Raw genomic sequence first — 57,671 nt, forward strand, 5'->3', positions numbered from 1 at the left:
GACCGGATTCCTGCCATTTACAATACAGGGAATAATACGCTTCGTTGCTTATCTTTTTCATCCTGCAACATTATATATTTAGAACTCCTATATCAATATGGTTTTGTCGGACGCATACGAATATTTAGCCGATCAAGCCATCCTGGAAAAGGATTTTGATATCAATCAGTATAAAAAAACTCTCCTTAAATTTTCGACATCAAACCTAATTCCACTCACCAGTCCTATAGTTTCTTCAACACTTAAACTTCGTATAATTATGCTAAACAAAATCCAAAACAACAGCAGCAAAAACTGGAGCATACTAGCTTCATGTTTATTAGGAATTCTGACTTGGGGAGCTTTCACGTTAGACCTTCAAGCACAAGAAGTGAAAGCCATTCCAGTCAAAAATTTAAGCCAAGAAATCGAGTCTTTAGAGCAACTTTCTAAGGCTGCACAGGAATTAGACGCAATTCTAGAGAGTTCATTAGATAAAAAAATAATCGAAGGAGGAAAAGTAGTACGCGAATATTATTTCAATATGAATAAGGTGGATAAACTTCAAGTTTATAGGCTTTACAAAGACCTGCCTGAGTCAGAAAAAACAGGTAACAGAAAGATGCTGGGAGAAATGGTTATGGTGCTAACTAAAATACCTGAAAAGCAGACTGTATCTTCAGGTCAACTTCAACTCTGGTTAGACGATACCCAATATGGAGTATGGATAGACGGGAAACGCATTGAAAATTCCGTTTTACTCAGCATGAAGCCAGACGATTTTGCAAATTTTAACAACAGTAAATTAATGAAAAATGCAATAAACTATGGTGATCATTATTTTCAGATTAACCTAATGAAGCATGATTATTTCGAGAAAACCTATCCAATACTGAAAGTCGATTGATCAAAATAATTTTAAATTTCTGGGGCTCCAAATCTAAACCTCTTCAAGACCTACTCCAAAGACTTTCGAAATCTTCACTGCAAGGATTGTGGAAGACACACATTATAGAGTTGATTGTTTGTTTGAAAAATCACCGCTAAAAGCTTCAATTAATTTATTTTCAACACCTTAACAAATCCCAAAAATGAAAAGCATTGGAGTCTGTTTCTTAATTTTTACAATTTTAAGTTCATGCAGTGGAAGCAAGGAGAATACAGAAACCCTAGCAATGGAGAAAAATTGGCAGCTAATCAAAGTGGATTCTATTCAGATCCCTTTTCTTGGAACTCCGAGGTTAGATGATGTCGATCCGAAGAATCGAAGACTGGTATTTATGCAAAGTGGACAAAACGAAGATGAGGTATTCGTAGCAAATTTCGATGGGGAAATTCTACATTCCTTTGGTGCCAATGGAAACACGCTGGTAGGCAGACTAGGTTTGATGGCGCCGTTAAAATTTGACTCGGAAGGCAGAAGTTTGTTAGCTTTTGGATTTCCTCATATAAAAAAGATTTCATTAGATGGTGAACAGGTTGATGTATTGTACACTGGCAACACTGCTTACCAAAACAGCTTCCCAAGACCTAGCAATGAATTGGTTGCTTCAGATGGGAAGATCTTTTATAACAACCATATGCATGATCAGGAGTTTCGCTCCGACAGAGAGGAGTTTTATAAAAAAATAAGCTTGATAGGATTTGTGGACTTAGAAAAAAATGAAAGAATCAATTTTTTGAAATTCCCAAATGAAAGCATGTTTGTAAGCGGAAGAATTTTTCCCGCATTTTCATGGGACTCACATTTTGCTTTTTCGGATGAACACCTGAATGTTGTATTTGAAGGGGAACCCTCAATTTTTGTTTTTGAAAGCCAGTCTCCCTTTTCATTCATAAAAAAAATTGACTTAAATCTGCAAGAATTTCAATATTACAAAGGTGTCCAAGAAGGTGAGCAAGTGGCAGATTTTATGGAACACATGAGAATTATGGGGAAAATGAGTAGCATCAAGATTCTTGATAACAAAATTTTAGTTTTCTATACATCTGGATTTTCATCACAACAACTTAAGACTTGGGAAACTGCAAGCTCTGCAAATGAAAGAAATGATATGATCAATCGATTTCGAAAGGAAACTCCCCCTAGAATTCAAGTTTTAGACAGTGAGTACAATTTGCTGGCTGACTTTGCCATCCCTTCACATATAATTCCCTCAGGAATATTTGAGCGTGACGGCTTTCTGTGGGCTGGAAAATCTAACCCTGATGAGGAAGAAGACTTTTTCACGATCTACAAGTTTATTTTGGACCAAGTAGAGAGTCAGGTTACTGATAAAAATTAGTGCTTTCTAGTAAAAAGTAAAAACCCTTTCACCAATCATAAGATCAGGTTACTCGCTTCTAATCCCCATCCTCCAATTCAAAGATATCTTCCAGTCTTACCGAAAACACCTTTGAAATCTTCAACGCCAAAACAGTTGAAGGCACGTATTTCCCTGCCTCAATACTGTTGATTGTTTGTCTGGAAACACTTACTTTTTCCGCCAAATCCTGCTGAGTCATATTATGTCGCGCTCGCTCTACTTTTATGGAATTTTTCATATAGAATTTAAAAAGCCAAACCTGCTTCGCTCTGGTGAAACATCACTAGATGGCTCATAGAAATGTAGATATAAATTAGTCTTTGGTTGCCATAAACTTCTGGTATTGAAATGCTGCGTAGACGTAAGCATTCAATAGGAACAGAACCAAATAGGCCGTAAAAATCTCTGAAGTAATCCTGTCAAACCGAAGGTAATTGATAAGCATCAACGCTCCTATGCCCCAAATCAACCAATAAGAGCCTGTTTGGAAAGCTTGTAATCGGAAGGATTTAAGCATCTCATCTTCATTTTTCTCTCTGGTGAGATTCAACAAGCCAAACCCAATAGCCCAAAACCCATAAATTATCTGGGCAACATCATCTGAATTCATATCCATGCTGACGAAAGACATTCCAATAACCAAAATGACTGGAAGTGGAAAAAAAACAAAAGCTACTTTCTTCCAACTTGGAGAAAGTAAAGGAACATGTAGAATTGATTTCTCTTTCATAAGACATATTTGTTTTACTAAATGTAAAATTAACTTTACTTTTTATCAAAATTTTTTGTCTAATATTTCACCTAGTTACCTGTGCCTAAAAGCATAAGACTTGCATATTATTTTATGAATTCGCATAAAAACAGCGGTATTGTTTACCTTTAATCAACAAATCCAATCAATAATTATATTTTCTATGATTTCGAAAGTGAAAATAGCCATTATCGGCTGCGGCAATCTGGGGACATCCATTGCAAATGGACTTTTAAAACGGGAAGATTTTGATCCAAAGAATCTTACCCTTACCAAAAGGCACGTAGAAAGCCTAGGTGAATTTGCCGCTTTAGGAGTGCATGTACTCAGTGATAATCTCTCTGCTGCAGCTGATGCGGATATCATTATCCTGGGCGTCAAACCCTATAATATCAATCCTATCCTGAACGAAATCAAACCCTCTCTTAGACCCAGAAACCAGATTATCATTTCGCTGGCGACGGGAATTACCTTTGCAGAAATGTATCAAGTAATAGATACTGACAGCATCGCCTTCCGTGCCATGCCAAATATCGCTGCAGATATCCAAGAATCTGTCACCTGTATTTGTGCACAAAATGCAGATGCAGATCAAATCAAGACTGTATCCGAACTATTTGACGGCATTGGATTCACCATTCCGATTGACGAAAGTCTGATGGAAGCTGCCACGGTCCTTGGTGCCTGCGGAATCGCCTATGTACTTAGATTTATGCGAGCTATGATCCAAGGAGGAATACAAATTGGCTTTGACTCCGTCACTGCAAGTAAGATCGTGAACCAAACCGTGAAAGGAGCGGCTGAATTGATGATCCAAAAAAACATTCATCCAGAGGCGGCAATTGACAAAGTGACTACACCTAAAGGCTGTACAATAGTCGGCCTAAATGAAATGGAACACCAGGGTTTTAGCTCAGCTATGGTAAGAGGTGTGATAGCCAGCTATGAGAAAATAGCTAAATAATTGAATTATTACTATTCAAGGAATATTAAATTTAAATCAGGAAAAATTAACATTTAATTCATTAGGAATAACTTAAAGGTTGTTTTTCTTTTAAATCTTTTCAGTAGATTTGTCTCGGGTGATAAACAACTTTTGCTATTCCTTTTTCAGTGACTCGATTTTTAAAGGAAGGACTGTTTGGTACTTTTTCTTCCTTCCTTTCATATTTTCCCAGCAACAAAAAAGCCTTCTGAAAAATCAGAAGGCTTTTTTGTTGCTTCATAGAAGAGGCTGACTCAGTCAAAAATCTCTGCTAGTTTACTTCTTAAACTTGGGCCTCGAAGATCTTTCCCGATGATTTTTCCATCTGGATCTATCAGGTAGGTAGCCGGAATCGCATCAATCTGATAAAGTTCTGCTGCTGCAGAATTGAAATATTTTAAATCAGAAACCTGAGTCCAAGTCAAGCCATCTTCAGCAATTGCATCTACCCATGCCTCTTTGGTACGGTCAAGAGACACGCCAAACACTTCAAAACCTTGATCCTTGTATTCATTGTAAAGCTTGACCACATTCGGATTTTCTTCACGACATGGCTTGCACCAAGCCGCCCAGAAATCTATCATTACATATTTTCCTCGCAAATCGGAAAGCTTCATGATCTCTCCTTCAGGATTGGGAAGCTCAATTTCAGGAGCCAGTTGTCCCATAGAAAGTGCTCTCATCTCATCCAATTGTTGCTTTAACTGAATAATAGACTTTGTCTCAGGATACTTTTCATCAAGTTTAGCCACCAAACTATCCATAAACTGGAATTCATTCTTGGGATTTAATAATCCAATAGCAGCAAGTGAAGCAAAGCTATCTCCCATGCTATTAATCACATTTTTGACTTCCGTGGATTGATTGCTTTCCAAAGCCATCGCCTCTGTCTGTATCTTTTTTATCGTTTCTGTATCATTTTCGCTCATTGCTTTGTAATATGACTCATTGAGCGCATTTACCTTAGTTTGGTAAGCCTCCATCAATTTTTCTATTTTCAGCATTTCCTGCGAATCCTGGGATCCTTCAATTTGCAGACTCTCCGGATTGGAATAATTGTAGGAAATTTTCACATCTTCTTTGAATAGCGCGAGGCGAATTAATTTTTCCCCATACAAATTCAACTCGTAGAAAGTGGGAGAATCTACAGCTACCTCATATTTAAAATTTCCTTTGTTATCCAACTCTAGTGTATCCAAAACTATTGGACGGCTATCTGTGAATTGAGAAAGTATTATTGCTCCGGCAGGAGTATTTTCTATTGTTCCTGAGATTTCCACCATCCCATCTTTAGCTTGCTTTTGCCTGCAGGAGAAAAAGGATAAAAGGACAAGGAAAACGATTGCATTCATTTGATTCATCATGGATTAATTCGCTAGTAATTCTGTCAATATTTTTGTGGCAACTTTGGGATCGGCTTTGCCTTGAGATTTTTTCATCACTTGGCCCATAAATAAGCCCAGCAAGCCTTTTTTGCCTGATCTGTATTCTTTGACCTTCGCCGCATTGGCGGCCAAGACTTCTTCAACTATTGGCCTCAGCGATGATTCATCACTTTGCTGAATCAAATTGAGTCGCTGAGCGATTTCCAAAGGACTTTCATTTGCACTCATGAGCATCTCCGGATATAATTTTTGCGAAGCAACTGTGTAACTCACACTCCCACCCTCCACCAAGGCTATCAGAGCAGCTAAAGAATCATTGCTTATTGGAAAATCAAGCATTTGTATGGACTGATCATTCAAGGATGACCTAACTGGCCCCATCACCCAGTTAGAGGCTGCTTTATAATTTTGAGTTTTGCTACATAGCTCATTAAACCAAAGCGCAATCTCCTTCGATTCCGTCAAAAAACTTGCATCATACTCAGGTAAACCAAACTCCTCTACAAATTTCTTTTGTAGGTCTCTAGGCAGCACTGGCATGGTTGATTTCACAGCATTCAACCACTCGTCAGAAACTATCACAGGACTCAGATCCGGCTCTGGAAAATATCGGTAATCGTTCAAATCCTCCTTGGTACGCATACTGGCTGTAAGTCCTGTATTCGCATCAAACGTTCTTGTTTCAGAGATCACCTCCGCTCCTTGTTCTATCAGTCCGATCAGGCGCTCATGTTCATGCTCGATGGCACGGAACACATTTCGGAATGAATTCATGTTTTTCACTTCCACCTTTTTGCCAAGTTCATGAGAACCTTTGAGCATCACAGATACGTTGGCATCACAGCGAAGAGAACCTTCTTCCATATTGCCATCGCAGATATCAAGGTATTTCACCAATTTTTTCACCTCGGTAAGGAAAGCATATGCTTCTTCTGGACTATGCATAGCCGGTTCAGTTACGATCTCGATAAGAGGTGTCCCCGCACGGTTAAAATCCACCAATGTATCAGATTCATCCGCCAAGTGTATGGATTTACCAGCATCCTCTTCCATGTGCACACGATTCAGCTGAACTTCCTTCTTGGTTCCGTCAGGCAGTTGAATCGGCACAGTACCCCCTACACAAATTGGTCCTTTATCTTGGGTAAGTTGGTAACCCTTTGGTAGATCTGGGTAGAAGTAATTCTTCCTCGCAAAGACATTATATCGGGTAATCTCAGAATTGCAGGCCAATCCCATTTTGATGGCATAGGCTATCGCTTTCCTATTGACCTTAGGTAAAGTACCGGGATGACCAAGGGTAATGGCTGATATCTGTGTATTCGGAGATTTGCCATATTCATTAGCATCAGCAGCAAACATTTTACTCTCGGTCATAAGCTGTGCATGCACCTCTAGTCCGATGACCAACTGATATTTATTCTTTAATTCTTCACTTAGCATCCGCCCGTGTTTTTCTTATTGCTTAAAGGTACAACTCTATTGCTTTAGCCACTACATTTTCCAGTCCGGCTAAGTTTTTACCTCCGGCAGTGGCAAAAAACGCCTGACCGCCACCGCCACCTTGAATCTCCTTAGCCAATTCTCTTACTATCAATCCAGCATTTAGATTTTTACTGTTGATCAGCCCCTCATCTATCATCACTGCAATCTGTGGCTTATCCTCAATTTTTGCGGCCAAAATCACGAAAGCATTTCCCACTTCATTTTTCAACTCATACGCCAACTTCTTCAGAGAATCAGCATTTGGCAATTCTACCTGAGCAATCAACGTATTGATCCCATCACCCATGACAAACTGCTTGAGCAATTCCGCTTTCATCCCTGCGGCTTTCTCCAGATGAAATGCTTCAAGCTCCTTCTTCAAATCATTTCGCTCCTGGAGCAAAGACTCAATTGAGTTTTTCAAGTCCTTTGGATTCTTCATCAACTCCTGAATCACCTTTACTAACCCTTCTTGCTGGCGGTAATTCTTCTCGGCTGCCTCTGCAGTGATCGCTTCAATCCTACGTACTCCAGCAGCACTCGATGCTTCAGAAATAATCTTAAACAATCCAATTTTACTTGTTTGAGGAACGTGAGTTCCACCACAAAGCTCAACAGAGAAATCCTTATTAAATGTGATAACACGCACAAAATCCCCATATTTCTCACCAAAAAGCGCGGTAGCTCCCTGCTTTTTCGCCTCCTCTATCGGTACATTTCTCTGATCCGATAAAGTGATATTCTCACGGATTTTTGCATTTACAATATCCTCCACCCTTGCAATTTCCTCATCAGATAATTTGCTAAAATGCGAAAAATCAAAGCGAAGCAAGTTCTGATTCACCAACGATCCACGCTGCTGAATATGATCACCCAGCACTTCTTTCAAAGCTGACTGAAGCAAATGCGTAGCGGTGTGGTTGTTCTCAGTCAAAAAGCGCTTTTCGGCATCTACTTCAGCACCGAATTGGGATTCTGGATTAGTAGGAAGCTTCTCTACAAAATGAACAATCAGATCATTCTCTTTCTTCGTGTCGATTACTTTGACTTTTTCAGTATCCGATATCAACCAACCCGTATCCCCTACCTGTCCACCGCTTTCTGCATAGAAAGGTGTTTTGTCCAAGACCAATTGATATTTGTCGCCTTTTTTATCCGAAATGACCCGATACTTGATGATCTGAGCATGCGCTTTTAGGAAATCATATCCTACAAATTCTACCCCATCATCTTCATTCACAATCACCCAATCACCGGTTTCGGATTCTGATGCAGCACGGGAACGCGTTTTTTGGGCTTCCATTTCCTGTGCAAATCCGCTTTCATCCAACGAAAGTCCGCTTTCTCGTGCGATCAGGGAAGTCAAATCCATCGGAAACCCGAAGGTGTCATATAGTTCAAAAGCTGTTTTGCCTGGTATTACTTTCTCAACCTTTTCATTCAGTTCAGACTTAATCTGATCGAGTATTTTCAGTCCATTATCAAGAGTGCGAAGAAAGGAAGTCTCCTCTTCATAAATCACTTTGGCTATAAACTCCTGCTGTTGTCTAACCTCCGGGAAAATATCCCCGAAATTATCAGCTATTAGACTTGTCAATTCATATAAGAATGGTTCGTGGAAGCCCAAGAACGTGTAGCCGTAGCGCACTGCCCTTCTCAGGATTCTGCGAATCACATAACCAGCCTTATTATTTGATGGCAATTGCCCATCTGCAATGGTAAATGAAATCGCACGAATGTGATCTACAATTACTCGAAAAGCAATGTCAGTAGGCACATCTTCACCATAGGTTTTTCCTGATTTCTTAGCCAAAGCAGCCAAGAATGGCGCAAACAAATCCGTGTCGTAATTGGAGGACTTATGCTGAACAGCTCTCACCAAACGCTCAAAACCCATTCCTGTATCTACGTGCGTTGCTGGCAAAGGCTTCAAAGATCCATCTGAAACTCTGTTGAACTGCATAAATACCAAGTTCCAAATCTCGATCACCTGCTCGTGATCATTATTCACCAGATCTTTACCTGCTACCAGCTCACGCTCAGCATCTGGTCTTAGGTCAATGTGAATTTCCGAACAAGGACCGCAAGGCCCCACATCTCCCATTTCCCAGAAATTATCCTTTTTGGAACCCATAATGATACGATCCTCAGGCACAATAGCTTTCCAAAGATCATAGGCTTCCTGATCCAAACTTAAATTGTCCTCCTTGTCACCTTCGAAAATAGACACATACAATCTATCTTTATCCAGTCCATATAATTCCGTCAACAATTCCCAAGCCCACGCTATCGCTTCCTTTTTGAAATAGTCCCCAAAAGACCAGTTGCCCAGCATCTCAAACATGGTGTGGTGATAGGTATCTACGCCCACTTCTTCGAGATCATTGTGCTTACCGCTTACGCGCAGGCATTTCTGTGAATTGGCAACACGGGAATACTTGGCGATTTCATTACCAAGAAATGAGTCTTTAAACTGATTCATTCCCGCATTGGTAAACATCAATGTTGGGTCATTTTTGACCACAATCGGCGATGAGGGGACGTATTGATGTTGCTTGGATTGGAAAAACTCTATAAAGGTGCTCCGTATTTTCTTTGCTTCCATGAAGGTGTTGAGGCAATTAAGAATGCTATTTAGGCCGATTTCAGCCGTATATATTGGGTGACAAAATTAATAGAATTGGCGGTGTTACCTGCATTGCGGGGAGAATTTCTCTCTTTGAAAATCTTCCGCAATGGCGGAAACAATAAAAAATATTCTCGCGGCGACGCAACGGCGCGGCGAAGGATAAAGTGTCGTTCCTTTGGCTTAAAAAATTAAATCTCCCGCGATGGCGCTCCCGATAGCTATACGGGAGGCGCAATTTTCTACTCGTTAACCTTTGTGGTTTTCACTAATCTCTATTTTCGTTGCGTCGCTGCGTCGCTGCGAGCAAAACCAAACCCGTTCAACTCCTCGGAAATCTCGTAGATCGAAAATCGTATTTCGTAAATATACTTTCAATTTGTATTTCCCCTCCTCCCCGATTACTTTCAATAAAATTTTTATAAACTCAAACATCACTCATGAGCTACCTCGATCAAATAACCTCCCCCACATTACTGCTAGACGAAAAAATCTGCCGAGCCAATATCAAGCGAATGGCCGATAAAGCCGCCCGTCATGAAATGAAGCTTGTTCCTCATTTCAAAACAGCTCAATCCCGCCAAATCGGTGACTGGGCAAAAGAATACAATATCACTGAAGCGACAGTTTCTTCTATAAAAATGGCGCAATACCTTGCAGGGCAGGGATGGGTGAACATTCATATTGCATTTCCCTTTAATCCACTTGAAACCTCAAAGCTCAACAAAATAGCGGCTAAACAATCTATTTCGGTTCAACTGATCAATGCAGATACCACACAAATGCTCGCTGATCAACTGGAGCATCCGGTAGGATTTTTCATTGAAATCGATGCGGGATATGGTAGAACTGGCGTAGAAGTAAGTGATTTTGGTTTGATTGAGGAGATTTTATTGATTGCCAAAAAGTCGGACAAATTGAAATTCAAAGGCTTTTACCTCCACCCTGGACATACCTATTATATGCCCGATATTCCTGCTATTTACGAGCAGTCCCGAAATGCGCTGGGAATGCTTAAAAATAAATACAGCACTGAGTACCCAAATTTGGTGACAAGAATTGGAGACACTCCTGGATGTGCCGTGATGGAGGATTTTGAGGATATCGACGAAATGGGCCCGGGAAACTTTGTCTTTTACGACTTGATGCAGGCTGAATTGGGTGGATGTAATAAGGAAGATATTGCAGTTTGCTTAGCTGTGCCAGTGGTGGATATCAAAAAAGACCGTAAAGAAATATTGATTCATGGTGGTGGAGTTCATCTGGCCAAAGATGTATTAGTTGGCGAAAATGGGCTAAAAAACTTCGGTGAGGTGGTTTATCTCAATGAAAATGGATGGACTATTCCAGAAAACAAATCTTTTCTCAAAAGCATATCCCAAGAACATGGCATCATCAAAGCCTCAGATGAACTCTTGGCAACCGTGAAAGTCGGAGATATCCTCGGTATTCTTCCTGTACACTCCTGCATGACAGCAGATGCTATGGGCGCATACATGACGCTGGATGAAAAGATGGTAGATCATGCGGAAGGCAGTGTTCAGTAATCAGTTCTCCATAAACTAGTCGTACTTTGAAAATTAGCCCAGAACGCATTTCTAGACTTTTTTCTTACAACAAATTCACATGATCAAAGACATCAAACTTATAAAAACAGAAGTACTCTCGGACAATTGGTACACGCTTCGGAAGATCACTTTTCAATTCACTAAAAAAGATGGAGAAGTCATCACCCAAGAACGGGAAGCCTATGATCGCGGAAATGGGGCTACCATTCTATTGTATAATTTAGAACAGAAAACCGTCATTCTTACGCGGCAGTTTCGCATGCCTACTTACACGAATGGCAATGAATCAGGCATGATGATCGAAGCCTGTGCAGGTCTTTTGGATGAGGATAATGCGGAAGATTGCATTCGTAGAGAAACCGAAGAGGAAACTGGCTATCTCGTCAAAGATGTGAAAAAAGTGTTTGAAGCTTATATGTCACCAGGTTCAGTGACAGAGATCCTACATTTTTTTATAGCAGCTTATTCCAAGGACATGAAAGTCAATGAGGGTGGCGGCGTGGATCACGAGGAGGAAAACATAGAAGTGCTGGAAATACTTTTTGAAGAAGCCTTAATTATGATAGGCACTGGAGAGATCAAAGATGCCAAAACGATAATGTTGATACAGTATTTGAAATTGATGGATATACTTTGACTTCACTTCGTCATTGCGATGAGCGAGGTACGAGTGAAGAAGCAATCTCAGCTGTTTAATTAAAAAGAATCAAATTTCATATACTGACTTAGTCAATCTCACTAAATAAATATGCCTGCACATCTCGAAATCACCCGCTACTTCACCCATTCCCAAGAAGAGGTTTATATTGCATTTACCACAGCAGAAAGCCTGCAGCAATGGTGGGGACCTGCAGGATTCAGTATGGAAGTAAAAACCTTTGACTTTTATCCAGAAGGCATAGTTCATTTTGTCCTTCGGAATAAAGATGGCAATGAAATGTGGGCCAAATGGATAATTCAAGAAATTGAAGCTCCTTATAAACTTCAGTTTATCAACTCCTTTTCCAATGAATCAGGAGACACAGTCAAAGCACCTGAAATACCCTTTGGTGTGGACTGGCCTTTGGAAATGATTGTGGATCTTGAGTTTTATGAGGAAGATGGCAAAACCAGAATAGACCTAGTATCTTTCCCACATAAAGCTTCTGATGCGTCCAAACAAGTATTCGCCGATAATATTGGCAATATGGAGCAGGGATTCGGTGGTACTTTCGATCAGTTGAAAAAATATCTTTCAAAAAATAATTCAATTGCCAGACTCTCATAAGAACCCCAAACGGTCTAAAATCAAGCTTACATGAAACCTCTCTTAAAAAAAATCCGCCAGTGGATATTTGCAATCCTCTGTACGGTTGTCGGTCTGTACCCTATTTTATATTTTATTCTGGAAAGAGATTTTGGCTTACTACAGTCTAAATCTGAAGAATTGTTGAGCAGCCCCATTTGGAATGGTGCATTTTACACCCATATTATTCTAGGAGGTTTGGCTCTGCTGATCGGCTGGACACAATTCCCTAAGTCATTTCGGGACAGAAACAGAATGATCCACAAGAAAATCGGGATGGCTTACGTCACTGCCGCATTCTTCAGCAGTCTGGCGGGGATATACATTGGAATTTATGCAACAGGTGGAATGGTCTGTATCCTTGGTTTTGTATCCTTGGGAATCATCTGGCTAGGTACCACGATGATGGGATGGTTCACTGCCAAAAAGCAGGATTTTGATGCGCACGAAAACTGGATGATTTTTAGCTATGCGGCATGCTTTGCAGCGGTGACGCTGAGGATTTGGCTTCCGATATTAATCATAATGCATCAAGGAGAATTTATTCCTGCCTATCAAATAGTTGCTTGGCTTTGTTGGGTTCCAAATATGTTAGTAGCATTTTGGATTGTGAGGAGAAGGAAAATGATGAGGCTTTTGAATACTATCAATGTAAAACAAACTCATTTCAGATTTTTGCCATGACAGCATCATATTTCAAAACTCAGTAATTCAAAAGGGTATAACCCTATTCATCCAATTAAAAGCTAGCCTATGATCGAAATCCTCCTAAAAAATAAAAAGTCCTTTAAAGCCCAGAGTGTGGATGAACTGACGGTTTCCGAACTAGATTTTCACGTCATGCAATTCATGGATTATACCCAATCAGATTTGGCCTGGCTAGAGCAGAATTATAAGCTGGATTTTTATATCATGAAGCATTTTGAGGATATAGAAATCAGTTCACACTTTCTGGAAAATGAGAAGCAAGCGGCATTTCACTTTTCCATTCCCTATTACAATACCGATAGAAGACTGATTGAAGAGCCTTTATTTATCATTATCACAAAGGCTGGCCTTTTTCTGTTTACAAGTTCCAGTCTTGATTCGTATTTCAACGAACTGTACCCGGCAAAAATAAATTCCTTGCAGAGAATTCCTGATTTAAGTGGAATTTTCAAATTTCAATTTGAGTTTGTCTCCGACTATTTTGCAGATATCACCGAAAGCCTGAGTAGAAAAGTAAAAGCGCTCGCTAACGACATTCTGATAGAAAAAGAATTTTCCAGCAATGTCATGGATGTCATCACAAAATATAATTTCAACAACCTACTGATCAAGGAATCACTTCTTGAGACTACTCGGGTGTTGAGGTTATATATCAAGAGTAACTGGGAGCAGCAGGCGGAATTAAAGGAAAGTGTAAGAGCGGAGCTGAATGACCTTACAGTGATATCCGATTACATCCAATTCAATTTTGACCGATTGGATGATCTCAGAGAGAATGTCTCCAATAAAATTGACTTGGAGCAAAACCATATTTTTAAGATGCTTACGGTAGTCACCGTATGTATTTCGTTACCAACCTTAATTGCCGGAGTTTACGGGATGAACTTTGATTCTATGCCTGAACTTAAATTCACTTATGGCTATCCGATTGTAATTATTGCCATGATTTGTTCAGCTATCTTGCCATTCATTTACTTTAAGCGAAAAAAGTGGTTGTAGCCAATATCTTTCACTGCGAAAATCCAGGATATTTTTTAGGTTTGAACCAATAAAATAGAGGCTAAATATCCACCTGAATAAACTTAATGACCAAGGGGTAAATCAGAAAAAAGCCCTGATCCGAAAATCAAGGCTTCTGGCTATAGTTGGTTTAGTACTTAGAAGTATAATGTTTTGCTTCTTCCCTGGTAGTCGATCACTTTCAAGTAGATATCTTTTGAATTGAGGTTGCTGAAAGAATAATTCTTCTTAAAACCCTCTGTCTGATAGATATATTCAGAATAGATTTTTTTGCCTGATTCGGCAGAGTAAACTTCGACCTCGACTCCCGGCTCCATCAATCCTACCACAGTTACACTTACAGTATTTTCATCTACCATTTTACCGTAGGCCATCAAAGGCAAGTCTGCTGAAGGGATGGGTTTGTTGGTAGTTGCTATCGTATAGGATACTTCTTCGGTATCTGTTACTATTTTAATCTGATACTCCCCTGCCGGCAAATTATCCATGTCATAAGGCACCATCAAATTTTCATCCTTAACACGTACTTTTCTATAGCTAAGAACTTTACCGTCTTGATCCAAAATAGAAATTTTCGCACTTCCCACTCCCCCATTAAGAGTGACGCTGATTTTCTTGTAGTTAGAATTTACTGTGGAGAGTGCTTTCAAATCTTCACTTGCATTTGCTACCAATGAGCTAAAAGATAAGGCACTTGCTAATGCTACTGTTAATAAAGTTTTCATAATATGTTGGTTTAGTAATTTTTAGATTTTGTATTGTGCTTGCCTTATTGCTAAGCGCATACCAATCCAAAAAGACATGCATCACCAGAGAGCCAGTAATTTTTCTGATTATTAAACTTCTCGCAAGATTTCGGAATTTAATTCTGATCAATTCACATATTTTTAACAAAACATGTACAAAATATGGTCACATCTCTGTTCGGATGTATTGCTAGCGGACACTTTGGAATAAATTCCACCTTTGCAGAGGTTGCATCAAACTTGGTATGTTAAGGGAATTTAATTTTGAAAAGGTTGAAAAATCCTGATTTTGATTTTGAGACCAATAAATCGCCTGTACGCTTACGAACACACTTCGTCCGATAGAATTCAAGTCAGCGATCACTTTCTTATGCTAATCTAAAATCCTTGAAATTTATAGGAGTCCAAGGCGAACAATACATTAGTGCTTCATACAGTCATCCTATAAACCCAATCTATTAAGCCAAATTGATTGCGCATTCTTTGGAAATTCTATTGCTTTTTATGTAATTGTCTATATGACACAATAGAAGTTTAGATTAATTCAGTTTACAGCTACTTCTTGATAATTTTAACCTAACAGAACAATATCCCATGAATAAAACCTTACTGCTCTCCCTCCTATCGCTTTTCATGTTAGGAATGAATGCACAAGCCCAAGAAGCCCTATTTGGTGCCCCGCAAATCACTTCTCCTGAGATACAGGACGACAGCTCGGTTACTTTCCGGATCTTTGCTCCCAATGCGAAGTCTGTTCAGGTAACAGGCGATTTTCTTCCTACTGTAAAAATGGAAACTCCTATGGGGGAAATGGATGGTCCTGGCAAAGCTGAACTGACAAAAGACGATAAAGGCCTTTGGTCATTTACCTCTGATGCGCTTTCGCCCGAACTTTATAGCTATTCATTTATAGTTGATGATCTGAAGACCACTGATCCCAGCAATCCATTTCTGATACGCGATGTGGCTTCAGTCACCAATGTATTTATCGTAGGTGAAGGCCAAGCTGCCTTATACCGCGTAAAGGATGTGCCGCATGGCACAGTTGCCCGTCGCTGGTATGATTCTCCGGGATTGGGTATGGATCGTAGGCTTACTATATATACACCTCCAGGTTACGAGCAATCCAAAGACAAATTCCCTGTTCTATATCTACTACATGGCGCCGGGGGAGACGAGGAAGCTTGGATTGCATTGGGTAGAACTGCTCAGATTATGGATAATTTGATTGCACAAGGCAAGGCTAAGCCAATGATCGTAGTGATGCCAAATGGCAATGTGATCCAGGATGCAGCTCCTGGAGAGGGAAACAAAGGGATGTACAAACCCGCTTTCATGATCCCGAAAACGATGGACGGAACTTATGAAGCAAAATTCATGGATGTAGTCAACTTTGTAGAAAATAACTATCAGGTAAAAGCAGATAAAGCTAATCGTGCCATAGCTGGTCTTTCTATGGGTGGGTACCACACCATGCATATTTCCAGATTTTATCCAAACATGTTTGACTACATAGGTCTTTTCTCAGCGGCTATCATGCCTCGCGAAGATGCCACCGGCAAGGTATATACTGACATTGACGGCACATTGAAAACTCAAATGGATAACGGGTATAAACTGTATTGGATTGCGATCGGTAAAACAGACTTTTTATACGACGCCAATAAAGAATACAGAGCCAAGCTAGATGCCATGGAAATGCCTTATAAATACGAAGAATCAAAAGGTGGTCATATCTGGAGAAACTGGAGAGTATATTTGACTCAGTTTGCACCACAGCTATTTCAATAAACCCCAAAAAACCATGAAATTAAAAATCATCAAATCTATCATTGCCTCTTCCTTATTCATGGGAGCTGTAATAAGTGCTCAGGCACAGGAAATTAGTGCCATGCAGGCACCAAAGGTAATTTCCCCAGAGGTGAGTGCTGACAATTCAGTCAGCTTCCGTGTCTTTTCTCCAACTGCAAATGAAGTAACCATCAATGGCAGCTGGATGGGATTTGGAGAAAAATTGCCGCTTAAAAAAGAAGAAAACGGAGTCTGGACTGTTACGATTGATCCTCTGGAGTCCTCCATGTACCATTACAATTTCTTTATTGATGGCGTGTCGGCAATTGACCCAACAAATTCCCAAGCTTTGCGAGATGGAACTCGATATGCAAGTTTGCTAATGGTACCGGGTGAAGGATCGGAAATTTTCCAACTGAATGAAGTAGCTCACGGCTCACTTTCCCAAGTATGGTACGAATCTCCTTCATTGGACAGCTACAGAAGAATGTACGTATATACTCCTCCTGGATATGATTCAGAGCAAGAAAGTTATCCCGTATTATATCTCTTACATGGAGCAGGTGGCGATGAAGATGCCTGGTCCGCACTTGGCAGGGCAAATGAGATTTTGGACAATCTGATCGCTGAAGGAAAAGCAAAACCCATGATCATCGTGATGACAAATGGAAATGCTTGGCAAACAAGCACACTCAGAACTGTACCGGGAGCTGCAGCACCAACCCGAGAAACCTACGCAAAATATCAAGGCCAATTTGAAAAAAGCTTGGTGGAAGATGTAATTCCATATATTGAAAAGCACTTCAGAGCGAAGGCAAATAAAGAAAACCGTGCTATCGCAGGACTATCCATGGGCGGTGGTCATACCATTACTGCCTCTATTGAATACCCAGGCACATTTGGATACATAGGGGTTTTCAGTAGTGGTATTTTTAATGCAAATGCGGATATGGCTGAGCTGGAGAAAAAGTTTACTGCTCTGAAGGCCAGTGGTGTAGAAAAGTACTGGGTGGGTTGTGGAGTCGATGACTTTGTAATGGACTCAAATAAGCGACTGCTTTCCATTTTGGACAAAACCGGATTTGAGCACGAATACTATGAAAGCACCGGAGGTCATACTTGGGCTAACTGGAGAGATTACCTTTCCATTTTTGCACCACAGTTATTTCAGTAATCCTATAGAAAATCAATAAATTGAAGCGTAGTCAAAAACTTCGCTTCTTGTTTTTGACTTTTTTAAAATATCAAGCCATTAGTAAGGAGCTTAACATTTTGAGTATTATTTCGTTTTTCAAAACATGAAATCGAGCATGATTCAAGCGTCACACACTGGGATGATTATAATGCATGCGAGATTCCATATGGCCAATTAAAAACAATTATAATCATATGAAATACCCATGAGGAGCGGACGACACACAGGGGGATGATTATATCCCAGCATACACCGCAACAGCAGATATGCTTGTTCTTAGGGCGCGCAAGGCTGTCGCAGCAGCGAGCCAGGCGGCTGGCCTGCGGGGTGAAGCTTTGCTGGCGACTTGACTTTTTTGTTCTTTTGCGTCAAGGCAAAAGAACAAAAGAAATCGAGCATGACGCAAGCGATACACAAGAGGATGAATATTATACCCCTTAGGTGTTTTCTTGAATTCCGCAGGCGTTTAACTAAGAAATCTAAATTATAATCAGATGAAATCGAGCATGACTCAGACGTCACATAATGGAAGCGAGATTCTCCCGATCCGCCGCGGCGGACGGGACAGGCTATGTGACCATTAAAAATCAATTTTAAACACATGAAAATCCTGCTTTTTGCATTTATCTGTTTGTTTATTTCTTTGGATAACTCTTTAGGGCAAGAAGTGACGTTGCAACTTAATCCTGACGAAAAACCCGCCCAAGAAAGAAACTATGTATTCAAAGCGGTCATAGACTCACGCGTACAAAAATCAATTGGTCAGGTGTATGATCCCCAACGAAATAAATATTCTGCCAGCTTCGGAGGCCAATTAGCTCAGCAAGCCTATAACTTTTACAATGCCAAACTAACTTCCAGCAACCTTCCTTCCTATGAAATACTTGTGAAACTATACAACCTGGATCTGAAGGAAACATATCAGGTAGATCTCCAAACCTATAAAGGTGAAATACAACTGAATATGGGATTTTTTCTAGTTGGAGAAAATGAACCGGTTCATTTGGTTGATTTCAACAATAAACTTAACTACGGAAGACCTGCCAGCCAGATGCATTACCTAGATGCATCCATCCGCAGGCTATTTGAAAATAGCTGGAAATACTTCGATGCCTGGATAGCTTCCCAATACCAAACCAACCGATCATTGGTAAAGAACGTCCGATTGAATATCCTGGATCCCGTAAGACAAAGTACCAAAGACACCGTTTTTTATAATCCCGAAAGGCCCTTGACCTGGGCAGATTTTACTGATAGACCTAACTCATTAAGCTCCTTCAATGCAACCATCTTTAGCAGTTTATCTATTGAGGGCAATGCCTTTATTCAAAATGGCGAAATAGTACAGACCATCGAGGTGAAAGTCTATATGCTCCCTGATCAATCTTGGGTGAAGGATGCGGATGACTACGCCAGTAACCATGAGCAAAGACATTTCGATCTCACCCGCATCGCTGCTGATCGTATGATATTCAGGTTGAAGAATTCGGATTTGGAACCAAATTTTTACGAGGCAAAACTAAATGACATTTACCTAGATGCGTATCGGGAGATGAATCACTTACAGGAATTCTACGACAATCAAACCCATAATGGCAGAAATAAGGAAATCCAAGCTAGATGGAATCAAATGATCCAGGAAGCTTTGGCAGGAAAGTGGGAAAAACTGGATAAAATTCTAGAGCTAAGGAAAAAAGATCCCAGCTAAACACCCCTGTAACTAGTTAAAATAACTCCTGTCCATTTGTATTTTCTCCTTCGTCTCCTATCTTTGCCAACGATAATGGAAAACAGCAATAGAAATATTGATTTTTTAGCAACTGCACATCAAGCCAACTTGATGCACCATTTCCATCATTCCTCCTGAGGAATATTGTTATACAACCGGTGAAGCCGATGATAGGGATTCCGCTTTTCACCAACATTTATTACATCCTTTTATTACTTAGCGTAACTTGCCAACATGGAAAAAATAATCCGTATTGCCGTACAGAAAAGCGGCAGACTATCCGACGACTCACTTAGCCTCATCAAAGAATGTGGCATCAAATTTTACAATGGAACGGGCAAACTCAAGTCCACATCCACCAATTTCCCAATCGAATTCCTTTTTCTCCGAGATGATGATATTCCGGGCTATGTAGCCGATGGAGTAGCTGATCTTGGAATTGTAGGTCAAAATGAAGTCGTAGAGAAAAACAAGGATGTCACGACGATGAAGCTGTTGGGCTTTTCTAAATGCAGACTTTCTCTAGCTGTCGCAAAAGGTCAGGAATATAATGGCGTACAGTTTTTCGAAGGAAAAAATATCGCCACCTCCTACCCTAAAATCCTTGGTGATTATCTCAAAAGTCAACATATCAATGCCGATATCCACGAAATCTCCGGATCGGTAGAGATCGCTCCCAGCATAGGTTTGGCAGAAGGAATCTGCGATATCGTGAGCTCTGGCTCTACGCTGATGATGAATGGCTTGAAGGAAGTAGAAGAAATCTTCAAATCCGAAGCTGTACTGATCTCTCATACTAATCTGCCCGATTGGAAAAAAGAAATTGCGGAAAAGCTACTCTTCAGAATCAATGCTGTTCAAAAAGGTAAAAGCAGCAAATATGTATTGCTGAATGCACCTAACGAATCCATTTCAAAAATCACAAGCCTAATTCCAGGAATGCGTAGCCCTACTATTTTGCCACTTGCTCAAGAAGGCTGGTCATCAGTTCACTCGGTTTTGAACGAGGATCAATTCTGGGAAAATATCGAGGAACTCAGAGCTGCCGGAGCAGAAGGAATTCTAGTTGTTCCTATTGAAAAGATGATTCTTTAATCCTGCATAACTACTTGCACAAACCTAGCCCAGAAATCAAATTGTAAACACATGAAATCGAGCATGACGCAAGCGACACATAGAGAAATAAATATAACCTGCGAGATTCCATCCCGTTTCGATCGTCACGGGACAGGTTATGGCCTCTAAAAGACCAATTAAAATCATATGAAAGTCCTAGACAATCCTAGTAAGGAAACTTGGAAAAAGCAGTTGGCTAGGCCAATCTTTAAATCCAAGCAGATAAATAAAGTCGTAAAACCCATCCTGCGAAAAGTGAAAAGAAATGGCGACAAAGCCCTTTTCAAATTCGCAATGGAATACGATCACGTAGAATTGGAGTCACTCTTTCCCTCAGAAGGAGAATTGGGTGCTGCATCAGCGGCTATTTCACCAGCCTTGAAAGAAGCGATCCATGTGGCCAAAGCAAATATTGAACGATTCCACATGGCGCAGGCAACACCTGAATTGGTGGATGAAGTGATGCCGGGAGTAGTTTGCAGAAGAAAAAGTGTCCCAATCCACAAGGTTGGCTTATATATTCCCGGCGGTACTGCACCACTTTTCAGTACCGTATTAATGCTTGGAATTCCTGCCGTATTGGCGGGTTGCAAGGAAATTGTGCTTTGCTCACCTCCAAATAAAGAAGGCAAAATCCACCCAGCGATACTTTATACAGCAGATTTGATCGGGATTACCAAAATCGTAAAAGCCGGTGGAGCTCAAGCTATTGCTGCGATGACATTTGGGACTGAAAGTGTACCAAAAGTAGATAAGATCTTTGGCCCTGGAAATCAATTTGTGACAGCGGCGAAGCAAATCGCAACTAAGTACGGCGTAGCAATTGATATGCCGGCAGGTCCATCAGAAGTTTTGGTCTATGCTGATAATTCGGCGAATCCAGCTTTTGTGGCTGCCGACTTGCTTTCTCAGGCAGAACATGGCGTCGATAGTCAGGTTATTTTGGTCACAGACACCGAGCAATTTGCAAAGCGCGTGGTCAAAGAAATTGATGTACAGCTAGAAGATCTTCCCAGAAAAGATATTGCCAAAAAAGCCTTAGCAAATTCTAGAGCTGTAATCATGGACAGCGCTGAGGAAGCCATGGAGCTGATCAATTTCTATGCTCCTGAGCACCTAATCATCAGCGTGGTGGAAGAAGAGGAAGCTGTAAATGCGGTTTACAATGCTGGGTCAGTTTTCATTGGCAACTTCACGCCGGAATCAGCCGGTGACTATGCCTCTGGCACCAATCACACCTTGCCGACCTACGGTTATGCAAGAAATTATAGTGGTGTGTCACTGGACAGCTTTGTAAAAAAAATTACTTATCAGAAAATCAGTCCTGAAGGATTGAAAAACTTAGGCCCTACCATAGAAATCATGGCAGAAAATGAACTGCTGGAGGGACACAAAAATGCCGTATCGATAAGACTCAAACATCTCAAAAAACAGAAAAAATGAAGTTTGACCTAACCCCATTACTAAGACCACACATAGTAAACCTTCTGCCCTACACATCTGCTCGTGATGAGTACACCGGCAAGGAAGGGATATTTCTGGATGCAAATGAAAACCCTTATGGATCTATCACAGATGAGGATCATAATCGCTATCCTGATCCATATCAACTTGAATTGAAGGCCGAAATCGCTAAGATCAAGCAGGTGAAACCTGCTCAACTATTCCTGGGAAATGGTTCTGACGAGGCAATTGACTTGCTTTTCAGAGCATTTTGCAACCCTGGAAAAGATAACGTGATCCTCCTACCTCCTACTTATGGAATGTATGAAGTGAGCGCCGGCATCAATGACGTGGAAACCCGTAAAGTTCCCCTAACTGAGGATTTTCAGCTTCAGCCGGATTTGATTCTAAAAGCGGTGGATGAAAACACCAAGATTATCTTCGTTTGCTCACCTAATAATCCCAGTGGAAATAAGGTACATCGTGAGGATATTCTGAGATTACTTCGCGAATTCAACGGTTTGGTAGTGGTCGATGAAGCATACATTGACTTTAGCGATGAACCAAGCTTTACCACTCTTCTAGGTGAGTATGGTAATCTTCTGGTCATGCAGACATTTTCCAAAGCTTGGGGACTAGCTTCTCTAAGACTAGGGATGGCTTTTGCCAACAAGAAAATGATCAAGATCCTAAACCGAATCAAACCTCCTTATAATATCTCTGGACTGACACAGCAAACTGTTTTGGCTGCTATTCAGAAAGTGGATAAAGTAAATGCGATGATTTCAGATATACTCCAAGAGCGTGAATACTTGAAGAAGGAAATGAACCAGCTGGATTTTGTAAAGAAAATTTATCCTTCTCATGCGAATTTCCTTCTGGTAAAAATGCCAAATGCAAGTCATGTGTACGACGACCTAATCGAAAAAAAGATCATCGTGAGAAACAGGTCAAAAGTGCAGCTTTGTGAAGATTGTCTGCGGATATCAGTAGGCACAAGAGTCGAAAATGAAGCCTTTATACAAGCTTTGAAACAAATATACACGGAAAGCTTTAACCTATAAACCATGCAAAAGAAAGTACTTTTTATAGATCGGGATGGGACAATTATCAAAGAACCACCTACTGATTTTCAGGTAGATAGCTTAGAGAAGCTAGAGTTTTTGCCGAAGGCAATTACAAACCTGCGCAAGATTGCCGAAGAAACTGATTTTGAATTGGTCATGGTAACTAACCAGGATGGCTTGGGAACAGATTCCTTTCCTGAAAACACCTTCTGGCCGGCACAGTATAAGATGTTGAAAACGTTGGAGCAGGAGAATATTTTCTTCAAAGAAATCCATGTAGACAAAACTTTTGAACATGAAAATGCTCCCAGCAGAAAGCCCAATACAGGCTTGTTGACAGCCTACTTTTCTGAAGAATATGACTTGGCAAATTCCTACGTCATTGGCGATAGATTGACAGATGTGAAGCTCGCCCAGAATCTTGGAGCAAAAGCTATCTTCATTGGTGAATCAGCTGAACATGCTGTTTTGAGCACAACAGACTGGGATGAGATCTTTGCGTTTTTGAAAATGCCACCGCGAGCCTCAGAGGTAAGTCGAAAGACCTCTGAAACTGATATTTATATCAAGCTAAATCTGGATGGAAATGGGAACTGTGACATCAAAACAGGACTACATTTCTTCGATCACATGCTAGAGCAACTAGGCAAACATGGAAGCACCGATCTGGAGATCAAAGTAAATGGTGATTTACACATAGATGAACATCACACGATTGAAGACACAGCTTTGGCGCTGGGTGAGGCCTATCTGAAAGCTTTAGGAGACAAAAAGGGAATCTATCGTTACGGTTTTCTTTTGCCAATGGATGATGTTTTGGCACAAGTAGCAATTGACTTTGGAGGAAGACCCTGGATCGTCTGGGATGCTGAATTCAAGCGTGAGAAAGTCGGTGACATGCCTACAGAAATGTTCTATCATTTCTTCAAATCCTTCTCAGATACTGCCAAATGCAATCTAAATATAAAAGCCGAAGGCGATAATGAGCACCATAAGATCGAAGCTATTTTCAAGGCTCTTGCTAGGGCAATAAAAATGGCCGTAACTCGCGATCCCAGAAACATCAATCAACTTCCAAGCACCAAGGGAGTACTTTAATTGTCAGCGATTTACTACTTTTTCTACTAGAGGAAGTATGAATTTTTAAAACTTCATAAGGGTTAGGAAAATATCTTCATAAATGTTTTTCCTAATCCTTATTTTTTTGTTCATTTAGTCATGAAACGACTTTTACGTACCCTGACTATCCTTTTCTTAATTATTGCAAGTAGCTCGTGCTCAAGTAGCCTACAAAATATTGAGCAACTTTTCAACAGCAAGAAATATGATGATGCTATAGAAGACCTTAATCAATACCTCTTTTTTAATGTGACTGACGTCAAGGCATTACACATGCGGGCGAGATGCTACGAAGAACTCGGGGAATTGAAAAAAGCAAAAGCAGATTACGAGCGGATCATTTCCATCGACAATGAATATGCACACGCACATGCTGGTTTAGGTAAATTACTTTTTGATCAAAAGAACTATGATGAGGCAGAAATAAGGGTTCTTCGGGCAGCCTCACTCGATGCCACAGATTTTAATATTCTTTATCTACTTGGTCGCACGATGATCATGACTCAGAAATTTGATAAAGCAGAAGAATTTCTTAGAAGAGCTGCGGAATTAAATCCCGATTATGCTGAAGTTTATTTCTACACCGGGATGGCTTTGGCCTATCAGGGAGATGCTTTGGGATGCGCAGCTTCTTTAAATTCTTATGTTAATCGAGAGCCTAATAATATGGTTGGACGCTATAATCGAGGATTTGCCTTAATGAATGCAGGTTATTTGCCTTGGGCACTAGAGGATTTTGATGCTGTGCTCAAGCAAAACCCAAATCACATAGAAGCAATGGCTCGTAAAGGACATTGCATGGCTTCTTTGGGTGATTCTGAAGGCTGTGATCTTCTTCAAAATGCAGCAAATAAAGGAAGTGAGTATGCAAAGGCACAGTTAGAATTTTGCGCTTCTTAACCTAAACGTACTGAAATGGCTTTCTTGTAGTTAATTAGCGCCTGTTCGCTCAAACCAAGAAATAAATAAGGTTCGATCATTTCCAACTCCATCAAACAGAACGTACCATCGATTTCTACCCCATCTACCCGGACATATAAGCTTTCTGCAGCAAATTCATCTACTAGTGCCTGACAAGAAGTCAACATGGATTCAGAGGGAATGATGGGTTTAATGGTTCCTCCGAAATAATGCTGCACTCGAAAATCATTGCCCGCTGGCGTTTTCAGTACTGCATGGGAAAACTTTCCATTGAAAAACACTAAGGAATACTCTCCTATTTTTTCAACCTCTGAGATAAAAGGTTGTACTAAAAACGCCTCATTATCTACCCAGCTTTGAATTTGTTTAGCATATTTTGCCCAATCACCACGCTCCAGTTTTAAGGTATTCTTTGCACCACCGCTTACTAAAGGCTTAACCACCCATGTTTCACTTTTGACCTTCGAAGCTATTTCTTCCAGAGAAATGATCTTCCCTCTTCCCAAAATCATCCCGGCTATTACTGGGAAGCCCTTTGCTTCAATTTCTAAAAGGTATGTTTTCGAAGAGTTCCAAAGAATGGTATCCAAGCTATTAAGAGTCGGAATATTGAGTTGTTTCATGACTGCTATCCATTTCAAGAACTCTGGATAAAAATCAAAATAGTCCCAGGTTGATTTGAATAGCAAGAGTGAAAATTTTTCCCATTTGACTTTAGGATCTGACCAGATAACGGTTTCATGAGAAATCTGCAAGTCGTTTAGAATATCAGATAACATTTTATTTTCGTCGAGTGTATTCGTATCGTACACCCCATTCGAGAAATAACTGACAATAGCTACGTGTTGTTTCATTGCTTATAATTTGCACAAATCTATACTTTAACCAAAATTTATACTGACCACCCTTCTAAAATCGGTCTTTAAGTTTACTTTTGGCTTTTGCTCAAAATATGGATCATCGAAAACTCGTCATAATCCCCACTTTCAATGAGAAAGAGAATATCCTGGAGATGATCCATGCGGTGATGAATCTTGCCGGAGGATTTGAACTGTTGGTAGTGGATGATGGCAGCCCAGATGGCACTGGTGAATTGGTGAAAAGCCTTCAAGCAGCCTTTCCTGAGCGACTTCACTTGATAGAGCGACATGGGAAATTAGGCTTAGGAACAGCTTACATCACTGGCTTTAAATGGGCGTTGGAAAGGGATTATGACTTCATCTTCGAAATGGATGCGGATTTTTCCCACAATCCCAATGACTTGATCCGACTATACGAAGCTTGTGCTGACCGGAGTTTTGACCTAGCCATCGGCTCTAGATACATCACAGGAGTAAATGTGGTAAACTGGCCTATGGGCAGAGTATTGATGTCATACTGTGCCAGTATTTATGTGAAATTCATCACAGGCTTACCAGTAAAGGATGCGACTGCAGGATTCAAATGTTACCATAAATCAGTTCTTGCCGGAATTAAGCTTAACGAAGTACGATTTGTTGGCTATGCATTTCAGATAGAGATGAAGTTCACCACTTGGAAGCTTGGTTTTAAACTAGTGGAAGTGCCTATTATATTCACAGACCGTACGAAAGGAACCTCCAAAATGAGTCGCGGAATCTTCAAAGAAGCAGGGATAGGGGTGATTTCTATGAAGATCAAAAGTATTTTTAGTCCTTATCAGCTTAATCAAAACGGATTGACCGAATAGGTTCTACTTTAGAAATCACCATGACAGGTATCCACAAGACTGCCGCTGTCAGCACTACAATTCCTATATTAATCAAGATAAATACAGGCCAATTCCAATCAATCGGCACATAACTCATGTAGTAACTTGCAGCATCCAGAGGAATCAATTTGAACCGATCTTGCAAAACCCCTATTCCTAGACCTATTGCATTTCCGATTACCATTCCACGCAAAAGTATATTGATACCATTCCAAAAGAAAATTCTTCGGATTTGCATATTGGTAGATCCTAGCGCTTTCAGTAAACCGATCATTTGCGTCCGTTCCATGATCAAAATAAAGAGAATCGCACCCATATTGAAGATCGCCACGAAGCCTATCAAACCAATAAATACATAGACATTATTATCCAACAGGCTTAACCAATCGAAGATCTCCAAGAACTTATCTTGACTACTAATTAATTTCAAGTCAAAATCCATTAACTCCTCCATTTTCGGAGTATAGGAATCTATTTTAGTAAAGTCATCCACGAAGATTTCCAATCCGCCAATTTGATCATTAGTCCAATCATTCAGATTTCGGATGGTCTGCAACTCTCCTATAATGATCTTTTCATCGAAGTTTTCCAGGTAGGTCTGAAATATCCCAACTACTTCCACTCTTCTGTACCTTGGTGGATCTTGCACAAAGTACAGCGTGATTTTATCGCCCACTTTCAGCAATAATTTAGTTGCAATATGCTGGCTTAGCATGACTTCATTGCTAGTTCCTTTCTCAGGAATACGGATCATTCTGCCATCCACCACATATTTTCTAAACCCCAGCGTATCAAAATCCTGCCCCACTCCTTTCATCAGCACTCCTTCCACCTCTTCATCTCCTCTGATTAATGCGGCTTTATGAGCGAAAGCCTGGACCTTGGTGATAAAAGGCAGGAGCTGATAGGTTTGGCTGAATTTAGAATTCAAGGAAAAGGGTGCTTCTTCAAAAGCATTGCTCATCGTGAAGCGCTGCACTTGGTAATGACCTGTGAAACCGTAAACTTTCTCAGAAACTGTCTTCTGAAAACCTCCCAACACCATAAAAGAAACAAGTGACACGGCCAGACCCAAAGCGAGGCTTCCTACTGCAATTTTGTGTATGGTGGCCGAAAATCCTCCCGCTTTCTTAAAACTGATTCTTTTGGCTATGAAATAGGAAAGGTTCAAAGGACTGCTTTAATTTGTTCGATTAGACCGCAAAATAGCATGAAGCAAACGAAACTTTTGCCCTTTATTTATTTTTTGAATTTAGCCCTGCTAATTCTCAGTATTCCCAACTCGTCTTTGGCAAGACAAAACACACCTAGTCCAGGTGCAGAACGTCCTGAACTTTACCTTGAGCAACTCCAAGGAAAAAAATTAGGAATAGTCGCAAACCAAACCAGCATATTGCCTCAAAGCAACAACAAACATGTGGTTGATTTTCTATTGGAAAAAGGTATCATGGTGAAGAAAGTCTTTGTGCCAGAGCATGGATTCCGTGGTCAAGCCGATGCAGGGGAAAAAGTAAATAATACGGTTGACTCCAAAACTGGACTTCCTATTATCTCGCTTTATGGAAACAATAAGAAACCTACACCAGCGCAGATTCAAGATCTAGATGTCCTGATTTTTGATTTGCAAGATGTAGGCGTGAGATTCTACACCTACATTAGCACCATGCATTATCTGATGGAGGCTGCCGCAGAGAATGGCAAGAAGGTGATCATTTTTGATAGACCAAATCCCAACGGAAATTACATTGCCGGGCCAGTCTTGAAAAAAGGCTTCGAAAGCTTTGTGGGTATGCATCCCATACCCGTCGTGCATGGACTCACAGTCGGTGAGCTAGCACAGATGATCAATGGAGAAAAATGGCTCAAGGGTGGTTTGCAAGTAGATTTAGAAGTGATTCCAGTGGCTAATTGGGATCATCAGACAGCCTATAACTTGCCAGTAAAACCCTCTCCTAATCTACCGAATGACTTGTCCATCAAGCTCTATCCCAGCACTTGCTTTTTCGAAGGAACCATCGTTTCCCTTGGTAGAGGAACTCATTTTCCTTTTCAGGTTTATGGCTACCCAGATGCAAAATATGGCGACTTCGCCTTCACGCCGGTGAGCATAGACGGTATGTCTAAGAACCCTCCTCACCAGGATCAAAAATGCTACGGAGTGGATCTAAGAGGAGAATCGCTGATGCATGAGTTTAAGCTGACCTATCTTCTGGACGCCTATCACAAATCAGGCAAGGGCCAGGCTTTTTTCAACAATTACTTCAATACCCTCGCAGGTACGGATGAATTGAAAAAAATGATCATGGATGGGAAAACGGAAACCGAAATCACTGAAAGTTGGAAAGTTGATTTGGAAAAGTATAGCACACTTCGCAAGAAATACCTGATCTATAATTAAGTCAGGAAGACAGAAGAAGCCAAATCGATATTTCTAGGGGAATATTATTTCAGCTTTTCCCTTAATCTAGTTTATAACAGATATCTAACTATCACTTATGCTGGTTTGAAAATTTCTAATTTCAAACCTCAAATTAGCCCCAAAATGAACAAGCATCTTAGAATCGTCTATATGGGTACGCCGGAGTTTGCGGTGCCAGCCCTTCAACTTTTGGTAGAAAACGGCTGGAATATCGTGGGCGTGATCACAGCGGCAGATAAGCCAAAAGGGCGTGGGCAGAAGCTAATTCCTTCGCCTGTGAAGGAAGCTGCGCTCAACTTAAATTTGAATGTTTTGCAGCCCACCAACCTAAAATCTTCTGAATTTCAAGATGAGCTTCGTGCGCTGAAAGCAGATCTGCAAATCGTGGTAGCATTCCGGATGCTTCCAGAGTCAGTCTGGGATATGCCTCCTTTAGGAACTTTCAACCTTCATGCGTCACTTTTACCCAACTATCGTGGTGCCGCACCGATCAACTGGGCCATCATCAACGGGGACAAGGAAACAGGCGTAACTACTTTCTTTCTCAAACATGAAATCGATACCGGGAGCATTATTTATCAAGAAAAGGTAGCCATACTAGACCAAGACAATCTAGGTACTGTCTATGAAAAACTGATGAATCTTGGATCAAAGCTGGTACTTAAAACGGTAGAAGATATTGCCGAAGGTAAAGTTCAGGCACATACTCAGGACGAATCCAAGGCGATTCATCATGCGCCAAAAATCTTCAAAGAAACCTGTGAAATAGATTGGAATAAGTCAGCCGAATCAATTCACAACCTGGTGCGAGGGCTATCTCCATACCCTGCCGCTTGGACTAGATTTGATGATAAAATCTGCAAGATTTTCAAAACAACGTATTATCAAAGTCAGGGAAACAATAAAGTAATTGGTGAGCTTCAAACGGACAATAAAACTTATTTGAAAGTACAAACAGGGGTAGGAGTATTGGAAATTTTAGAACTTCAATTGGAAGGCAAAAAGCGAATGAAGGTGGACGATTTACTGAGAGGATACAAGTTTTCCTGATTTACGAAGCACATAAAAAAGAAGGGAAAATTTCATTTTTTGCCTGATTTTAAGGAACTTGAATTCGTTAGTGTAACAAATTTTTAACCATCGAACTCATGAAAAATCTCCTTCGTAGTTTTATCATCTTACTTTTTCTTACTTCCCTCTCATTTTCTACTCAAGCCCAATTCATTAAAAAAATTCAGAAAGCAGCCAATAGAGGAGTAGAAAGAGCCATACAACAAAAAGTGGAAAGGGAAGCCACCAAAATGACTGAGAAGCAGCTTGAAAAGCTATTTTCAGATATATATGGGGATAGCGAAGATAGTACCTACTTAGGAGGTATTGACATGAGCAAAGTTTTAGCTGGTATGGGCGAACCTGTGGATACGGAGGAGGAATATGATTTTCTCGGATATATCGTACTGGAAATGACTAGTACCAATGAAAAAGGAAAGACCGAAGAGCCAGTTCTATTCAAATCATTTCTAACAGAATCTACCGACTACACAGGAATGGAACTAATAGATCCTAAAAACCCCAAAGCTTTGACCACCATGGTTTTTGACGGAAAGAACCAAGCATCCATACTGTTTTTGGAAAACAAAGGACAAAAGTCCAGCCTCGCTTACAAGTTGGATATGGATGAAATGATGGAAGATCAAGTAGGAGCCAATACAGATACTAATGAGGTCACTTTAGAGAAAACTGGCAAGACAAAGGATATTTTGGGCTATCCATGTGAAGAATATCACGTGAAAAGTGAAGATGGAGAAGGGTATTATTGGATTACCGATGAACCCATTGGAGGTTACGCATCATTATGGAGTAGCCAAAGCCCTATGATGACTTCCAAAACTCAAGAAAGGTACGCTCAGTATTTCAAAAATATGCCACAAGGAAATTTCATGGAACTAAACTACACATCTAAAGACTCAGGCACGGTAGAGATGCGAGTGACTGAAATAGCTGAGTCTGCTCCCAAGTCACTGAGTATGGCTGAATATCCCGACATCATGAATTCTATGGAACAGCAGTAATTCTGTCTTATTTTATTTTTTCCAAGGTCTAGGCCTGTTATCTTCAAGGCAAGAAGCATTTTGCATGAAGATATCACTCATAGCCGCTGTGGCTACCAATAACGTAATCGGTCAAGAGAATGACCTAGTTTGGAGATTACCAGATGATTTCAAGCGATTCAAGAGGATTACCTCCGGCAATTACATATTGATGGGCAGGAAGACATTTGAGTCCTTAGGAACGCCTCTTCCTAACCGAACACATATCGTAATCACCAGAAATCCTGAATACCAAGTTCCAGAAGGGCATTACGTCTTTGAGAGCGTGGAAAGGGCATTTATATTTTGCCAGAAAATGCACGTGGATCATCTTTTTGTGATCGGTGGAGGTGAAATTTATAAAGAAACATTGCCGTTGGCAGACGAGCTAGTGCTCACAGAAGTGGAGGCAACACCCCAAGGAGATACCTTTTTTCCTGAATTCAACAAGGAAAACTGGAAGGTGTCATTTCGTGAATATCATCCCGCAGATGAACGACACCAATACGCCTTCACTTATGTCAATTACGAAAGAATCCCAAAGCGAAATGTCTAAACAAGTAATTTGGATTACTGGAGCCTCATCAGGAATCGGAGAAGCATCTGCCTATAAATTCGTGAAGGAAGGCTTTCAGGTTATACTTTCGGCTAGAAATCAAGAAGCACTGGAGCAAGTCAAATCTTCCTGTGCAAAACCACAGAATTGTAAAGTCCTCCCACTCGATCTGATCGACCAGGCTTCGTTTAAGAAAAAAACAAAGGAAGCAATTTCAGCTTTTGGGCATATAGATATGATGCTTCATAATGGTGGTATTAGCCAGCGATCACTGATTAGAGATACTCCTATTACAGTGGATCGTAAACTTATGGAGGTAAATTTCTTTGGCACAGTCGGCCTTACCAAGGCCCTTCTCCCCCATTTCATCGCCAGAAAATCCGGGCAATTTGGAGTGATTTCCTCACTTGTCGGGAAATTTGGTTCCCCTTACAGATCAAGTTACGCCGCAGCAAAACATGCGCTTCATGGATTCTTCGAGTCGCTTAGGTTAGAACATTTTGATGAAAATATTGCTGTGACGATGATATGTCCTGGCTTCATCAAAACTGACGTTTCCAAAAACGCATTGACAGCTGATGGTACTCCACTGAATGAGATGGACAAAGCACAGGAAAACGGAATGAGTGCAGAAGATTGTGCAAAGGAGATTTTTAAAGCCCTCAAGCACAAGAAGGAAGAAGTTTATATCGGGGGAAAGGAAACTATGGGCATCTATCTCAAACGATTTGTCCCAACAATTTTCACAAAAATACTTCGTAAATCAGAAGTAAGATAATATTATGCAAGTAGTTAGAGCTGAAATAATAGCCATTGGAGACGAGTTGCTCTATGGGCAAATCGTAGATACCAACAGTCACTGGATCAGTCAGAAACTTGATCAGATGGGCGTGAAAGTGGTACGGAAAACCACCGTCGGTGATGATAGAAAAGATATTTTAGCGGCTTTTGCATCTGCTGAAGCTAGAGCTGATATAATTTTAATCACCGGAGGTCTGGGACCCACGCAAGATGACTTGACTAAGCCCTTGATGGCAGAATACTTTGACTCTCCTATCATAGAAAATCCAGCAGCAGTGGAAGCCGTAACAGAGTTTTTCAGAAAACGAGGCAGGGAGCTCACGCCGCTCAATTTACTCCAAGGACATCTACCTTCATGCTGTACCTATGTGCCAAATGTAGTGGGTACTGCACCAGGAATGTGGTTTGAACGCAAGGATACCTACTGGATGTCCATGCCGGGAGTACCTCATGAAATGAAAAAGTTAATGACTGACTTCGTTTTACCAAAGCTTCCAACGCTATTTCCTCTCCCAGTGATCGTTCACCGCATGGTGAAAACAGTTGGGATTGGTGAAAGCTGGCTGGCAGATTTGATAAGGGACTGGGAGAATGCGCTTCCAAAGAACATCCGATTAGCCTATTTGCCTTCAATAGGGCATGTCAAACTTCGTCTCACTGGTTTTGGAACAGACAAAATTGAAATCGAAAATGATATCCAAAAGCAAATTGATCTGGTTTTACCTAGAATAGAAAAATACGTGTATGGCTATGATTCGGAGACTTTGGAATCAGCCATCGGTAAGCTTTTGACTATAAATAAAAAAACAGTTGCTTTAGCCGAAAGCTGTACTGGGGGCTATATTTCACACCTAATTACCAGTATTTCTGGGAGTAGTTTGTATTTTCAGGGAGCAATAGTTCCCTACCATAACCAATTCAAAAAAGAAATTCTTCAGGTGAAAAATGAAACGTTATTGGCTTTTGGAGCTGTAAGTGAAGAAGCAGTGAAAGAAATGTCCACAGGAGTTCGAAAATTATTCAAATCAGATTTTGGCTTGGCAAGTAGCGGAATCGCTGGCCCAAATGGTGGAACGGAAGAAAAACCTGTAGGGACAGTTTGGATAGCTTGCGCCAGACAGGGCTTGGTGGAAACTAAAAAGCTGCAACTGACACAGGACAGAATGCTCAATATCCAACTGACAGCAGTGGCAGTTTTGAATTTGCTTAGAATTTGTATTTTAGAGAAATAACAAATAAAATTTCTAATGAAAGGTTTGGGTTAGTGTTTTATAAAATATAATTTTAAAACACGAATATAAACCCAATAAATTATTAAATCATAACCATGGCGATTGTAGAAATGCTGATGCCCAAAATGGGCGAGAGTATCATAGAAGGCACAGTGCTCACCTGGCTTAAAAATGAGGGGGACACGATCGAACAGGATGAATCTGTCCTCGAGGTAGCCACTGATAAGGTAGATACAGAAGTCCCTTCCATACATGCAGGTATCTTAAAACAAATTCTTGCAAAAGAAGGAGAAGTAATTGCTGTAGGCGCTCCAATAGCAATTATTGAAACCACTGGTAATGAAAAAAGCACGGCAGCCAATTCTAAGCAAAAAGTAGATCCGACGAAAGAAAACCTAATTGTTTCAGCTCCAGAAAATACGGCCACCACACTAAATAGTACTTCAATAGCCAAGTCTGGCGAATTAGGTGATGATAGGTATTATTCTCCACTGGTACAAAGTATTGCCAGAGAAGAAGGAATATCTAAAGCTGAGCTAGCCAAAGTCCCTGGTACAGGTAAGGACGCCAGAGTGACCAAGCAGGATATGCTGAATTACCTAGAATCAAAATCTCAGCCTACCAAACAACCAACTTCAATTCCGTCTATTTCAGCCCCTAAAGTCCAAGTAAGTGTTTCCGGGGAAGACGAGATCATCGAAATGGATCGCATGCGCAAAATGATTGCTCAGCGCATGATCACGTCTAAGCAGATTTCGGCGCACGTCACCTCCTTTGTAGAAGCTGACATGACGAATATAGTGCTCTGGCGGGAGCGAAATAAGCTAGCTTACAAAGCCAAATTTGGTGAGTCAATTACCTATACCCCATTCTTTATTGAGGCGGTCGCTAAAGCCATCCGGGATTTCCCAATGATCAATATTTCTGTAGATGGGGATAGAATCATCAGAAAGAAAGAAATCAACGTAGGTATGGCAGTAGCCTTGCAAAATGGAAATCTGATTGTGCCGGTCATCAGAAAGGCTGATCAGTTAAATCTTGTAGGAATTTCTAAAAAAGTAAATGAACTGGCGAATCTAGCCAGAAACAATAAATTGAATGCTGATCATTTGGCAGGTGGTACTTATACTGTTTCTAATGTAGGCTCATTTGGGAATGTAATGGGAACTCCAATCATCCCTCAGCCACAAGTGGCGATCATGGCCGTAGGCGCAATCGTGAAAAAACCAGCGGTAGTAGAAACTCCTACAGGAGATGTGATCGCGATCAGACATAAGATGTTCCTCTCCCATACCTATGACCATCGCGTAGTAGATGGTTCTTTGGGCGGTAAATTTGTCAAGCGGGTTTCAGATTATTTGGAAGCATTTGATATCAATACACCCCTATAAATTCAAATCCGGTAAATAATCCGGCTTTTTTTATTCCCTCTTAGATTCTCTTTTCAATGAATATTCCTTTATTTTCTCTGCTAAGGCAATAAGTCTTATTGGTTTAGTGAGGTAGTCATCCATTCCAGCTTCTTCAGCTTTTTTATAATCCTCATCGAAGACATTGGCTGATAATCCAACGATGAAAACCTTGCCTTTTTCTCCCAGCTTTCTGATTTCTTTAGCAGCTTCCAAGCCATTCAATACGGGCATCTGTACATCCATCAAGATAATATCAAACTCCTTCTGATGAACCATTTCTAAAGCTTCCTTCCCATCTCTTGCTATTTCAAAACTATACCCCAACTGCTCTAGCATCAGCGTCATCAGCTCTAGGTTAAGATCATTGTCTTCTGCCAAGAGAATTCTGACAGGATACTCTGCTGCCATCCCATTCCAATTCGTTCGTTTTGGCTGTTCACTTGACGAGTATTCGGGCACTACCACTGATGCTTTTTTTACAATTACCGAAAAGGCAAAAACCGATCCTTTGCCCAGTTCGCTGGAAATGCTCAGCTCACCCCCCATTAACACGACGATCTTTTTGGCAATAGCCAAGCCTAAACCTGTACCTTGATAGCTCCTGGAACTTGAACTTTCCACTTGATAAAATGGATCCGTCAGTCTTGAGATTTCTTCTGTCGGGATACCTATTCCGCTGTCTTTTACACTACATCTCAGGTAATTAATCTCACCGGAAATATGCTCCATTTCAAGTTTTACCAGGACAGTCCCTCCCTTTGAGGTAAACTTCACGGCATTTCCAACCAGATTCAATATCACTTGATTGATTTTTTCCACATCTCCCTCCATCAGTTCTTCTGTTTTGGGGTCATGGATGGTAGTTACTTTCACTCCCTTCTTCTGAGCTAAGCCATAAAAAATTCGAACTTGCTTCTCCAACTCATCCGCAGGGCAAAAGCTGATGGAGTTGACCTCAATTTTTCCTGCTTCAATTTTCGAATAATTAAGAATATCCCTGATGATATTCAATAAGGAATTGCCGGAATTCTTGATGATGTCAAGGTATTGGAGCTGTTCTGCATCAAGGCTAGTTTGATCCAGCAAATCAATAATCCCTAGTAGCCCATTCATTGGTGTTCTGATTTCATGACTCATATTAGCCAGAAACTCTGACTTGGCTCTACTCGCTTGGTCAGCTGCATTCATTGCTTCCACGAGACCCTTTTCCCAAATACGCTGACTGGTAATATCCTTAGATATAGATAACATCCGCTTATTATCTAGTGGGAAAAACCGAACCTCAAAATACTGGCTTTCTTGTCCAACATTTATTTTCAAATCCACCGTCTGAATTTGCTCGGTTTTTCTTGCCAGATTAAAGGCGAACTGGGTTTGCTCACGTTGCTTACTTGGCACTAAATCAAACAAAGATTCTCCTATCAGCGAAGGGCCTAGTGATTTCAGGAATTTTTGATCCTTAGCGTGTGACTCCAGTACGATCCCCATATTATCATAGGCAAAAATGATATCGGGAATATTATCGATTAAGTTTTGGAGTCGCTTTCCACTTTCTATCAATTCCTGTTTGCTTTGAAATTGATCCGTGATATCCGTACAAATCCCAAGTCCTCCATTAAATCTTCCTTGCTTATCAAAGACTAATTTTTCGAAAATCCTAAGCCTAACTTTCGCCCCATCTGGCTTCACAAAGTCATATTCAATATCAATAAAAGACTTATTCTGACTTAGTGCAGTTTTCACTAATCCCTTGACGTTTAGCGCATCGGCATGTCCTACTTCCTCTCTATATGCCTCCAAAAAATCTGATTTGGGATGACCCAAAATCTCCTCCACTTCATCACTAATTCGGGTTATTTCTCCTCTGAAATTGTGGAAAAATACAAAGCCACGGAGTTCCTTGAGCAGAATGTTTTGCTGGTCAAATAATTCTGAAATATCCTCGGCACTTTCCTCAAGTAACTTTTGTGACTCCATTCTATTTTGCAGGGAAAGTGTAAAGAAAACCACCGTTCCAATCAGCAAAAACACAAAACCTGAGAATAAAAAAAGATACGTGCTGTATATTCCACTAGTGACTGACCCAGACTCAATCATAAATAAGAGTGAGGCATTTTCATAAAACTCTCCAAATTCAAAGGGATACTGTACCAGCACACCTGCCCCTGAAGTAGTCCCTTTTATCCACTCTATCTCATAAATTCCGATGACGCCTATCGAGACATCATTCTTGATTTTCCTGAGCGAAACATCGTCTATTTCAAGTATCGGTGCATTCATCCCCTGGTCCAGATTCTGCAGCTCACCGGCTAACATTAAAAGTTTACTTCCCCCTTTATTCAAATAATAGTGAGTCACAAAATCCTTGGTAAATCTGACTGGAGTTAAAGAGAAAGTAAGTTCAAATCCTCGCTCCTTACCTTTGCGGGTATATATAAAATCACGATTCTCCTTTGCCGGAACAGACCCCTCCACACGATTTCGTATGAAATCATTTCTCTCAGTCCTAGTTAGATATATAGCTGAATCCTGTAGGTCCACCCAAACCGTATCAATAAGCCCTGGATAATTATTGAAAATCTGTCTAACGGTATTCGTTAATTCCCCTCTATAATCATCCGCATCCAAATCTTCATCTTCAAGACTTTCGATGAGACTGCTTGCATTTTCTTCAAATCGATCTATGGCAATTTCCACTTCTGTAGCTGCCAATTCTGTTTGCTTCCTCAAAAACTCTCGTCGAGATTTGAGCTCAGCGTTAGAAATAGCCTTAAAAAAACTCACTGCCAATAAAATTACTAAGATCACCAATCCACTCCCGATCACAATCGTCAGCCAAAAGTCTCTGCGATATCCTATCCTTTTGTTCACTAGGATCTAGGTTCAATTTCGATCAAATACCAGTCAAGTAGATTAAAAGGGATAGCATAGGCTGCTCCTGGACTAAATTCATCTTCGAAAACATAATGATTTTTCTTTTTCAAAATTATAGTCTGAGCCATCTTACGTACTTCGCTATTCTTACTATTGAAAAGGTTAAAATCTGAAATCCGAAAATTATCTGAAAGAATCGTTTCTCGATACACGTGATTCAACAAGGGCGGAAAACTCAACGCTTCTATAGCAGCAGCATTTCCTCCTACTATATCTCCTTTGCTGTTTACGATTAAAAAATCTTTTCTCTTCTTTTCCAAATATCGGCCAATAATCTCATCTACAGTAATATCTATTCCTAATACAGCGTACAATTCTCCATGTTCAAGTACAGGATGAACCAACGATAGAATCCAGCCTCTTCCTGCAGGATCTACATACACTTCAGGTATCCATTTGGCTCGTTTTTCAGGATTATGGTTAAAATCACCTTCGTAAAAAAAATTAAACTTTGTTACGTCAAGATTTGGATCTAAAAGAGCTTCTGCGTCATAGGCTGGAAAAACCCGTGACACTTGATCCATCGTATTGAAATATACCTGAGCAATCATATCGTATTTCTCAAATGTTCGATTGAAAACAGAATCCATACTATTGGTGAGCCACACATTTTCCATGGATTTAGCATAATCAGTAGTACTGTTCAAAATAACCACTGTGCTCAGCTTTTCCGAACCCTGAGGTGTATTGGTAGAAAAGCCCTCATCAAAACTGTATTTATCTACTTCAGCATGTAATAGCAAGCTATCTCTATTGGCCAAAAGAAACTCGAAATGATCCTTCAGCACATTTATCTCCTCCTCGAGAAGACTCAGCTCAGACTCCATTTCTAGTATGATCGACTGATCAAACACTAAACTATGATCCTTCCCTATTTTATCAGATGATTCACAGGATAGTAAAAAGAAAAGTATTGGGAAAATCTGGTAGATAATTGACTTCATGAAATTTAAGCTAAGTAGGAGTTTATAGATTTCTCATTTCAGTACGAAATGATTGTCCCATTTCTTTAAATCGCATCTTAACTTTTTCAAAAAAAACTCCAGTCCAAAAAATCTCTAAATCGGCTTCATCAAGTACATCCGTCTCGTGTAATTTGAATGTCTGCTCCATTGACCCCAATTCAAACTTGAGTATGTATTTATTATTCCAGGAGAACACACTAATACGAATGTCTTCCTGATTGAATTCTTTTAAAATCCTCATATCGCTGTTCTTATTTCTGATGAAAATGTAATGTTAGCCTTCAATGACGAGGCCACCGAGCAGTATTTTTCCACTGAAAGGGCTACTACTTTTGCAAATTCCTCTTCTCTGGCATCAGGAGAAATCAAGATGAATTTCAACTGAATGTCAGTGAAAAAGGACGGAATTCCTTCATTTCTCACACCCTCCACTTCCACAATCAAGTCAGTGACGGTTTTACGTTTCTTTTTCAGCATCAAGACCGCGTCCACAGAGGCACAGGATCCCAACGCTGAAAGCAGTATATCCATAGGTGATTGCGCTTTCTTTTCCAGTGGATCATACATGTCTATCTGTACTACATTGCCCTGCGTATTGACTGCCTCATACTCGTGGTCCGCCTTCATACGAACTGTTACATTTCTTTTCGCCATTTTATCTATAATCTGGATTCTTAGACCTTAGTTTATAATTAATTTTCAAATCTTACAATTTTTTTAATCTTCAAACCCGCTTACATGTTCCTACGATACTGCCCACCTACCTCATAGAGCGCATGGGTAATCTGCCCAAGTGAACAATACTTCACAGCCTCCATTAGTTCCCCGAATATATTTCCATTATTCACAGAAACCTTCTTTAACGCCTCTAGGTGCTTATTCACTTGGTCTGGATTTGCCGCATGAAGCGTTTGTAAGGTTTTGATCTGAGCCTCCTTCTCCTCCTTCTCAGCTCTAATCACTTCCCCTGGAGTTACTGTGGGTGAACCATCTGAAGATAGGAAGGTATTCACACCAATAATAGGATATTCACCCGTGTGTTTTAGCATTTCATAGTGCATGCTTTCCTCTTGGATTTTACCTCGCTGATACATGGTCTCCATAGCTCCCAGTACTCCTCCTCGCTCGGTAATTCTATCAAACTCTGCATATACGGCTTCCTCGATTAAGTCTGTCAGCTCTTCAATAATAAAAGCACCTTGGATAGGATTTTCGTTTTTAGTCATTCCCAATTCCTTATTGATAATCAACTGAATAGCCATTGCTCTGCGCACTGATGCTTCAGTAGGTGTAGTGATCGCTTCATCATAGGCATTGGTATGTAGGGAGTTGCAATTATCATAAATCGCATATAAAGCCTGTAGCGTAGTTCGTATGTCATTGAAATCAATTTCCTGCGCATGAAGCGAGCGCCCTGAAGTCTGTATATGATACTTGAGCATCTGCGAACGCTCATTTGCACCATACTTTAGCTTCATAGCTTTTGCCCATATCCTCCGGGCAACTCTGCCGATTACGGCATATTCAGGATCGATTCCATTGGAAAAAAAGAAGGAAAGATTGGGAGCAAATTGGTTGATATCCATTCCGCGGCTTACATAATATTCCACGTAGGTAAAGCCGTTAGAGAGCGTCAAAGCCAACTGTGTAATTGGATTGGCTCCTGCCTCAGCAATATGATAACCTGAGATAGACACCGAATAGAAATTACGGATGCCCTGCTCTATAAAGTATTGCTGCACATCCCCCATCAACCTGAGAGAAAACTCGGTAGAGAAAATACAGGTGTTTTGCGCCTGATCTTCTTTTAAGATATCTGCTTGCACCGTTCCTCTTACTTTGGCGATGGTTTCGGCTTTGATTTGCTGATAAACCTCAGCTGGCAATACCTGATCCCCTGAGACTCCCAGCAGCATTAGGCCTAAGCCATTATTCTCCACCGGAACTTTGGCGTTATATGTGGGTCTAGGGAGGTTTTTACTTTTATAGAGTTGATCTATTTTCTGAACTATGTCTTTTTCCAGTCCATTCTCTTTGATGTAAACCTCACATTGCTGATCGATGGCGGCATTCATAAAGAATGCTGTCATCGTAGCAGCAGGGCCGTTTATTGTCATTGACACTGAGGTCATTGGATCTACGAGATTAAAGCCAGAATAGAGCTTTTTTGCATCATCAAGACAGCAGACATTCACACCGGAATTACCGATTTTCCCATAAATATCAAGACGGTAATCCGGATCCTCCCCGTACAAAGTCACTGAGTCAAAAGCTGTAGAAAGTCGCTTGGCGTCCGTATCTTTTGACACATAATGAAAGCGTTTATTCGTACGCTCTGGTCCTCCTTCTCCCGCAAACATTCGGGTAGGATCTTCCCCTTCTCTTTTGAATGGAAAAACTCCAGCGGTGTATGGGAACTTGCCCGGTACATTTTCTCTTAAGCCCCATTTCAATAGGTCTCCCCAAGCCGCATACTTAGGCAAGGAAATCTTTGGTATTCTAGTCTCAGAAAGTGAAGTGGAGAAAGTTTTAATCTTGATTTCCTTGTCTCGCACGTTGAAAACATAAAAATCTTCAGCATATCTAGCCACTTTAGAAGACCAATCCTCAAGCCATTTTTTATTTTTCGGATCAAACTGAAGTTCTACCTGTGTATATACTTCCTGAAGTTCTTTGATCAGGCGATCCTTGTCTTCCACTTTCGTGTTTTCTATCGCCTCGATAGATTTAGTGATGCTGTAGAGCTGCTGAGCTATCTCTTTCTGCTGTTCTACCCAAACATCATAATTCCTGTTGACTTCGGCGATCTCGGAGAGGTAGCGGGTTCTAGCTGGGGGTATAATGTGGATCTTCTCAGAGCTTTCTACAGTCAATTTGAAGTTGCTGCTTAATTCTGGATGGTTTTCCCCGATCTTGGTTATCACTGTGCGATAAAGCTGGTTCATCCCCGGATCGTTGAATTGGGAAGCTATGGTGCCAAAAACCGGAATATCTTCATCTTTGATTTCCCAAAGATTGTGATTGCGCTTAAACTGCTTTTTCACGTCACGGATCGCATCCAACGCACCCCTTTTATCAAATTTATTCAGTGCAATCACATCCGCAAAGTCCAGCATATCGATCTTCTCAAGCTGAGAAGCAGCGCCATATTCCGGCGTCATTACATAGAGCGAAATATCTGAATGCTCAACAATCTCGGTATCCGACTGGCCTATTCCAGAAGTCTCCAAAATCACCATATCATAGCCGGCAGCTTTTACTGTATCTACCGCATCCTGCACATAGCGTGATAGTGCAAGATTGGATTGTCTAGTAGCCAAAGAGCGCATGTAAACACGGGGATGATGAATAGCATTCATTCGAATTCTATCTCCAAGAAGTGCTCCACCAGTTTTTCGCTTAGAAGGATCAACTGATATGATAGCCAAAGTTTTATCTTCGAAGTCCGTGATGAACCTACGAACTAATTCATCTACCAGAGAAGACTTCCCGGCACCACCTGTGCCTGTGATTCCCAGAACAGGTGTTTTACATTCACTGCTCTGCTTTCTTACTTTTTCTAAAAGTTGGGTAGAATTTTCCGGGAAGTTTTCAAAAGCGGAAATAGCTCTAGCTACATGCTCTTTATTATCTACACCAAGGATGAACCCCTCAGGCAATTCATCTCCAATGGCAAAATCACATTGACTTACTAAGTCATTGATCATTCCCTGCAGTCCCATGGAGCGTCCATCATCCGGTGCATAAATTCTATTGATACCGTATTCCTGCAGCTCACGGATCTCTTCCTGAAGGATAGTCCCTCCACCGCCACCAAAAATCTTCACATGAGCGGCACCCTTTTCCCGAAGCAGATCATACATGTATTTGAAAAACTCCACGTGCCCACCTTGATAGGAAGTGATCGCGATAGCTTGCACATCTTCCTGTATAGCACAATCGACGATCTCTTGCACGGATCGGTTGTGTCCTAAATGAATTACTTCACATCCAGTCGACTGAATAATGCGACGCATGATATTAATTGCTGCGTCGTGCCCATCAAAAAGTGACGCGGCAGTCACTATTCTAATGTGATTTTTGGGTTTATAGCTTTCAGGAATGGTAGTCATGAAGTTGGGTTAGCTTGGTAACATATACTATTTCCGGCTCCATAGGAGTCATATATGCTCCCATTGGCACCGAACACAAATATAGTAATTATAAAGGTGCTTCCCTTTTGCTATTAGATTGAAAACAGAATATAATTTGGCTTTTCATGCTCACAAATTTACTCGCAAGTATCTTTCTTCATGGATTTTCCCGACCTTGGCTCACAAGTTTTCACTAGCATATAACTTTGATTTGCACATTATGATCACCTACGTAAGTCCAGAAGTTGCCGTTTCCTCTATCCAGAGCCACCAAAGAGTTTTTATCCATGGTAGTGCGGCTACACCGACTATCCTTTTGTATGCCTTGGCTTCCAGAAAAGATGAGCTTAAGGATGTGGAAATAGTAGCCATTACTACGTTGGGAGATATGCCTTTAGTCTCAGAGGAATGCAGGGAGAGTTTTTATATGAACTCCCTGTTTGTATCTCAGAATGTACGAAAGGCCGTAAATTCAGAACATGGAGGATATGTTCCTATTTTCCTAAGTGAAATTGGACACTTATTTAGACAAAATATCCTGAAAATAGATGTAGCAATTGTGCAGGTCTCTGAGCCGGATACACATGGTTTCTGTTCTCTTGGAACTTCTGTGGACGTGGCCAAACCCGCAGTGGAAACTGCTAGGATAGTCATAGCTCAAGTGAATAAGCAAATGCCAAGAACGCATGGAGATGGTCAAATTCACATTTCCAAGTTTCATGCAGCAATCCACGTGGATGAGCCTCTTCCGGAAGTAGATTATGGTGAAAAGATTACCGAAACAGAACGAGAAATAGGAAACCACTGCGCTGCGCTAATTGAAGACAGATCCACCCTACAAATGGGAATCGGTGCTATCCCAGATGCAGTGCTTGATTCCCTTAAGCAACATAAAGACCTTGGAATTCATACCGAAATGTTCTCCAATGGAATCCTGGGACTTCTTAGATCTGGTACCATCACCAATAAATACAAGAAGATCCTCCCCGGAAAAATAGTTTCATCCTTTGTCACTGGCACCAGAGAACTATATGATGCCATAGATGACAACCCGGAATTTTCATTCCATGAGGCTGCCTACGTCAATGATACAGCAGTCATTCGCAAGAACCCACAAGTAATCTCCATCAATAGCTGTGTGGAAATGGATCTCACCGGGCAAGTGTGCGCAGATTCTATTGCCAGCTACCAATACTCCGGCGTAGGCGGGCAAATGGACTTCATGCGGGGGGCTTCACTTTCGGAAGGGGGCAAACCAATAATGGCCATGACCTCAGCGACTCGAAAAGGAACTTCCAAAATAGTCCCTTTCCTGAAAGAAGGTGCTGGAGTAGTGACCACCAGAGCCCATATGCAATACGTGGTCACAGAATACGGAACGGTCAATCTCTATGGAAAAAACTTGCGTCAACGCGCTTATGAACTAATGAAAATCGCTCACCCAGACCATAGAGAAACGCTCGAAAAAGCTATAGTAGAGCGATTTGGTAGTTTCATCTATCCTTTTAGATAAAAGTTTGGCAAAATGAAGGATCTGCTTTAGATTTATTCTGCTTCTGATTAGATTAGCAAATAAATCAAAACCAAAAACAGCTGATGTCATCTAAGCAATACGCCTTTTTTCTCTCAATCACAGCCGCTTTGGGCGGCTTTTTATTTGGATTTGACACTGCTGTGATTTCCGGAGCTGAGCGAGCCATACAGGATGTTTGGAAATTGAACGACCTCACACATGGGCTTGCAATTGCGATGGCGCTTTATGGAACGGTGATCGGAGCCTTATTTGGCGGTATCCCAGCTGATAAATTTGGACGCAAAAAGAGTCTTCTTTGGATAGGTGCTCTTTATCTTATCTCAGCAGTGGGATCGGGAATGGCACCTGATCCCTACTCATTCATGTTCTTTAGATTTATAGGAGGATTGGGTGTGGGCGCTTCTTCTGTAGTTGCTCCCATGTACATTTCTGAAATCGCTCCCGCCAAAAACAGAGGCTTGCTCGTTGCGCTCTATCAGTTCAACATAGTCTTCGGCATACTCATGGCTTACTTGTCAAATTACCTGATTGGGACAGCAGGAATTGCCAATGACTGGAGATGGATGCTTGGGATGGAAGCTGTCCCTGCTCTGATTTACACTGTGATGATATTCAGAATACCTGAAAGCCCACGTTGGCTGATCGCAAAATTCAACAACCAAGTGAAAGCACGGGAAATCCTCACTAGAACCGATCCAGAAGGAGTTGATGAGGCTATTCGATTGGCGATAATTGAAGAGCAAATGATCAAACAAAAAGGAAGCTTCTCTGCACTTTTTAGCAAAGCATTCTTGTCCACCACCATGTTGGCTATTTTTATTGCCTTTTTCAATCAAGTCTCCGGTATCAATGCCATCATTTATTTTGCCCCACGCGTTTTTGAAATGGCCGGAATATCTACAGAATCTGCGCTTTTCTCCACCATTGGAATAGGCGTGGTGAATCTGCTGGCGACCTTTGTAGGATTGTATCTGATCGATAGAATCGGGAGAAAAAAGCTGATGTACATTGGCTCAATCGGCTACATCATTTCACTTTCTCTCATGGCTTACAATTTTCTTGTGGGAGGAATTGATAGCTTCTGGCTACCGATATTTGTATTTGCATTCATTACTTCACATGCAGTAGGACAAGGATCTGTTATTTGGGTATTTATATCAGAGATATTCCCCAATGAACTTCGAGCCTATGGACAATCCATCGGCAGCTTTACACACTGGATTTTTGCTGCATTGATTGCCAATGTCTTCCCCTATTTTGCCAATCAGTTTGGCCCGGGATATATATTTGCCTTCTTCGCTCTGATGATGGTTTGGCAATTGCTTTGGGTGAAATACAAAATGCCGGAAACTAAAGGAAGGTCCTTGGAAGAGATTCAACAAGATTTACATAATACCCATGCCGCATAAGGTAGTTATATTCGGAGAAATGCTTTGGGATTGCCTGCCTTCTGGCCCCGTGCCGGGAGGAGCTCCTATGAATGTCACGCTCAATCTCCATCAACTGGGCTTAGATTCCAGACTCATTTCTGCTGTGGGAAAGGACCATGATGGCGAGCAGCTCATTGAGTTCTTAAAAACATTCCATCTTCCTGTAGATCTGATTCAAGTCAATCAAGATCATGAGACTTCAAAAGTTTTGGTAAACGATAATGATCCAGAGAACATCAAGTACACCATAGTGTCTCCTGTGGCCTGGGATTTCATACACTGGCATGCCCAAATGGATGCGGCTGTAGCTGCTTCAGATGCATTTGTATTTGGCACACTTGGGGTTCGCAATACAAAAAGCCTTAGCTCTCTTCTCAAATTACTTCACCATAAAACTTTACGGGTATTTGATGCGAATTTCCGACCTCCATTTTACGATTTTGAGATTATAGTAACCTTGCTGGGTTTTACCGACATTTTAAAAATCAATGAAGATGAGTTGGAGATTTTTGCAGATTACTTTAATATAGATCCAAGCATAGCTACGGTTTGCAATCACTTGGATACGCATTTTCCAATGGATCTGATATGTGTCACACAAGGCTCAAAGGGCGCTATGATTTATAAAGCAGGTGAAATAATCAGCCATGAAGGCTATAAAGTAACTGTGGCTGACAGTATTGGAGCAGGAGACGCTTTTCTCAGCGGGTTTATCAAAACCTATTTAGATAAAAAGCCACTGGATCAAGTTTTGAACTTTGCCTGTAAACTTGGGGCCTTCGTAGCAAGCAAAAAAGGAGGAACACCGCGGTATGATATCTCTGATTTATAAAAAATTTGACATTCGCAGATTGCAAACTGTCCACTGAGACTGATAACTAAAATCCTCCTCTGATCCTCTCTGCAATCTCAGCCATTTCTTCATTGCTAAGCTTTAGCTTAGGGCGGTTGAAATTGATATCATCCATGGTCTTCAGAGGCACCAGATGCACGTGCACATGAGGTACTTCAAGACCAATCACCGCAACACCGATTCTTGTGCATTTAATCGTTTTGTCCATGGCTTTGGCTACCTGCTGTGCAAAAAGGTGAAGGCCAGAAAGCACTTCTGGTTCCATATCAAAAATGTAATCTATCTCTTGCTTTGGAACAACCAGCACATGCCCCTTCACCAACGGCATGATATCTAGGAATGCAATGTAATTTTCATCCTCAGCTACGATTTGAGCGGGAATTTCTCTGTTGATTATTTTAGTGAAAATTGAAGCCATAATCTGTAAAAATAAAAATCCCGGCATATGCCGGGATTAAGTTAGAATGTAATGTCTAATATTTCGAATTGAAGTGTTCCAGCTGGAGCTTTTACTTCAGCAATATCGCCTATTTTTTTACCCACCAGACCTTTTCCAAATGGAGATCCGAGGGAAATTTTACCAGCTTTCAAATCAGCCTCTTCTTCAGATACCAACGTATAACTTACCGTCATGCCATTCTTTACATTTTTTATCTTCACTGTAGTCAATATACCGACTTTAGAAGTATCCAGCTGAGAACTGTCTAATATACGAGCATTGCCTACTACTGCTTCCAGTTTTGCAATTTTAAGCTCCAGATGTCCTTGGGCATCCTTTGCGGCATCATATTCTGCATTTTCGCTTAGATCACCCTTGTCTCTTGCTTCAGCGATCTGATTAGAAATATCAGTTCTCCCTTTAGTTCTGAGCATTTGAAGTTCGTCCTTCAATCGCTTCAAACCTTCTTCAGTATAGTATTGTATTGTTCCCATAATCTACTTGTTAATAAGCTACAAAAACAAAGTAACGGTCACTAGACGGGACCGTTACTTTGTTAATAGCTAGTATTTGATGGCCAAAGATAACAAAAGCTTTGAAACAAAGCAAAGCAGCATTTTAATACACTTACTTTGAAATTTTGTTTAAACCCCTTTAAAGGTCTTTTTGATCCTTTTGGCTAAAACTTTATTAATCTTTTCGTAGGATTCATAAGTCCAGCCAGCCACATGAGGACTAAATATCACATTGTCGCGCGCTGCCAGTTTTTCAAATTCTGCTTTTTGGTCAGGCGTAAATTTTTGAAATTTTTCATTTTCCAATACATCCAGCAAGGCTCCGCGTAAAAACCCCTGATCTAGGGCTTCATTCAAGGTCTTGAAACTAATCACTTCTCCTCTAGCTGTATTGATTAACCAAAATGGTTTAGCGAAACTTTTAAGCTCTTTCAAACTAAAAAAATCTTTTGTTTCGAATGTAAGTGGCACGTGGATACTCAGTATATCTGCTTCTGCCTTCAGTTTTTCCCACATCACTTCTTGCACGAAATCATCCCCAAAATCCATCTTGTATTTGTCATAGGCCAAGATATTAACTTTAAATCCGCGAAGACGATGCGCAAAGGATTTTCCCATATTTCCATAGCCCATGATGCCCACAGTTTTACCCGCCAGTTCATGTCCACGGTTACCTTCTCTATCCCAAATACCTTTACGAACTTCCTGATCAGCTCTTTGCACATGGTTGAAAAGTGCCAAAAGCATCCCGACGGCATGCTCTGCTACCGCATCACGATTTCCTTTTGCAGCATGAAAAAGTTGGATGCCATTTTCTTCCATGTACTCCAAATCAATCTTATCAAGACCTGCTCCAGCCCTACCTATAAACTTCAAGTTGGTGGCGCGCTCAAGCAGCTCACGATCCATCGGAGTCTTAGACCTGATGATAAGTCCATCAAACTCTCCTACGATAGCTAGGATCTCCTCACGTGAGATCTCTGGGGAGTATATAACTTCATGCCCTTGTTTTTGAAGTATAGGCATGATGCTTTCATGCATTTCGTCAATGATGAGAATTTTCATTTTTCTACTGATTAAATATTCAAAAGTGACATCGCTACCAAAAAATACACCGCCAGTCCAATCAGGTCGTTTGCGGTAGTGATAAATGGCCCTGAAGCCAAAGCCGGGTTTATCCCAATTTTGTCAAGAACAATTGGTGTAATAGTTCCCATAAACGAAGCCAATAACACTACTGAAAATAATGCTATCGATACGACCAACGCAAAAGACACGTCGGTTTTATAAAATAAAACAACCACACCAAATACGAAAGTGGCTAAAATCAATCCGTTTAAAATCGCTACTAACAGTACCTTTAAAAACCGCTTGGCTAAAGAATCATCAAAAATAGATTTGCTGGCAAGAGATTGAACCACAATCGAAGAAGTCTGAATCCCCACATTGCCACCAGTTGCCGTGATCAGCGGAATAAAGAAGGCAAGTGCTGTTACTTTATTAAGTCCTTCTTCAAAAAACCCTATAAATCCCGCACCAAGCAAGCCTCCGCAAATACCTATCAACAACCAGGGCAATCTAGCTTTGGAAAGCTTGATCACACTATCATATTCATCAACCGTGTCTGATATACCGGTCATTGCCTGAATATCTTCCTCTGCCTCTTCTCTAATTACATCAAGGATATCATCTACTGTGATTCTTCCTACCAGCTTATTTTTACTATTGACCACAGGCAGTGATTCCAAATCATACTTACGCATGATCTCAGCCACTTCTTCTTGATCCATATAGGTGGGCACAGAGATTACCTCCTCCTCATAGATATCTTCGATTTTTGTTTGATCAGCCGCTAATACTATGCGCTTCAGCGAAACAATCCCCATTAATTGCTGTCTATTGTTTACGACAAAAATGGAATAGATTTTACTTACATTTTCTGCTTGACGACGAATCTCATTAATCGTCTGAACGACATTCCAATTTTTATTGGCGCGAATATATTCCTTCGCCATAATCCCGCCCGCGGTATCTTCGTCATAGCGTAAGAGCTCCAGGATTTGATCTGACTTTACCTTATCCTGAAAGTGGCTGATGATATCTTCTCTTTCTCTTTCTAAAAAAAGATTAAGTATATCCGCTCCATCATCGGAATCCATGAGCTCTATCAGATTAGCCATTTCTTGAACTTCCAGCTCCTTCAAGACTCTATGCTGAGTAGTGGCTTCCAACTCTATAATGATATCCGCAGCCAATTGTAGATCCAATACCCGAAGGACATAAATGGACTCTGCCATCGATAACTCATCGAGTAGCGCTGCAATATCGGCTACATTCACCCCTTCCAGCGACTCTTGAATGAAGGTCAGATCCTCTATTTCAATCGCTTGCTGTAGGCTTTCTAAGTATTCTTTCGAAAGTTCAAACTGCTTAATAATTTCCACGGGAAGTTTCGATAGTTTGGGTTAGAAATATAAACTCAGCCACATCCAATTGCTCAGCTCGTAAATCCAGAATGGGATTTGTATTAAACTCAACAGGAAGACTAAAAGGTTTTAGACAATTGCGAAGTGTTTTTCGTCTATTTCCAAAACCTGCCTTTACAACCTGTTTGAAGAGCTTTTCGTTGCAATCCAATTTTTTCGTACCGTTTCGGGTCAGCCGGATTACCCCAGAGTTGACTCTAGGTGGAGGGTCAAATACGTGAGGAGGAACAGTAAATAAGTATTCTATATCGTAATAAGCCTGCAAAAGCACAGACAATATCCCGTAGTCTTTATTTCCTTTTGGTGAGGCTATACGCTCAGCCACTTCTTTTTGTAGCATACATACCACTTCTGTCACCTGATCTTTTACTTCCAGCACCTTGAAGAAAATCTGGGAAGAAATATTGTAGGGGAAATTACCTATGATGGCAAACTTATCTTGAAATGCCTCATCCAGATTCATTTTCAAAAAATCCCCTTCAATAATCTTATCTCCAAGTTCAGGATATTTCTTATGCAGGTATGCAATGGATTCCTTATCGATATCTATTAGATACAGATCTAAATTTCCCTTCAAAAGGAAATCAGTAAGTACCCCCATGCCAGGTCCTATTTCTAGGACTTTCGATACTTCATGATGCCCTTTGACCGCTTGTGCTATTTGCTCCGCAATACCCAAATCGGTCAAAAAATGCTGTCCCAAGTGTTTCTTGGCTTTGACCTTTTCCATCGGTTAGCTCAGATAAATTTTTATAAATTGCGAAACCAAAATTAAGAGAATAATTCTAAAGGACTAGCGAACTGAGGCATGCTTGGCCAAACCTTAACCCTAAGTCCATATATTAACTAATATGCATCAACGAAAGATCAAACCCATTATCGGAATTAGCATTGGCGATATCAACGGAATAGGCGTAGAAGTCACCATGAAAGCCTTGCTGGACAATAGAACGTACAAGTCATTCACCCCCCTGATCTATGCGCACGGTAAAGTGCTGACCTTCTACAGAAAGCAACTGGGGATAGAAGATTTTAATTTTACGCAGATCAGAAGCATTGATGAGATTCAGCACAAGCGCATCAATGTCATCAATGTAACCGAAGAATGTCCAGAGGTAATTCCCGGAGTGGAAACACAAGAAGCAGGAAAATTTGCTTTGGAAGCACTGAAAATGGCAGTTGATGATCTGAAATCAGGTAAAATCCAGGCCTTAGTCACCGCTCCGCTCAATAAAAATAATGTCAATTCGGACCAGCTTCACTTCGTTGGACATACAGAATACATTACAGAGGCAGTGGGGTCTAAAGAAAGTCTGATGCTTATGGTAGCAGAGCAGTTTCGAGTTGGACTGGTTACCGGTCATGTGCCTTTGGCAAAGGTGGCTGACAGTATAACTCAAGAAAAAATTATTGAAAAAGCCACTATTCTTCTTAAAAGCCTTGAGAATGATTTCGGTATAAATAAACCAAAAATTGCCGTTTTAGGACTTAATCCTCACGCAGGGGAAGATGGGCTCTTGGGTGAGGAGGAAGAACAAATCATCAAACCCGCTATTCATTCGCTTAAAGACCAAAACAAAATGGTATTCGGCCCCTACCCTGCTGATGGTTTTTTTGGAATGGCACACCATACTAAATTCGATGGGGTGTTGGCAATGTATCATGACCAAGGATTAGTGCCTTTCAAAGCCATGGCTTTCAGTATTGGGGTAAACGTCACTGCTGGCTTGCCTGTAGTTAGAACCTCTCCAGATCATGGCACTGCTTACAATATAGCTGGGAAAAACGTCGCTGACGAAGGCTCAATGAGAGCAGCTATTTTCCTTGCAGCAGATATTATTCAACACCACAATCCACAGGAATCGGAGGATTGAGAAGGAAAACGAGAGATTTATATATGAAATCGAGCATGTTTCTAGTGTCATGCATTGAGATGATTATCTATCAAGCGAGATTCTCCCGATCCGCCGCGGCGGACGGGACAGGCTATCCCGTTTCCTTCGTCACGGGGCAGGTTATGACCTCTGAAAAACAATTAAAATACATGAAACCAAATATTATTTCTAAATCTCTTTCATCCTTTTATTATAATTCACTATTTTTGCGGTCTTAAATCGAGAGGAGGTATCGTGAAATTCTGGAGAACATTTGATATTGAGGTCATTAAATTCCTCGATGGCATCCATGAAATTGACTTCGAAATTGGAGATGAATTTTTCCAGCACTTCGAAGACAACGAACTTGTAGACAAAGGCAATTTGACCGCACGGGTCATTATGAAAGTCGGCCCAAACCTAATTGAAATGGATTTTCATATCGTAGGGACAGTGATACTGACTTGCGATAGAAGTCTGGAGCCTTTTATACAGCCCTTAGATTTTTATGAAAAGATGATCTATAAGTTTGGAGCTGAAGAAAAAGAAATCGATGAAAACGTCATTATGATTACTCGGGACACTCCGAAAGTCAATGTGGCTCAGTTGATTTACGAATTTATTTTGCTGGCTTTGCCATCAAAGAAAATTCACCCCGATTACAGAAATGAAATGGATGATGAAGAATACGAAGGAGAAGGTTTCTACGCTTACATAGATGGGCAAGATTCTGACGACATAGGAGATGAATCGGAGTCCGATGAAGATAATAATAAGACAGTGGATCCCAGGTGGGATCTTTTAAAAAAGTTAAAAAACAAGGAATAATTATAAACCACGCATAAAATGGCACATCCTAAACGAAAAATTTCGAAAACCAGAAGAGATAAAAGAAGAACTCATTACAAGTTGGAGGCTCCAGGTTTGGCAAAATGTCCTACTACAGGTGAAATGCACCTACCACACAGAGCTTTCTGGTTGGACGGTAAATTGTACTACAAAGGACAAGTTATCATCGAGAAAGAAATTTTGGCTTAACCAGTCAGCTGAATCACATATAAATCCATTTGCTATTTGCGGATGGATTTTTTTGTTTTCAGCCGATCAATACCGCTTGTTTATCAAGCCTTATACTTTCCAATGATGGATTTCTTTTGGTAGAGAATGACAATTGTAATATTTTTGCCTTCCTTACAGAATAGAACACATCCATAACATACAGTTTGAGATGATTTTGATTTAATCATCTTAGCTTAACCCCAGCATAATGGACCAACTCAGAGCCATGATCACCGGAATACAAGGTTACGTTCCGGAATACAGGTTGACCAACAAAGAACTTGAGAAACTTGTAGATACAAATGACGAGTGGATCGTCTCAAGAACAGGAATAAAAGAGAGAAGAATACTTAAAGGAGAAGATCAAGGCACCTCAATAATGGGTGCCAAAGCCGTAAAAGGTCTTTTGGAAAAAACAGACACCGATCCGCTAGAGGTAGATTTGATCATCTGCGCCACGGTTACTCCAGATATGCCTTTCCCTGCTACAGGAAATATCATCGCCGATCTAGTAGGCGCCAAAAACAGCTATAGTTTCGATGTTGGCGCAGCATGCTCAGGCTTTTTATATGCCCTTCAGATGGGAAGCCAGTTTATCCAGACAGGTACTCATAAGAAAGTGATTGTAGTTGGAGCTGATAAAATGTCCTCTATTGTCGATTACACGGATAGAGCTACATGTATCCTTTTCGGTGATGGTGCTGGAGCAGTAATGCTGGAGCCTACTACCGAAGATTTGGGTATTATGGATGCCATTCTCAAATCCGATGGATCTGGTGCTCCATACCTTCACATGAAAGCGGGAGGAAGTCGCAGACCTGCCACCCAAGAAACCTTGGATTCAGGTGAGCACTATGCCTATCAGGAAGGTTCTTCAGTATTCAAATTTGCAGTGACTAATATGGCAGATGTCAGTGCGGAGATTATGCTAAAAAATGGATTGACAGGCGATGATATTGCGTGGCTCGTTCCTCATCAAGCCAATCTCAGAATCATCAATGCTACAGCCAATCGGATGGGAATCGGCTCGGATAAAGTGATGATGAACATAGAAAAGTATGGCAACACAACAGCAGCCACGATACCTCTTTGCCTATGGGACTACGAAAGTCAGTTGAAAAAAAGTGACAATCTAGTGCTCGCAGCATTTGGAGGTGGATTCACGTGGGGTTCCATATACCTTAAATGGGCTTACGACCCAAAATAAATTTATAGGAAAATAATACGATCATAAAAATATGGCTAGTACTGCAGATTTTAAAAACGGACTTTGTTTGGTCATGAATAATGACATCTACTCGATTGTTGAGTTTCAGCATGTCAAACCAGGAAAAGGCCCCGCATTTGTCAGAACCAAAATGAAGGGAATTACTTCTGGAAAAACACTTGATAAAACTTTCAACGCAGGAGAGAAAGTAGAAACAGCCAGGGTAGAGAAAAGACCTCATCAGTTTTTATATGCCGATGACATGGGCTACAACTTCATGGACACCACCACTTTCGAACAGATTTCTATTCAGGAAAAACTAATCGAAAGAGCTAATCTACTGAAAGACGGTCAGTTAGTGGATATTTTAATTCACGATGAGACGGAAACCCCTCTTGCAGTTGAGCTTCCTCCATTCGTTGAATTGATGATTACCTACACGGAGCCAGGTATCAAAGGAGATACCGCTACCAACGCACTGAAGGCAGCTACAGTAGAAACTGGTGCCACTGTGATGGTGCCACTTTTTGTAGAGCAAGACATCCTAATCAAGGTAGATACCCGTGATGGTTCATATTCGGAAAGAGTAAAATAACTTAGTTTAGCTGTGTGATTTCATTAAATTACACAGCTTTATTCTTTTAAAACCCATTTATAAAACTGCCTTTTGGCACCTTTAAATAATAAACCTATGAAAGCAAAAGAGATTCAGGAGTTGATCGATTACATCTCCAATTCTGGTTTGGCGGAAGTTAAAATCAAGACTGACGAGTTCGAACTTTCTATTAAAAAATATGCAGAATCTTCTTTACCAAGAATGGTAGAAGTAGCTTCTGCTCCAGTTCCAGCAGCTATCCCGGCTCCAGCCCCTTCCTCCACCCCTGCCGCTGCTCCTGCAGCAGAAGCAGCACCATCCAATTTGGTGGAGATCAAATCCCCAATGATCGGTACCTTCTATGTTACCTCAAGCCCAGATGCGGATCCATTTGTAACTGTTGGTGATTCTATAAAAGCAGGTGAAACGGTGTGTATTATCGAAGCGATGAAGCTTTTCAATGAGATCGAATCTGAAATTTCCGGTAAAATCGTCGAAATCTTGGTGAGCAACTCTACACCTGTAGAATATGATCAGCCATTGTTCCTTGTAGATCCAGCGGGTTAATTTTTTTCAACAATAATTAAATAGCTGTGTTTAAAAAAATACTAATTGCCAATAGAGGTGAAATTGCTCTAAGAATCATCCGGACATGTAAGGAGATGGGTATTGAGACCGTGGCGGTTTATTCTACTGCGGATAAGGATAGTTTGCACGTCAGATTTGCTGACGAAGCTGTCTGCATAGGACCTGCTCCTAGCCGCGACTCCTACTTAAATATTCCCAGAATCATAGCCGCTGCAGAAATCACCAATGCTGACGCCATTCATCCTGGATATGGCTTCCTTTCCGAAAATGCAGAGTTTTCTAAGATCTGTGAAGAATATGGAATCAAATTCATCGGTGCTAGCCCTGAAATGATCAATCAAATGGGTGACAAGGCTACTGCCAAAGCCACCATGAAAGCTGCCGGTGTACCTACTATTCCAGGTTCGGAAGGAATTTTGGAATCCATGGGGCAAGGGATCAAGCTCGCAAATGAAATGGGATACCCGGTCATTCTAAAAGCAACTGCCGGAGGCGGTGGACGCGGAATGAGGATTGTGAAAGAGGAAGCCGGATTCAAAAAAGCTTGGGATGATGCTAGAATGGAATCAGCCGCAGCCTTTGGAAACGATGGATTATATCTTGAAAAATATGTAGAAGAACCTCGACACATAGAGATTCAGATCATCGGAGATAAAACAGGAAAAGCATGTCACCTTTCTGAAAGAGATTGCTCCATTCAGCGAAGGCACCAGAAACTAATTGAAGAAACTCCTTCTCCGTTCATCACTGACGAACTTCGTGAAGAAATGGGTAAGGCTGCCATCAAAGGCGCTGAAGCAATAGGCTACGAAGGAGCGGGTACAGTTGAGTTTCTCGTTGATAAGCATCGCAATTTCTTCTTTATGGAAATGAATACTCGAATTCAGGTAGAACATCCAATCACTGAAGAAGTCACTGATTTTGACCTGATCAAAGAACAAATTAAAGTAGCAGCAGGAGAAACAATTTCTGGAAGAAATTACTATCCTAAGCTCTTCGCTATGGAATGTAGAATAAACGCCGAAGATCCTACTCATGGTTTCAGACCAAGTCCGGGAAAAATCCAGAACCTTCATATTCCAGGTGGACGTGGCGTCAGAATTGATTCCCACGTGTATGCTGGCTACGTAATTCCCCCTAATTACGACTCCATGATTGCCAAGCTGATCGTCAGCGGCCAATCCAGAGAAGAAGTGATTGTGAGAATGAAAAGAGCCCTGGAAGAATTTGTAATTGATGGTGTGAAAACTACCATACCTTTCCATATCGCGTTATTGGAAAACGAGCAATTTAAAGATGGGAATTTCACCACCAAGTTTCTGGAAGACTTTGATTTCTCGGTGATTAAGGGATAAGCAGTAAAATCACATTGAAAAAGCTGTCCAGAAAATTGGGCAGCTTTTTTTGTTATTTGTATTGTCTATCGCACTGCAAAATGACCTAACTAATCACTACTTACTTCTCTGTTATAGCTCAAGGCAGTTGGTAACCGATACATAACTATCATAGGATTTTTCTCTATTACACCTTCCTCATTCCTCACAATAGAATAATAAATATCTCCATTTAATTGGCGCGGAATGATCTCTCCCGTA

General features: G+C 40.8%; 54 protein-coding genes (1 of these 54 running past the window's edge). 35 read left to right on the forward strand and 19 right to left on the reverse strand.

What is annotated here, in order from left to right; all coding sequences use genetic code 11:
- Positions 1 to 259 precede the first annotated feature (259 nt).
- Positions 260 to 886 carry a hypothetical protein gene (locus U3A58_RS12220; protein WP_323823712.1) on the forward strand — a complete coding sequence of 209 codons (627 nt, stop codon included), beginning with the start codon at positions 260 to 262 and terminating at the stop codon, positions 884 to 886.
- A 184-nt stretch (positions 887 to 1,070) separates the two neighbouring features.
- Positions 1,071 to 2,264 carry a hypothetical protein gene (locus U3A58_RS12225; protein WP_323823713.1) on the forward strand — a complete coding sequence of 398 codons (1,194 nt, stop codon included), beginning with the start codon at positions 1,071 to 1,073 and terminating at the stop codon, positions 2,262 to 2,264.
- 58 nt (positions 2,265 to 2,322) lie between these two features.
- Here U3A58_RS12225 and U3A58_RS12230 read toward each other — a convergent pair whose 3' ends face one another.
- Together U3A58_RS12230 and U3A58_RS12235 are read right to left on the reverse strand one after the other, a co-directional pair.
- A complete protein-coding gene (locus tag U3A58_RS12230) occupies positions 2,323 to 2,523 on the reverse strand; it encodes a helix-turn-helix transcriptional regulator (protein ID WP_323823714.1) in 201 nt (66 codons plus the stop codon).
- A gap of 75 nt (positions 2,524 to 2,598) precedes the next feature.
- Positions 2,599 to 3,015: a hypothetical protein gene (locus U3A58_RS12235; RefSeq protein ID WP_323823715.1), complete on the reverse strand. Its 417-nt coding sequence runs from the start codon at positions 3,013 to 3,015 to the stop codon at positions 2,599 to 2,601.
- Positions 3,016 to 3,199: 184 nt separating this feature from the next.
- Between U3A58_RS12235 and proC the strand changes: the two genes are divergently transcribed.
- Positions 3,200 to 4,000: a pyrroline-5-carboxylate reductase gene (gene proC / locus U3A58_RS12240; RefSeq protein WP_323823716.1), complete on the forward strand. Its 801-nt coding sequence runs from the start codon at positions 3,200 to 3,202 to the stop codon at positions 3,998 to 4,000.
- Between the two features lie 275 nt (positions 4,001 to 4,275).
- Here proC and U3A58_RS12245 read toward each other — a convergent pair whose 3' ends face one another.
- From U3A58_RS12245 to alaS, 3 genes are read right to left on the reverse strand one after another with little or no spacing between them, the layout of a single operon-like run.
- Complete coding sequence (locus U3A58_RS12245) at positions 4,276 to 5,385, reverse strand: TlpA disulfide reductase family protein (RefSeq protein WP_323823717.1); 1,110 nt, start codon at positions 5,383 to 5,385, stop codon at positions 4,276 to 4,278.
- 3 nt (positions 5,386 to 5,388) lie between these two features.
- On the reverse strand, positions 5,389 to 6,849 hold the full coding sequence (gene gatB, locus U3A58_RS12250) for an Asp-tRNA(Asn)/Glu-tRNA(Gln) amidotransferase subunit GatB (protein WP_323823718.1): 1,461 nt from the start codon (positions 6,847 to 6,849) through the stop codon (positions 5,389 to 5,391).
- Between the two features lie 22 nt (positions 6,850 to 6,871).
- On the reverse strand, positions 6,872 to 9,496 hold the full coding sequence (alaS, locus tag U3A58_RS12255) for an alanine--tRNA ligase (protein ID WP_323823719.1): 2,625 nt from the start codon (positions 9,494 to 9,496) through the stop codon (positions 6,872 to 6,874).
- Between the two features lie 461 nt (positions 9,497 to 9,957).
- On the opposite strand from alaS, the gene U3A58_RS12260 reads away from it, so the two are divergent.
- The 5 genes from U3A58_RS12260 to U3A58_RS12280 all read left to right on the forward strand — a co-directional run bounded on the left by U3A58_RS12260 (position 9,958) and on the right by U3A58_RS12280 (position 14,077).
- The gene (locus U3A58_RS12260; RefSeq protein ID WP_323823720.1) at positions 9,958 to 11,064 is read left to right on the forward strand and encodes an alanine racemase; all 1,107 of its coding nucleotides are present in this window, start codon (positions 9,958 to 9,960) and stop codon (positions 11,062 to 11,064) included.
- A 79-nt stretch (positions 11,065 to 11,143) separates the two neighbouring features.
- The gene (gene nudK / locus U3A58_RS12265) at positions 11,144 to 11,722 is read left to right on the forward strand and encodes a GDP-mannose pyrophosphatase NudK (protein WP_323823721.1); all 579 of its coding nucleotides are present in this window, start codon (positions 11,144 to 11,146) and stop codon (positions 11,720 to 11,722) included.
- 111 nt (positions 11,723 to 11,833) lie between these two features.
- Positions 11,834 to 12,352, forward strand: coding sequence for an SRPBCC family protein (locus tag U3A58_RS12270; protein ID WP_323823722.1), 519 nt, complete (start codon positions 11,834 to 11,836; stop codon positions 12,350 to 12,352).
- A 30-nt stretch (positions 12,353 to 12,382) separates the two neighbouring features.
- Positions 12,383 to 13,054, forward strand: a complete 672-nt coding sequence (locus U3A58_RS12275) for a DUF2306 domain-containing protein (protein ID WP_323823723.1) — start codon at positions 12,383 to 12,385, stop codon at positions 13,052 to 13,054.
- A gap of 69 nt (positions 13,055 to 13,123) precedes the next feature.
- Positions 13,124 to 14,077 carry a magnesium transporter CorA family protein gene (locus U3A58_RS12280; RefSeq protein ID WP_323823724.1) on the forward strand — a complete coding sequence of 318 codons (954 nt, stop codon included), beginning with the start codon at positions 13,124 to 13,126 and terminating at the stop codon, positions 14,075 to 14,077.
- 158 nt (positions 14,078 to 14,235) lie between these two features.
- Here U3A58_RS12280 and U3A58_RS12285 read toward each other — a convergent pair whose 3' ends face one another.
- A complete protein-coding gene (locus U3A58_RS12285) occupies positions 14,236 to 14,823 on the reverse strand; it encodes a hypothetical protein (protein WP_323823725.1) in 588 nt (195 codons plus the stop codon).
- A 615-nt stretch (positions 14,824 to 15,438) separates the two neighbouring features.
- On the opposite strand from U3A58_RS12285, the gene U3A58_RS12290 reads away from it, so the two are divergent.
- The 8 genes from U3A58_RS12290 to U3A58_RS12325 all read left to right on the forward strand — a co-directional run bounded on the left by U3A58_RS12290 (position 15,439) and on the right by U3A58_RS12325 (position 25,204).
- Positions 15,439 to 16,635 carry an alpha/beta hydrolase-fold protein gene (locus U3A58_RS12290; RefSeq protein ID WP_323823726.1) on the forward strand — a complete coding sequence of 399 codons (1,197 nt, stop codon included), beginning with the start codon at positions 15,439 to 15,441 and terminating at the stop codon, positions 16,633 to 16,635.
- A 13-nt stretch (positions 16,636 to 16,648) separates the two neighbouring features.
- Positions 16,649 to 17,809: an esterase gene (locus U3A58_RS12295; RefSeq protein WP_323823727.1), complete on the forward strand. Its 1,161-nt coding sequence runs from the start codon at positions 16,649 to 16,651 to the stop codon at positions 17,807 to 17,809.
- A 622-nt stretch (positions 17,810 to 18,431) separates the two neighbouring features.
- A complete protein-coding gene (locus tag U3A58_RS12300; protein WP_323823728.1) occupies positions 18,432 to 19,538 on the forward strand; it encodes a hypothetical protein in 1,107 nt (368 codons plus the stop codon).
- A gap of 255 nt (positions 19,539 to 19,793) precedes the next feature.
- Entirely contained in the window at positions 19,794 to 20,654 is an 861-nt protein-coding gene (hisG, locus tag U3A58_RS12305; protein WP_323823729.1) for an ATP phosphoribosyltransferase, read from the forward strand.
- 168 nt (positions 20,655 to 20,822) lie between these two features.
- Positions 20,823 to 22,118: a histidinol dehydrogenase gene (gene hisD / locus U3A58_RS12310; RefSeq protein ID WP_323823730.1), complete on the forward strand. Its 1,296-nt coding sequence runs from the start codon at positions 20,823 to 20,825 to the stop codon at positions 22,116 to 22,118.
- Positions 22,115 to 23,182 carry a histidinol-phosphate transaminase gene (gene hisC, locus U3A58_RS12315; RefSeq protein ID WP_323823731.1) on the forward strand — a complete coding sequence of 356 codons (1,068 nt, stop codon included), beginning with the start codon at positions 22,115 to 22,117 and terminating at the stop codon, positions 23,180 to 23,182. The genes hisD and hisC overlap by 4 nt, the downstream gene beginning before the upstream one ends.
- Positions 23,183 to 23,185: 3 nt before the next feature.
- Positions 23,186 to 24,283, forward strand: coding sequence for a bifunctional histidinol-phosphatase/imidazoleglycerol-phosphate dehydratase HisB (hisB, locus tag U3A58_RS12320; RefSeq protein ID WP_323823732.1), 1,098 nt, complete (start codon positions 23,186 to 23,188; stop codon positions 24,281 to 24,283).
- 120 nt (positions 24,284 to 24,403) lie between these two features.
- Positions 24,404 to 25,204: a tetratricopeptide repeat protein gene (locus U3A58_RS12325; RefSeq protein ID WP_323823733.1), complete on the forward strand. Its 801-nt coding sequence runs from the start codon at positions 24,404 to 24,406 to the stop codon at positions 25,202 to 25,204.
- Here U3A58_RS12325 and U3A58_RS12330 read toward each other — a convergent pair.
- Entirely contained in the window at positions 25,201 to 26,079 is an 879-nt protein-coding gene (locus U3A58_RS12330; RefSeq protein ID WP_323823734.1) for an ATP-grasp domain-containing protein, read from the reverse strand. The two genes, U3A58_RS12325 and U3A58_RS12330, sit on opposite strands and share 4 nt — an antisense overlap.
- A gap of 98 nt (positions 26,080 to 26,177) precedes the next feature.
- On the opposite strand from U3A58_RS12330, the gene U3A58_RS12335 reads away from it, so the two are divergent.
- The gene (locus U3A58_RS12335; protein WP_323823735.1) at positions 26,178 to 26,933 is read left to right on the forward strand and encodes a polyprenol monophosphomannose synthase; all 756 of its coding nucleotides are present in this window, start codon (positions 26,178 to 26,180) and stop codon (positions 26,931 to 26,933) included.
- Here U3A58_RS12335 and U3A58_RS12340 read toward each other — a convergent pair.
- A complete protein-coding gene (locus tag U3A58_RS12340) occupies positions 26,908 to 28,125 on the reverse strand; it encodes an ABC transporter permease (RefSeq protein WP_323823736.1) in 1,218 nt (405 codons plus the stop codon). The two genes, U3A58_RS12335 and U3A58_RS12340, sit on opposite strands and share 26 nt — an antisense overlap.
- Positions 28,126 to 28,164: 39 nt before the next feature.
- Between U3A58_RS12340 and U3A58_RS12345 the strand changes: the two genes are divergently transcribed.
- The 7 genes from U3A58_RS12345 to U3A58_RS12375 all read left to right on the forward strand — a co-directional run bounded on the left by U3A58_RS12345 (position 28,165) and on the right by U3A58_RS12375 (position 35,443).
- A complete protein-coding gene (locus U3A58_RS12345; RefSeq protein ID WP_323823737.1) occupies positions 28,165 to 29,352 on the forward strand; it encodes an exo-beta-N-acetylmuramidase NamZ family protein in 1,188 nt (395 codons plus the stop codon).
- 144 nt (positions 29,353 to 29,496) lie between these two features.
- Positions 29,497 to 30,423 carry a methionyl-tRNA formyltransferase gene (gene fmt, locus U3A58_RS12350; protein WP_323823738.1) on the forward strand — a complete coding sequence of 309 codons (927 nt, stop codon included), beginning with the start codon at positions 29,497 to 29,499 and terminating at the stop codon, positions 30,421 to 30,423.
- Between the two features lie 98 nt (positions 30,424 to 30,521).
- Positions 30,522 to 31,445 (forward strand): DUF4412 domain-containing protein, encoded by a 924-nt coding sequence (locus U3A58_RS12355; RefSeq protein ID WP_323823739.1) that lies wholly within the window; start codon positions 30,522 to 30,524, stop codon positions 31,443 to 31,445.
- Between the two features lie 64 nt (positions 31,446 to 31,509).
- The gene (locus U3A58_RS12360) at positions 31,510 to 32,019 is read left to right on the forward strand and encodes a dihydrofolate reductase (protein WP_323823740.1); all 510 of its coding nucleotides are present in this window, start codon (positions 31,510 to 31,512) and stop codon (positions 32,017 to 32,019) included.
- Complete coding sequence (locus U3A58_RS12365) at positions 32,012 to 32,797, forward strand: SDR family oxidoreductase (protein WP_323823741.1); 786 nt, start codon at positions 32,012 to 32,014, stop codon at positions 32,795 to 32,797. The genes U3A58_RS12360 and U3A58_RS12365 overlap by 8 nt, the downstream gene beginning before the upstream one ends.
- 4 nt (positions 32,798 to 32,801) lie before the next feature.
- Positions 32,802 to 34,052 carry a competence/damage-inducible protein A gene (locus U3A58_RS12370; protein ID WP_323823742.1) on the forward strand — a complete coding sequence of 417 codons (1,251 nt, stop codon included), beginning with the start codon at positions 32,802 to 32,804 and terminating at the stop codon, positions 34,050 to 34,052.
- Positions 34,053 to 34,147: 95 nt separating this feature from the next.
- On the forward strand, positions 34,148 to 35,443 hold the full coding sequence (locus U3A58_RS12375; protein ID WP_323823743.1) for a dihydrolipoamide acetyltransferase family protein: 1,296 nt from the start codon (positions 34,148 to 34,150) through the stop codon (positions 35,441 to 35,443).
- A gap of 30 nt (positions 35,444 to 35,473) precedes the next feature.
- On the opposite strand, the gene U3A58_RS12380 is transcribed toward U3A58_RS12375, so the two are convergent.
- The 5 genes from U3A58_RS12380 to U3A58_RS12400 form a co-directional block, all read right to left on the reverse strand.
- Positions 35,474 to 38,335, reverse strand: coding sequence for an ATP-binding protein (locus tag U3A58_RS12380; protein ID WP_323823744.1), 2,862 nt, complete (start codon positions 38,333 to 38,335; stop codon positions 35,474 to 35,476).
- The gene (locus U3A58_RS12385) at positions 38,335 to 39,342 is read right to left on the reverse strand and encodes a PDC sensor domain-containing protein (protein WP_323823745.1); all 1,008 of its coding nucleotides are present in this window, start codon (positions 39,340 to 39,342) and stop codon (positions 38,335 to 38,337) included. The genes U3A58_RS12380 and U3A58_RS12385 overlap by 1 nt, the downstream gene beginning before the upstream one ends.
- A gap of 22 nt (positions 39,343 to 39,364) precedes the next feature.
- The gene (locus U3A58_RS12390; protein WP_323823746.1) at positions 39,365 to 39,604 is read right to left on the reverse strand and encodes a hypothetical protein; all 240 of its coding nucleotides are present in this window, start codon (positions 39,602 to 39,604) and stop codon (positions 39,365 to 39,367) included.
- Positions 39,601 to 40,017 carry an OsmC family protein gene (locus U3A58_RS12395; protein ID WP_323823747.1) on the reverse strand — a complete coding sequence of 139 codons (417 nt, stop codon included), beginning with the start codon at positions 40,015 to 40,017 and terminating at the stop codon, positions 39,601 to 39,603. Before U3A58_RS12395 ends, U3A58_RS12390 begins: the two co-directional genes overlap by 4 nt.
- A gap of 80 nt (positions 40,018 to 40,097) precedes the next feature.
- Positions 40,098 to 43,475 (reverse strand): methylmalonyl-CoA mutase family protein, encoded by a 3,378-nt coding sequence (locus U3A58_RS12400; RefSeq protein WP_323823748.1) that lies wholly within the window; start codon positions 43,473 to 43,475, stop codon positions 40,098 to 40,100.
- 241 nt (positions 43,476 to 43,716) lie between these two features.
- On the opposite strand from U3A58_RS12400, the gene U3A58_RS12405 reads away from it, so the two are divergent.
- The 3 genes from U3A58_RS12405 to U3A58_RS12415 all read left to right on the forward strand — a co-directional run bounded on the left by U3A58_RS12405 (position 43,717) and on the right by U3A58_RS12415 (position 47,292).
- A complete protein-coding gene (locus U3A58_RS12405; RefSeq protein ID WP_323823749.1) occupies positions 43,717 to 45,009 on the forward strand; it encodes an acetyl-CoA hydrolase/transferase family protein in 1,293 nt (430 codons plus the stop codon).
- Positions 45,010 to 45,092: 83 nt separating this feature from the next.
- Entirely contained in the window at positions 45,093 to 46,439 is a 1,347-nt protein-coding gene (locus U3A58_RS12410) for a sugar porter family MFS transporter (RefSeq protein ID WP_323823750.1), read from the forward strand.
- The gene (locus U3A58_RS12415) at positions 46,429 to 47,292 is read left to right on the forward strand and encodes a PfkB family carbohydrate kinase (RefSeq protein ID WP_323823751.1); all 864 of its coding nucleotides are present in this window, start codon (positions 46,429 to 46,431) and stop codon (positions 47,290 to 47,292) included. Before U3A58_RS12410 ends, U3A58_RS12415 begins: the two co-directional genes overlap by 11 nt.
- 46 nt (positions 47,293 to 47,338) lie before the next feature.
- On the opposite strand, the gene U3A58_RS12420 is transcribed toward U3A58_RS12415, so the two are convergent.
- From U3A58_RS12420 to rsmA, 5 genes are all read right to left on the reverse strand, one after another.
- A complete protein-coding gene (locus U3A58_RS12420; protein WP_323823752.1) occupies positions 47,339 to 47,731 on the reverse strand; it encodes an HIT family protein in 393 nt (130 codons plus the stop codon).
- Positions 47,732 to 47,772: 41 nt separating this feature from the next.
- Positions 47,773 to 48,246, reverse strand: a complete 474-nt coding sequence (gene greA / locus U3A58_RS12425) for a transcription elongation factor GreA (RefSeq protein WP_323823753.1) — start codon at positions 48,244 to 48,246, stop codon at positions 47,773 to 47,775.
- A 150-nt stretch (positions 48,247 to 48,396) separates the two neighbouring features.
- Entirely contained in the window at positions 48,397 to 49,332 is a 936-nt protein-coding gene (locus U3A58_RS12430; protein WP_323823754.1) for a 2-hydroxyacid dehydrogenase, read from the reverse strand.
- Between the two features lie 11 nt (positions 49,333 to 49,343).
- Positions 49,344 to 50,711 (reverse strand): magnesium transporter, encoded by a 1,368-nt coding sequence (gene mgtE, locus U3A58_RS12435; RefSeq protein ID WP_323823755.1) that lies wholly within the window; start codon positions 50,709 to 50,711, stop codon positions 49,344 to 49,346.
- On the reverse strand, positions 50,698 to 51,483 hold the full coding sequence (gene rsmA, locus U3A58_RS12440) for a 16S rRNA (adenine(1518)-N(6)/adenine(1519)-N(6))-dimethyltransferase RsmA (protein ID WP_323823756.1): 786 nt from the start codon (positions 51,481 to 51,483) through the stop codon (positions 50,698 to 50,700). Before rsmA ends, mgtE begins: the two co-directional genes overlap by 14 nt.
- 121 nt (positions 51,484 to 51,604) lie before the next feature.
- Between rsmA and pdxA the strand changes: the two genes are divergently transcribed.
- The 8 genes from pdxA to accC all read left to right on the forward strand — a co-directional run bounded on the left by pdxA (position 51,605) and on the right by accC (position 57,431).
- The gene (gene pdxA / locus U3A58_RS12445; protein ID WP_323823757.1) at positions 51,605 to 52,627 is read left to right on the forward strand and encodes a 4-hydroxythreonine-4-phosphate dehydrogenase PdxA; all 1,023 of its coding nucleotides are present in this window, start codon (positions 51,605 to 51,607) and stop codon (positions 52,625 to 52,627) included.
- Positions 52,628 to 52,650: 23 nt separating this feature from the next.
- Entirely contained in the window at positions 52,651 to 52,866 is a 216-nt protein-coding gene (locus U3A58_RS12450) for a hypothetical protein (protein ID WP_323823758.1), read from the forward strand.
- A 16-nt stretch (positions 52,867 to 52,882) separates the two neighbouring features.
- On the forward strand, positions 52,883 to 53,455 hold the full coding sequence (locus tag U3A58_RS12455; RefSeq protein WP_323823759.1) for a YceD family protein: 573 nt from the start codon (positions 52,883 to 52,885) through the stop codon (positions 53,453 to 53,455).
- A gap of 18 nt (positions 53,456 to 53,473) precedes the next feature.
- Positions 53,474 to 53,665, forward strand: coding sequence for a 50S ribosomal protein L32 (gene rpmF, locus U3A58_RS12460; protein ID WP_057938136.1), 192 nt, complete (start codon positions 53,474 to 53,476; stop codon positions 53,663 to 53,665).
- A gap of 229 nt (positions 53,666 to 53,894) precedes the next feature.
- Positions 53,895 to 54,893: a beta-ketoacyl-ACP synthase III gene (locus U3A58_RS12465; protein WP_323823760.1), complete on the forward strand. Its 999-nt coding sequence runs from the start codon at positions 53,895 to 53,897 to the stop codon at positions 54,891 to 54,893.
- A gap of 31 nt (positions 54,894 to 54,924) precedes the next feature.
- Positions 54,925 to 55,488, forward strand: coding sequence for an elongation factor P (gene efp, locus U3A58_RS12470; RefSeq protein WP_323823761.1), 564 nt, complete (start codon positions 54,925 to 54,927; stop codon positions 55,486 to 55,488).
- 96 nt (positions 55,489 to 55,584) lie between these two features.
- Entirely contained in the window at positions 55,585 to 56,055 is a 471-nt protein-coding gene (accB, locus tag U3A58_RS12475; protein ID WP_323823762.1) for an acetyl-CoA carboxylase biotin carboxyl carrier protein, read from the forward strand.
- A 26-nt stretch (positions 56,056 to 56,081) separates the two neighbouring features.
- Positions 56,082 to 57,431, forward strand: coding sequence for an acetyl-CoA carboxylase biotin carboxylase subunit (gene accC / locus U3A58_RS12480; RefSeq protein ID WP_323823763.1), 1,350 nt, complete (start codon positions 56,082 to 56,084; stop codon positions 57,429 to 57,431).
- Positions 57,432 to 57,520: 89 nt separating this feature from the next.
- On the opposite strand, the gene U3A58_RS12485 is transcribed toward accC, so the two are convergent.
- Positions 57,521 to 57,671 carry the end of a 6-bladed beta-propeller gene (locus U3A58_RS12485; RefSeq protein WP_323823764.1) on the reverse strand. 950 nt of this gene lie beyond the right edge of the window, so 151 of the gene's 1,101 nt are visible here — the last part of the coding sequence; the start codon falls outside the window, past its right edge; it ends in the stop codon at positions 57,521 to 57,523.

The organism is Algoriphagus persicinus (assembly GCF_035156415.1).
GTDB classification, from domain to species: Bacteria; Bacteroidota; Bacteroidia; order Cytophagales; family Cyclobacteriaceae; genus Algoriphagus; species Algoriphagus persicinus.

What these genes read in the sequence shown, in the direction of transcription:
- U3A58_RS12280 (WP_323823724.1), top strand. Translation starts at nt 13,124, where the DNA reads ATGATCGAAATCCTCCTAAAAAATAAAAAGTCCTTTAAAGCCCAGAGT.
- U3A58_RS12335 (WP_323823735.1), top strand. Translation starts at nt 26,178, where the DNA reads ATGGATCATCGAAAACTCGTCATAATCCCCACTTTCAATGAGAAAGAG.
- U3A58_RS12300 (WP_323823728.1), top strand. Translation starts at nt 18,432, where the DNA reads ATGAAAATCCTGCTTTTTGCATTTATCTGTTTGTTTATTTCTTTGGAT.
- U3A58_RS12365 (WP_323823741.1), top strand. Translation starts at nt 32,012, where the DNA reads ATGTCTAAACAAGTAATTTGGATTACTGGAGCCTCATCAGGAATCGGA.
- alaS (WP_323823719.1), bottom strand. Translation starts at nt 9,496, where the DNA reads ATGGAAGCAAAGAAAATACGGAGCACCTTTATAGAGTTTTTCCAATCC.
- U3A58_RS12450 (WP_323823758.1), top strand. Translation starts at nt 52,651, where the DNA reads ATGAAATCGAGCATGTTTCTAGTGTCATGCATTGAGATGATTATCTAT.
- rpmF (WP_057938136.1), top strand. Translation starts at nt 53,474, where the DNA reads ATGGCACATCCTAAACGAAAAATTTCGAAAACCAGAAGAGATAAAAGA.
- U3A58_RS12295 (WP_323823727.1), top strand. Translation starts at nt 16,649, where the DNA reads ATGAAATTAAAAATCATCAAATCTATCATTGCCTCTTCCTTATTCATG.
- gatB (WP_323823718.1), bottom strand. Translation starts at nt 6,849, where the DNA reads ATGCTAAGTGAAGAATTAAAGAATAAATATCAGTTGGTCATCGGACTA.
- pdxA (WP_323823757.1), top strand. Translation starts at nt 51,605, where the DNA reads ATGCATCAACGAAAGATCAAACCCATTATCGGAATTAGCATTGGCGAT.
- U3A58_RS12395 (WP_323823747.1), bottom strand. Translation starts at nt 40,017, where the DNA reads ATGGCGAAAAGAAATGTAACAGTTCGTATGAAGGCGGACCACGAGTAT.
- U3A58_RS12275 (WP_323823723.1), top strand. Translation starts at nt 12,383, where the DNA reads ATGAAACCTCTCTTAAAAAAAATCCGCCAGTGGATATTTGCAATCCTC.
- fmt (WP_323823738.1), top strand. Translation starts at nt 29,497, where the DNA reads ATGAACAAGCATCTTAGAATCGTCTATATGGGTACGCCGGAGTTTGCG.
- rsmA (WP_323823756.1), bottom strand. Translation starts at nt 51,483, where the DNA reads ATGGAAAAGGTCAAAGCCAAGAAACACTTGGGACAGCATTTTTTGACC.
- U3A58_RS12430 (WP_323823754.1), bottom strand. Translation starts at nt 49,332, where the DNA reads ATGAAAATTCTCATCATTGACGAAATGCATGAAAGCATCATGCCTATA.
- U3A58_RS12270 (WP_323823722.1), top strand. Translation starts at nt 11,834, where the DNA reads ATGCCTGCACATCTCGAAATCACCCGCTACTTCACCCATTCCCAAGAA.
- U3A58_RS12220 (WP_323823712.1), top strand. Translation starts at nt 260, where the DNA reads ATGCTAAACAAAATCCAAAACAACAGCAGCAAAAACTGGAGCATACTA.
- hisC (WP_323823731.1), top strand. Translation starts at nt 22,115, where the DNA reads ATGAAGTTTGACCTAACCCCATTACTAAGACCACACATAGTAAACCTT.
- U3A58_RS12290 (WP_323823726.1), top strand. Translation starts at nt 15,439, where the DNA reads ATGAATAAAACCTTACTGCTCTCCCTCCTATCGCTTTTCATGTTAGGA.
- U3A58_RS12375 (WP_323823743.1), top strand. Translation starts at nt 34,148, where the DNA reads ATGGCGATTGTAGAAATGCTGATGCCCAAAATGGGCGAGAGTATCATA.
- accB (WP_323823762.1), top strand. Translation starts at nt 55,585, where the DNA reads ATGAAAGCAAAAGAGATTCAGGAGTTGATCGATTACATCTCCAATTCT.
- U3A58_RS12235 (WP_323823715.1), bottom strand. Translation starts at nt 3,015, where the DNA reads ATGAAAGAGAAATCAATTCTACATGTTCCTTTACTTTCTCCAAGTTGG.
- U3A58_RS12370 (WP_323823742.1), top strand. Translation starts at nt 32,802, where the DNA reads ATGCAAGTAGTTAGAGCTGAAATAATAGCCATTGGAGACGAGTTGCTC.
- nudK (WP_323823721.1), top strand. Translation starts at nt 11,144, where the DNA reads ATGATCAAAGACATCAAACTTATAAAAACAGAAGTACTCTCGGACAAT.
- U3A58_RS12360 (WP_323823740.1), top strand. Translation starts at nt 31,510, where the DNA reads ATGAAGATATCACTCATAGCCGCTGTGGCTACCAATAACGTAATCGGT.
- U3A58_RS12400 (WP_323823748.1), bottom strand. Translation starts at nt 43,475, where the DNA reads ATGACTACCATTCCTGAAAGCTATAAACCCAAAAATCACATTAGAATA.
- U3A58_RS12385 (WP_323823745.1), bottom strand. Translation starts at nt 39,342, where the DNA reads ATGAAGTCAATTATCTACCAGATTTTCCCAATACTTTTCTTTTTACTA.
- U3A58_RS12355 (WP_323823739.1), top strand. Translation starts at nt 30,522, where the DNA reads ATGAAAAATCTCCTTCGTAGTTTTATCATCTTACTTTTTCTTACTTCC.
- U3A58_RS12325 (WP_323823733.1), top strand. Translation starts at nt 24,404, where the DNA reads ATGAAACGACTTTTACGTACCCTGACTATCCTTTTCTTAATTATTGCA.
- U3A58_RS12405 (WP_323823749.1), top strand. Translation starts at nt 43,717, where the DNA reads ATGATCACCTACGTAAGTCCAGAAGTTGCCGTTTCCTCTATCCAGAGC.
- hisB (WP_323823732.1), top strand. Translation starts at nt 23,186, where the DNA reads ATGCAAAAGAAAGTACTTTTTATAGATCGGGATGGGACAATTATCAAA.
- U3A58_RS12225 (WP_323823713.1), top strand. Translation starts at nt 1,071, where the DNA reads ATGAAAAGCATTGGAGTCTGTTTCTTAATTTTTACAATTTTAAGTTCA.
- U3A58_RS12330 (WP_323823734.1), bottom strand. Translation starts at nt 26,079, where the DNA reads ATGAAACAACACGTAGCTATTGTCAGTTATTTCTCGAATGGGGTGTAC.
- U3A58_RS12415 (WP_323823751.1), top strand. Translation starts at nt 46,429, where the DNA reads ATGCCGCATAAGGTAGTTATATTCGGAGAAATGCTTTGGGATTGCCTG.
- proC (WP_323823716.1), top strand. Translation starts at nt 3,200, where the DNA reads ATGATTTCGAAAGTGAAAATAGCCATTATCGGCTGCGGCAATCTGGGG.
- hisG (WP_323823729.1), top strand. Translation starts at nt 19,794, where the DNA reads ATGGAAAAAATAATCCGTATTGCCGTACAGAAAAGCGGCAGACTATCC.
- U3A58_RS12245 (WP_323823717.1), bottom strand. Translation starts at nt 5,385, where the DNA reads ATGATGAATCAAATGAATGCAATCGTTTTCCTTGTCCTTTTATCCTTT.
- U3A58_RS12390 (WP_323823746.1), bottom strand. Translation starts at nt 39,604, where the DNA reads ATGAGGATTTTAAAAGAATTCAATCAGGAAGACATTCGTATTAGTGTG.
- U3A58_RS12230 (WP_323823714.1), bottom strand. Translation starts at nt 2,523, where the DNA reads ATGAAAAATTCCATAAAAGTAGAGCGAGCGCGACATAATATGACTCAG.
- U3A58_RS12420 (WP_323823752.1), bottom strand. Translation starts at nt 47,731, where the DNA reads ATGGCTTCAATTTTCACTAAAATAATCAACAGAGAAATTCCCGCTCAA.
- U3A58_RS12410 (WP_323823750.1), top strand. Translation starts at nt 45,093, where the DNA reads ATGTCATCTAAGCAATACGCCTTTTTTCTCTCAATCACAGCCGCTTTG.
- U3A58_RS12285 (WP_323823725.1), bottom strand. Translation starts at nt 14,823, where the DNA reads ATGAAAACTTTATTAACAGTAGCATTAGCAAGTGCCTTATCTTTTAGC.
- U3A58_RS12260 (WP_323823720.1), top strand. Translation starts at nt 9,958, where the DNA reads ATGAGCTACCTCGATCAAATAACCTCCCCCACATTACTGCTAGACGAA.
- hisD (WP_323823730.1), top strand. Translation starts at nt 20,823, where the DNA reads ATGAAAGTCCTAGACAATCCTAGTAAGGAAACTTGGAAAAAGCAGTTG.
- U3A58_RS12345 (WP_323823737.1), top strand. Translation starts at nt 28,165, where the DNA reads ATGAAGCAAACGAAACTTTTGCCCTTTATTTATTTTTTGAATTTAGCC.
- U3A58_RS12465 (WP_323823760.1), top strand. Translation starts at nt 53,895, where the DNA reads ATGGACCAACTCAGAGCCATGATCACCGGAATACAAGGTTACGTTCCG.
- efp (WP_323823761.1), top strand. Translation starts at nt 54,925, where the DNA reads ATGGCTAGTACTGCAGATTTTAAAAACGGACTTTGTTTGGTCATGAAT.
- greA (WP_323823753.1), bottom strand. Translation starts at nt 48,246, where the DNA reads ATGGGAACAATACAATACTATACTGAAGAAGGTTTGAAGCGATTGAAG.